This window comes from Kitasatospora sp. NPDC048662 (assembly GCF_055587065.1).
In genome coordinates, this window is record NZ_JBVJHA010000002.1 from 112,672 (window position 1) to 169,416 (window position 56,745).

At 73.8% G+C, this 56,745-nt stretch carries 47 protein-coding genes (2 of these 47 cut by a window edge); 10 read left to right on the forward strand and 37 right to left on the reverse strand.

What is annotated here, in order from left to right; genetic code table 11:
• From ACZ6R9_RS06520 to ACZ6R9_RS06575, 12 genes are all read right to left on the reverse strand, one after another.
• Positions 1-1,614: the 5' portion of a S8 family serine peptidase gene (locus ACZ6R9_RS06520; RefSeq protein WP_465536919.1), read on the reverse strand. The gene continues 1,419 nt to the left of window position 1, outside the view; only the first 1,614 of its 3,033 coding nucleotides appear in the window; the start codon lies at positions 1,612-1,614; the stop codon falls past the left edge of the window.
• Positions 1,615-1,766: 152 nt separating this feature from the next.
• Positions 1,767-1,928 carry a hypothetical protein gene (locus ACZ6R9_RS06525; protein ID WP_380488774.1) on the reverse strand — a complete coding sequence of 54 codons (162 nt, stop codon included), beginning with the start codon at positions 1,926-1,928 and terminating at the stop codon, positions 1,767-1,769.
• 284 nt (positions 1,929-2,212) lie between these two features.
• On the reverse strand, positions 2,213-3,793 hold the full coding sequence (serA, locus tag ACZ6R9_RS06530) for a phosphoglycerate dehydrogenase (protein WP_465537675.1): 1,581 nt from the start codon (positions 3,791-3,793) through the stop codon (positions 2,213-2,215).
• 218 nt (positions 3,794-4,011) lie between these two features.
• Positions 4,012-5,010: a ketol-acid reductoisomerase gene (gene ilvC / locus ACZ6R9_RS06535; protein ID WP_465536922.1), complete on the reverse strand. Its 999-nt coding sequence runs from the start codon at positions 5,008-5,010 to the stop codon at positions 4,012-4,014.
• A 101-nt stretch (positions 5,011-5,111) separates the two neighbouring features.
• Complete coding sequence (gene ilvN, locus ACZ6R9_RS06540; protein ID WP_380488786.1) at positions 5,112-5,636, reverse strand: acetolactate synthase small subunit; 525 nt, start codon at positions 5,634-5,636, stop codon at positions 5,112-5,114.
• A 23-nt stretch (positions 5,637-5,659) separates the two neighbouring features.
• On the reverse strand, positions 5,660-7,510 hold the full coding sequence (locus ACZ6R9_RS06545; protein WP_380488776.1) for an acetolactate synthase large subunit: 1,851 nt from the start codon (positions 7,508-7,510) through the stop codon (positions 5,660-5,662).
• 275 nt (positions 7,511-7,785) lie between these two features.
• A complete protein-coding gene (locus ACZ6R9_RS06550) occupies positions 7,786-10,773 on the reverse strand; it encodes a putative bifunctional diguanylate cyclase/phosphodiesterase (protein ID WP_465536924.1) in 2,988 nt (995 codons plus the stop codon).
• 150 nt (positions 10,774-10,923) lie between these two features.
• The gene (locus tag ACZ6R9_RS06555) at positions 10,924-11,892 is read right to left on the reverse strand and encodes a Gfo/Idh/MocA family protein (RefSeq protein WP_380488778.1); all 969 of its coding nucleotides are present in this window, start codon (positions 11,890-11,892) and stop codon (positions 10,924-10,926) included.
• A complete protein-coding gene (locus ACZ6R9_RS06560) occupies positions 11,885-13,261 on the reverse strand; it encodes an NDP-hexose 2,3-dehydratase family protein (RefSeq protein WP_465536925.1) in 1,377 nt (458 codons plus the stop codon). Before ACZ6R9_RS06560 ends, ACZ6R9_RS06555 begins: the two co-directional genes overlap by 8 nt.
• A gap of 13 nt (positions 13,262-13,274) precedes the next feature.
• Entirely contained in the window at positions 13,275-14,579 is a 1,305-nt protein-coding gene (rfbH, locus tag ACZ6R9_RS06565) for a lipopolysaccharide biosynthesis protein RfbH (protein WP_380488780.1), read from the reverse strand.
• A gap of 115 nt (positions 14,580-14,694) precedes the next feature.
• Positions 14,695-15,453: an SDR family NAD(P)-dependent oxidoreductase gene (locus ACZ6R9_RS06570; protein ID WP_380488781.1), complete on the reverse strand. Its 759-nt coding sequence runs from the start codon at positions 15,451-15,453 to the stop codon at positions 14,695-14,697.
• A gap of 154 nt (positions 15,454-15,607) precedes the next feature.
• Positions 15,608-16,585 carry an NAD-dependent epimerase/dehydratase family protein gene (locus ACZ6R9_RS06575; RefSeq protein WP_465536927.1) on the reverse strand — a complete coding sequence of 326 codons (978 nt, stop codon included), beginning with the start codon at positions 16,583-16,585 and terminating at the stop codon, positions 15,608-15,610.
• Between the two features lie 163 nt (positions 16,586-16,748).
• Here ACZ6R9_RS06575 and ACZ6R9_RS06580 point away from each other — a divergent pair, with 163 nt between their 5' ends.
• Positions 16,749-17,351 (forward strand): dTDP-4-dehydrorhamnose 3,5-epimerase family protein, encoded by a 603-nt coding sequence (locus ACZ6R9_RS06580; RefSeq protein ID WP_380488783.1) that lies wholly within the window; start codon positions 16,749-16,751, stop codon positions 17,349-17,351.
• A gap of 13 nt (positions 17,352-17,364) precedes the next feature.
• Complete coding sequence (locus tag ACZ6R9_RS06585) at positions 17,365-18,576, forward strand: nucleotide disphospho-sugar-binding domain-containing protein (protein ID WP_465536928.1); 1,212 nt, start codon at positions 17,365-17,367, stop codon at positions 18,574-18,576.
• Positions 18,577-18,669: 93 nt separating this feature from the next.
• Here the strand turns inward: ACZ6R9_RS06585 and ACZ6R9_RS06590 are convergent, their stop codons facing one another.
• Together ACZ6R9_RS06590 and ACZ6R9_RS06595 are read right to left on the reverse strand one after the other, a co-directional pair.
• On the reverse strand, positions 18,670-19,890 hold the full coding sequence (locus ACZ6R9_RS06590; protein WP_380488922.1) for a nucleotide disphospho-sugar-binding domain-containing protein: 1,221 nt from the start codon (positions 19,888-19,890) through the stop codon (positions 18,670-18,672).
• Positions 19,891-20,054: 164 nt separating this feature from the next.
• A complete protein-coding gene (locus ACZ6R9_RS06595; protein WP_465536930.1) occupies positions 20,055-21,215 on the reverse strand; it encodes a nucleotide disphospho-sugar-binding domain-containing protein in 1,161 nt (386 codons plus the stop codon).
• Between the two features lie 333 nt (positions 21,216-21,548).
• Between ACZ6R9_RS06595 and ACZ6R9_RS06600 the strand changes: the two genes are divergently transcribed.
• Positions 21,549-23,201, forward strand: a complete 1,653-nt coding sequence (locus tag ACZ6R9_RS06600; RefSeq protein ID WP_465536931.1) for an MDR family MFS transporter — start codon at positions 21,549-21,551, stop codon at positions 23,199-23,201.
• A gap of 44 nt (positions 23,202-23,245) precedes the next feature.
• Here ACZ6R9_RS06600 and ACZ6R9_RS06605 read toward each other — a convergent pair whose 3' ends face one another.
• On the reverse strand, positions 23,246-24,256 hold the full coding sequence (locus ACZ6R9_RS06605; protein ID WP_465536932.1) for a ketoacyl-ACP synthase III family protein: 1,011 nt from the start codon (positions 24,254-24,256) through the stop codon (positions 23,246-23,248).
• 154 nt (positions 24,257-24,410) lie between these two features.
• On the opposite strand from ACZ6R9_RS06605, the gene ACZ6R9_RS06610 reads away from it, so the two are divergent.
• Positions 24,411-25,049, forward strand: a complete 639-nt coding sequence (locus ACZ6R9_RS06610) for a TetR/AcrR family transcriptional regulator C-terminal domain-containing protein (protein WP_465536934.1) — start codon at positions 24,411-24,413, stop codon at positions 25,047-25,049.
• 7 nt (positions 25,050-25,056) lie between these two features.
• On the opposite strand, the gene ACZ6R9_RS06615 is transcribed toward ACZ6R9_RS06610, so the two are convergent.
• The 6 genes from ACZ6R9_RS06615 to ACZ6R9_RS06640 all read right to left on the reverse strand — a co-directional run bounded on the left by ACZ6R9_RS06615 (position 25,057) and on the right by ACZ6R9_RS06640 (position 33,286).
• Positions 25,057-25,791 (reverse strand): NAD-dependent epimerase/dehydratase family protein, encoded by a 735-nt coding sequence (locus tag ACZ6R9_RS06615; protein ID WP_465536936.1) that lies wholly within the window; start codon positions 25,789-25,791, stop codon positions 25,057-25,059.
• A 14-nt stretch (positions 25,792-25,805) separates the two neighbouring features.
• Positions 25,806-27,053, reverse strand: a complete 1,248-nt coding sequence (locus tag ACZ6R9_RS06620) for a nucleotide disphospho-sugar-binding domain-containing protein (protein ID WP_465536938.1) — start codon at positions 27,051-27,053, stop codon at positions 25,806-25,808.
• Positions 27,053-28,309, reverse strand: a complete 1,257-nt coding sequence (locus ACZ6R9_RS06625; RefSeq protein WP_465536940.1) for a nucleotide disphospho-sugar-binding domain-containing protein — start codon at positions 28,307-28,309, stop codon at positions 27,053-27,055. The genes ACZ6R9_RS06620 and ACZ6R9_RS06625 overlap by 1 nt, the downstream gene beginning before the upstream one ends.
• Positions 28,310-28,319: 10 nt before the next feature.
• Positions 28,320-31,418, reverse strand: a complete 3,099-nt coding sequence (locus tag ACZ6R9_RS06630) for an amino acid adenylation domain-containing protein (RefSeq protein ID WP_465536941.1) — start codon at positions 31,416-31,418, stop codon at positions 28,320-28,322.
• 165 nt (positions 31,419-31,583) lie between these two features.
• Positions 31,584-32,444: an ABC transporter permease gene (locus ACZ6R9_RS06635; protein WP_380482001.1), complete on the reverse strand. Its 861-nt coding sequence runs from the start codon at positions 32,442-32,444 to the stop codon at positions 31,584-31,586.
• The gene (locus tag ACZ6R9_RS06640; protein ID WP_380482003.1) at positions 32,444-33,286 is read right to left on the reverse strand and encodes an ABC transporter ATP-binding protein; all 843 of its coding nucleotides are present in this window, start codon (positions 33,284-33,286) and stop codon (positions 32,444-32,446) included. The genes ACZ6R9_RS06635 and ACZ6R9_RS06640 overlap by 1 nt, the downstream gene beginning before the upstream one ends.
• Before the next feature lie 183 nt (positions 33,287-33,469).
• On the opposite strand from ACZ6R9_RS06640, the gene ACZ6R9_RS06645 reads away from it, so the two are divergent.
• Positions 33,470-34,636, forward strand: a complete 1,167-nt coding sequence (locus ACZ6R9_RS06645; RefSeq protein WP_465536944.1) for a nucleotide disphospho-sugar-binding domain-containing protein — start codon at positions 33,470-33,472, stop codon at positions 34,634-34,636.
• Positions 34,637-34,766: 130 nt separating this feature from the next.
• Here ACZ6R9_RS06645 and ACZ6R9_RS06650 read toward each other — a convergent pair whose 3' ends face one another.
• From ACZ6R9_RS06650 to ACZ6R9_RS06670, 5 genes are all read right to left on the reverse strand, one after another.
• A complete protein-coding gene (locus tag ACZ6R9_RS06650; RefSeq protein ID WP_465536945.1) occupies positions 34,767-35,381 on the reverse strand; it encodes an antibiotic biosynthesis monooxygenase family protein in 615 nt (204 codons plus the stop codon).
• 77 nt (positions 35,382-35,458) lie between these two features.
• Entirely contained in the window at positions 35,459-36,193 is a 735-nt protein-coding gene (locus tag ACZ6R9_RS06655; protein ID WP_465536947.1) for an SDR family NAD(P)-dependent oxidoreductase, read from the reverse strand.
• Between the two features lie 154 nt (positions 36,194-36,347).
• Positions 36,348-37,943 carry an FAD-dependent oxidoreductase gene (locus ACZ6R9_RS06660; protein ID WP_465536948.1) on the reverse strand — a complete coding sequence of 532 codons (1,596 nt, stop codon included), beginning with the start codon at positions 37,941-37,943 and terminating at the stop codon, positions 36,348-36,350.
• On the reverse strand, positions 37,940-38,923 hold the full coding sequence (gene rfbB, locus ACZ6R9_RS06665; protein ID WP_380482013.1) for a dTDP-glucose 4,6-dehydratase: 984 nt from the start codon (positions 38,921-38,923) through the stop codon (positions 37,940-37,942). Before rfbB ends, ACZ6R9_RS06660 begins: the two co-directional genes overlap by 4 nt.
• Positions 38,920-39,987 (reverse strand): glucose-1-phosphate thymidylyltransferase, encoded by a 1,068-nt coding sequence (locus ACZ6R9_RS06670; protein WP_380482015.1) that lies wholly within the window; start codon positions 39,985-39,987, stop codon positions 38,920-38,922. The genes rfbB and ACZ6R9_RS06670 overlap by 4 nt, the downstream gene beginning before the upstream one ends.
• Positions 39,988-40,162: 175 nt before the next feature.
• On the opposite strand from ACZ6R9_RS06670, the gene ACZ6R9_RS06675 reads away from it, so the two are divergent.
• Both ACZ6R9_RS06675 and ACZ6R9_RS06680 read left to right on the forward strand, forming a co-directional pair.
• Positions 40,163-40,696 carry a PH domain-containing protein gene (locus ACZ6R9_RS06675; protein ID WP_380482017.1) on the forward strand — a complete coding sequence of 178 codons (534 nt, stop codon included), beginning with the start codon at positions 40,163-40,165 and terminating at the stop codon, positions 40,694-40,696.
• The gene (locus tag ACZ6R9_RS06680) at positions 40,693-42,225 is read left to right on the forward strand and encodes a PH domain-containing protein (RefSeq protein ID WP_465536951.1); all 1,533 of its coding nucleotides are present in this window, start codon (positions 40,693-40,695) and stop codon (positions 42,223-42,225) included. Before ACZ6R9_RS06675 ends, ACZ6R9_RS06680 begins: the two co-directional genes overlap by 4 nt.
• Before the next feature lie 83 nt (positions 42,226-42,308).
• Here ACZ6R9_RS06680 and ACZ6R9_RS06685 read toward each other — a convergent pair whose 3' ends face one another.
• From ACZ6R9_RS06685 to ACZ6R9_RS06705, 5 genes are read right to left on the reverse strand one after another with little or no spacing between them, the layout of a single operon-like run.
• Positions 42,309-43,541, reverse strand: a complete 1,233-nt coding sequence (locus ACZ6R9_RS06685; protein WP_380482020.1) for an FAD-dependent monooxygenase — start codon at positions 43,539-43,541, stop codon at positions 42,309-42,311.
• Positions 43,542-43,567: 26 nt separating this feature from the next.
• Complete coding sequence (locus tag ACZ6R9_RS06690; protein ID WP_380482022.1) at positions 43,568-44,326, reverse strand: SDR family oxidoreductase; 759 nt, start codon at positions 44,324-44,326, stop codon at positions 43,568-43,570.
• Positions 44,319-46,499, reverse strand: coding sequence for an AMP-binding protein (locus tag ACZ6R9_RS06695; protein WP_465536953.1), 2,181 nt, complete (start codon positions 46,497-46,499; stop codon positions 44,319-44,321). The genes ACZ6R9_RS06690 and ACZ6R9_RS06695 overlap by 8 nt, the downstream gene beginning before the upstream one ends.
• Positions 46,492-47,433: an aromatase/cyclase gene (locus ACZ6R9_RS06700; protein WP_465536955.1), complete on the reverse strand. Its 942-nt coding sequence runs from the start codon at positions 47,431-47,433 to the stop codon at positions 46,492-46,494. The genes ACZ6R9_RS06695 and ACZ6R9_RS06700 overlap by 8 nt, the downstream gene beginning before the upstream one ends.
• 34 nt (positions 47,434-47,467) lie before the next feature.
• Positions 47,468-48,250, reverse strand: coding sequence for an SDR family NAD(P)-dependent oxidoreductase (locus ACZ6R9_RS06705; protein WP_465536956.1), 783 nt, complete (start codon positions 48,248-48,250; stop codon positions 47,468-47,470).
• Positions 48,251-48,419: 169 nt separating this feature from the next.
• Between ACZ6R9_RS06705 and ACZ6R9_RS06710 the strand changes: the two genes are divergently transcribed.
• Complete coding sequence (locus tag ACZ6R9_RS06710; RefSeq protein WP_380482030.1) at positions 48,420-48,860, forward strand: nuclear transport factor 2 family protein; 441 nt, start codon at positions 48,420-48,422, stop codon at positions 48,858-48,860.
• 629 nt (positions 48,861-49,489) lie between these two features.
• On the opposite strand, the gene ACZ6R9_RS06715 is transcribed toward ACZ6R9_RS06710, so the two are convergent.
• From ACZ6R9_RS06715 to ACZ6R9_RS06740, 6 genes are all read right to left on the reverse strand, one after another.
• Positions 49,490-49,759, reverse strand: a complete 270-nt coding sequence (locus ACZ6R9_RS06715) for an acyl carrier protein (protein WP_465536957.1) — start codon at positions 49,757-49,759, stop codon at positions 49,490-49,492.
• A 50-nt stretch (positions 49,760-49,809) separates the two neighbouring features.
• On the reverse strand, positions 49,810-51,060 hold the full coding sequence (locus tag ACZ6R9_RS06720; protein ID WP_380482034.1) for a ketosynthase chain-length factor: 1,251 nt from the start codon (positions 51,058-51,060) through the stop codon (positions 49,810-49,812).
• Entirely contained in the window at positions 51,057-52,325 is a 1,269-nt protein-coding gene (locus ACZ6R9_RS06725; protein ID WP_380482036.1) for a beta-ketoacyl-[acyl-carrier-protein] synthase family protein, read from the reverse strand. Before ACZ6R9_RS06725 ends, ACZ6R9_RS06720 begins: the two co-directional genes overlap by 4 nt.
• Positions 52,326-52,444: 119 nt before the next feature.
• Positions 52,445-53,194: a thioesterase II family protein gene (locus ACZ6R9_RS06730; protein WP_465536959.1), complete on the reverse strand. Its 750-nt coding sequence runs from the start codon at positions 53,192-53,194 to the stop codon at positions 52,445-52,447.
• Entirely contained in the window at positions 53,191-53,961 is a 771-nt protein-coding gene (locus ACZ6R9_RS06735) for a cyclase family protein (RefSeq protein WP_380482336.1), read from the reverse strand. Before ACZ6R9_RS06735 ends, ACZ6R9_RS06730 begins: the two co-directional genes overlap by 4 nt.
• Before the next feature lie 138 nt (positions 53,962-54,099).
• Complete coding sequence (locus tag ACZ6R9_RS06740) at positions 54,100-54,918, reverse strand: AfsR/SARP family transcriptional regulator (protein WP_380482039.1); 819 nt, start codon at positions 54,916-54,918, stop codon at positions 54,100-54,102.
• Between the two features lie 278 nt (positions 54,919-55,196).
• Here ACZ6R9_RS06740 and ACZ6R9_RS06745 point away from each other — a divergent pair, with 278 nt between their 5' ends.
• Complete coding sequence (locus tag ACZ6R9_RS06745) at positions 55,197-55,367, forward strand: hypothetical protein (RefSeq protein ID WP_380482041.1); 171 nt, start codon at positions 55,197-55,199, stop codon at positions 55,365-55,367.
• Positions 55,364-56,745 carry the 5' portion of a TOMM precursor leader peptide-binding protein gene (locus ACZ6R9_RS06750; RefSeq protein WP_465536961.1) on the forward strand. 901 nt of this gene lie beyond the right edge of the window, so 1,382 of the gene's 2,283 nt are visible here — the first part of the coding sequence; the start codon lies at positions 55,364-55,366; the stop codon falls past the right edge of the window. Before ACZ6R9_RS06745 ends, ACZ6R9_RS06750 begins: the two co-directional genes overlap by 4 nt.

Consider the following 56,745-nt stretch of genomic DNA (forward strand, 5'->3'; position numbering starts at 1 on the left):
CAGCGGGTTGCCGGGTGCGGCGAGCCGGACGGTCACGGGGCCGTGCTGGGCGGCCGTCAGCAGGCGTTCGCCGTCGGCGCGGGCCAGGATCGCGGCGGGGATCCGTTCGTCGCCGGCGATCTCGCCGAGGTCGTCGCCGTCGGCGGCGTACAGCGCGCCGATGGCTCCGGCGTCGGCGGCGTGGTCGGCGCGCGGGGCGGAGCCGCAGGCCCGGTCGGCGTCCCTGGTGGTCCAGCGCAGGACGGCGATCTTTCCGCGCAGCCGTCCGGCATCACCGTCCCCGAAGGTCTCGCAGCCGTCCAGGTCCTCGGCGGGGACGGCGAGTTCGCCGCTGACGGTGGCGGTGTCCCACTGGGTGTACCGGCCGCTCCAGTGCGCGGGGACGGTGCCGGCGAGGGCGGCGGGGGCGAGCACGGTGATGCCGTCGGCGTCGCCGTGCGGGTCCACGGAGGCGGCGGCGGTGAGCACCCGGGCGGCGGTGCCGGGGCTGCTGCCGATGCCGTACACGTCGCCCTCGTTGCCGGAGGCGGCGACCACCACGGTGCCGAGTGCGGCGAGCCGGTCGGCGGCGAGGGCGTCGGCGTCGTCGGGGCTGCCGAACGGGCTGCCGAGGGAGAGGTTGAGCACGTCGAGCCGGTCGCCGAGGTCGCCGTCGCCGTTCGGGTCGGCGGCCAGGTCGAGGGCGGCGGCGAGCTGGTCGGTGGAGCCGTGGCAGCCGAACACCTTGAGGGCGTACAGCTGGGCGCCGGGGGCCGCGCCGGGGGCGACCTTGAAGTCGGCGGGGTTCAGGCCGGGCCGGTAGGGGCCGTGGTAGGGCTTGCCGGCGGCGGTGACGCCGAGGCCGGCGGCGGTGCCGGCGACGTGGGTGCCGTGGCCGTTGACGGCGCAGTCGAGCGGGTTGTCGTCGGGGTGCGGGACGGGCTGGTAGTGCTCGGCGGCCGGGTCGGGGTCGTAGTCGTCGCCGACCAGGTCCTTGCCGCCGATCACCTTGTCGCTGGGAAACAGCGCGGCGGGCGCGGGCCTTGCGCCGTCCACGGCGGCGTAGGCCTCGGGGGTGCCGGGGCCGCCGAAGTCGGCGTGGGTGTAGTCGATGCCGGAGTCGACGATGCCGATCCGGACGCCCTCGCCGGTGTGCCCCTCCGGCCCGTCCCAGACTTTCGGGGCGCCGCTGAGCGGGACCGCGTGGCCGTTGGTGCGCTGTTTGAGCGTCACGGGGTGGACGGCCTTGACGCCGGGCAGCCCGGCCAGGCGCGGGAGTTGGTCGGCGGGCAGCCGCAGGGCGAGGCCGCTGGCCAGGGTGTGGGTGCGGTACAGCGGGCGGGCGTCGGGGACGGCGCGCCGCAGGGTGGCGGTCAGGGTGTCCAGGGAGCGCTCGGCGGCGGCCCGCTGGGCGCGGCCGGCGGCGGCCGCGGCGCGCCGGGTCTGGTCGGGGGTGCGGAGTTCGCGCCGGGCGCCGTCCTGGGCGCGTCGCCAGGCGGTGGCGGCGGGTTCGGTGGCCAACTCCAGCAGCACGGCGGTGCTGGGCCGGGGTAACCCGGCCGGGTGGGTGGCCGACGCGGGGGCGGCCGGGGCGAGCAGGGCGAGGGTGGCGAGGAGGCCGAGGGCGGTGCGCACCCGCCCCAACCTAGGAGCCGCCGCCGGGCCGGGTGCGGACGTTCACCGCATGGGTGACGGTAAGTCACCCGGCTGGCGCAGTGGCGTGGTTGCCGCTCAGTGGCTGCCGCTCAGCGGTTGCCGCGCAGCGGTTGCCACCCGGCGGTGGCCGCTCAGTGCTCGGCGGGGGCCCCGTTGTCCCGGCGGTCGAGGGCGCGCTGCAGGGCGGCGGCGGCCCGCGGGTCGGCCTGGGCGCGGCGGCGCCGGCGCTGGACGAGGGTGGCGGTGGCGGTGGGCGCGGCGGGGGCGGTGGTGCGGTCTGCGACGAAAGGCATACCGGGCTCCTTGGTACGGGGGCGCAGCAGCGCGCGAGGGTGGTGAGGAGGGTGGAGGTACGCCGGCAGGGGTCGCCTGCCGCACCGCGTACGCGCACACGGGCCATGCTCCCCGGCGTTGCGGGGGTGGCGCACCGTATGACTACTCCACAGTACGACGGGCGGGCCGCAGTGTCGCCAAATTACTTGGATTTCCTACTATCTGAGACAGCGACAGCCCTGGGGTACGCGAACGGCCCTTCCGACTCAAGGTCGGAAGGGCCGTTCGGGGTGCTGAGGGGGCGTCAGCCGAGGTTCACCGCGCGGGCGAAGCGGGCGCCGATGGCACCGGCGATCTCGGTGAGGACCTCCTGCGAGACCTCGGTGTCCACGGTGATCGAGGCGAGCGCGTTGTCGCCGTCGCGGGCGACCTGCATGCCGGCGATGTTGATGCCGGCGTCGCCGAGGATCTTGCCGAGGGTGCCGACCACGCCGGGGCGGTCCTCGTAGTGGAAGAACGCCATGTGGTCGGTGAGCGCCACGTCCACGTCGAAGCCGTCCACGCCGACGATCTTCTGGATGAGCTTCGGGCCGGAGAGGGTGCCGGAGATCGACACCTCCTCGCCGTTCGCCAGGGTGCCGCGGACGGTGATCACGTTGCGGTGCTCGGGCGACTCGCTGGAGGTGGTCAGCCGGACCTCGACGCCGCGCTCCTGGGCGAACAGCGGGGCGTTGACGTAGGACACCGTCTCGGCCACCACGTCCTCGAACACGCCCTTCAGCGCGGAGAGTTCGAGCACCTTCACGTCGTGCTGGGTGATCTCGCCGCGGACCTCGACGTCGAGGCGGACGGCGACCTCGCCGGCCAGCGCGGTGAAGATCCGGCCGAGCTTCTCGGCCAGCGGCAGGCCCGGGCGGACGTCCTCGGCGATCACGCCGCCCTGGACGTTGACGGCGTCCGGCACCAGTTCGCCGGCCAGCGCGAGGCGCACCGACCTGGCGACCGCGATGCCGGCCTTCTCCTGGGCCTCGTCGGTGGAGGCGCCCAGGTGCGGGGTGGCGACCACGTTGTCGAGGGCGAACAGCGGCGAGTCGGTGCACGGCTCCTTGGCGTACACGTCCAGGCCGGCGCCGGCCACCCGGCCCTCCTGCAGGGCGCGCAGCAGCGCGTCCTCGTCGACGATGCCGCCGCGGGCCGCGTTGACGATCCGCACGCTCGGCTTGACCTTGTGCAGCGCCTCGTCGCCGATCAGGCCGATGGTCTCCGGGGTCTTCGGCAGGTGCACGGTGATGAAGTCCGCGACCTCCAGCAGCTCTTCGAGCGAGAGCAGCTTGACGCCCATCTGGGCCGCGCGGGCGGCCTGGATGTAGGGGTCGTAGGCGACGATCTTCATGCCGAACGCGGACATCCGCTGCGCGACCAGCACGCCGATCCGGCCGAGGCCGACCACGCCGAGGGTCTTCTCGCTGAGCTCGACGCCGGTGTACTTGTTGCGCTTCCACTCGCCGCCCTTGAGCGCGGCGTTGGCGGGCGCGATGTTGCGGGCGACCGAGATCAGCAGGCCGCAGGCGAGTTCGGCGGCGGTGACGATGTTGGAGGTCGGCGCGTTGACGACCATCACGCCGGCCTTGGTGGAGGCGGCGACGTCCACGTTGTCCAGGCCGACGCCGGCGCGGGCGACCACCTTGAGCTTCTTCGCGGCGGCCAGCGCCTCGGCGTCCACCTTGGTGGCGGAGCGGATCAGGATGGCGTCCACGTCGGCGATCGCGGTCAGCAGCTCGATGCGGTCGGCGCCGTTGCAGTGCCGGATCTCGAAGTCCGGCCCGAGGGCGTCGACGGTGGCGGGCGAAAGCTCTTCGGCGATGAGGACGACGGCGTTTTTCACAGCGCTCACGACAGTGTGTCCTAACTGTCCGGTTCACCCCGCCACACGGAGGTGGCGTGCACAGGGCGGGGGAAGGTGGCATGTCGCGTAGCTAGACGCACGACGCTGTGGGCCTGACGCGTATTCGGGAGTCTATCGGCGGGCCGCCGGGGGGACTGCTCCCGTCCGGCGAAATCACCCGGACGGGAACAGCCTTGTTGTACAAGCGGGATGGAGGATCAGGCGCTCTCGTCGACCCAGCTCATCAGCTTGCGGAGCTTCTTGCCGGTGGTCTCCAGCAGGTGGTCGGCGTCCGCGTTCTTGTACTCGTTGTACTTCGGCAGACCGGCCTTGTACTCGGCGATCCAGGTGTTGGCGAAGGTGCCGTCCTGGATCTCGGCCAGGACCTTCTTCATCTCGGCCTTGGTGTCGGCGGTGATGATGCGGGGGCCGGTGACGTAGTCGCCCCACTCGGCGGTCTCGGAGACCGACCAGCGCATCTTCTCCAGGCCGCCCTCGTACATCAGGTCGACGATCAGCTTCAGCTCGTGCAGGCACTCGAAGTAGGCGATCTCGGGCTGGTAGCCCGCCTCGACCAGGGTCTCGAAGCCGGCCTTGACCAGGGCGGCGGTGCCACCGCAGAGGACGGCCTGCTCACCGAACAGGTCGGTCTCGGTCTCCTCGGTGAAGGTGGTCTTGATGACGCCGGCCTTGGTGCCGCCGATGCCCTTGGCGTAGGACAGCGCCAGGTCGAAGGCCTTGCCGGTGGCGTCCTGCTCGACGGCCACGATGCACGGAACGCCGCGGCCCTCCTGGTACTGGCGGCGGACCAGGTGGCCGGGGCCCTTCGGGGCGACCATGCAGACGTCGACGTCGGCCGGCGGCTGGATGAAGCCGAAGCGGATGTTCAGGCCGTGGCCGAAGAACAGGGCGTCGCCCGCCTTCAGGTTCGGCTCGATGGCCTCCTTGTAGACGTCGGCCTGGATCGGGTCCGGCACCAGGATCATGATGACGTCGGCCTCGGCCGCGGCCTCGGACGGGGTGACCACGCGCAGGCCGGCCTCCTGGGCGGCGGCGCGGGACTTGGAGCCCTCCAGCAGGCCGACGCGGACATCGACGCCCGAGTCGCGCAGCGACAGCGCGTGGGCGTGGCCCTGGCTGCCGTAGCCGATGACCGCGACCTTGCGGCCCTGGATGATGGACAGGTCGGCGTCGTCTTCGTAGAACAGCTCGGCCACGGGGGCACATCTCCTTGCGTGGTGGTGTTGCCGGGTGCTCCTACCGTAGGCGCACCCGGCGGGGGTTCGGTGGTGGTGCTTGAGTACTGAGACGACCGGTGTCAGGCGGTGCGGTCGAGCGCGCGCAGCGAGCGGTCGGTGATGGAGCGGGCGCCGCGGCCGATCGCGACCAGGCCGGACTGCACCAACTCCTTGATGCCGTAGGGCTCCAGCATCTTCAGCATGGCCTCCAGCTTGTCCGAGGAGCCGGTCGCCTCGATGGTCACCGCTTCGGGCGACACGTCGACGGTCTTGGCGCGGAACAGCTGGACGATCTCGGTGACCTGGGAGCGGGTCTCGGCGTCGGCGCGGACCTTCACCAGGATCAGTTCGCGCTGGACGGCCTGGGCCTGGTCCAGTTCCACGATCTTGATCACGTTGACCAGCTTGTTGAGCTGCTTGGTGACCTGCTCCAGCGGCAGCTCCTCGACGTTGACCACGATGGTCATCCGGGAGATGTCGGGGTGCTCGGTCGGGCCGACCGCCAGCGAGTCGATGTTGAAACCGCGGCGGGAGAACAGCGCGGCGATCCGGGCGAGCACGCCGGGCTTGTTCTCGACCAGGACGGACAGGGTGTGCTTGGACATGGTGGTCATCGCTTTCTGGTCCGTCAGTCCTGGTCGTCGCCGAAGTCGGGGCGGACGCCCCGGGCGAACTGGATCTCGTCGTTGCTGGTGCCGGCGGCGACCATCGGCCAGACCATCGCGTCCTGGTGGACGATGAAGTCGATGACCACCGGGCGGTCGTTGATCTCCATGGCCTGCTTGATGACGGCGTCCAGGTCCTCGGGGCGCTCGCAGCGCAGGCCGACGCAGCCCATCGCCTCGGACAGCAGGACGAAGTCCGGGATCCGGGTGCCCTGGGCCGGCTGCTCGATGCCGTCATGGCCCGGGCCGGAGTGCAGGACGGTGTTGGAGTAGCGCTGGTTGTAGAACAGCGTCTGCCACTGGCGGACCATGCCCAGCGAGCCGTTGTTGATGACCGCGACCTTGATCGGCAGGTTGTTCAGGGTGCAGGTGGTCAGTTCCTGATTGGTCATCTGGAAGCAGCCGTCGCCGTCGATCGCCCACACCGGGGTGTCGGGCTTGCCGGCCTTGGCGCCCATCGCGGCCGGGACGGCGTAGCCCATGGTGCCGGCGCCGCCGGAGTTCAGCCAGGTCGCGGGCTTCTCGAACTGGATGAACTGGCTGGCCCACATCTGGTGCTGGCCGACGCCCGCGGCGTAGATGGCGTCCGGGCCGACCAGCCGGCCGATCCGCTCGATCACCTGCTGCGGGGACAGCATGCCCGCGGGGGCGGGCTCGTGGCCGATCGGGTAGGTCTTCTTCCAGTGGTCGAGCTTGGTCCACCAGTCCGTGTAGTCGCCGCGGTGGCCGGCGTCGAACTCGGCCTGGACGGCGACGATCAGGTCGGCCAGCACCTCGCGGGCGTCGCCGACGATCGGGACGTCCGCCGGGCGGTTCTTGCCGATCTCGGCCGGGTCGATGTCGGCGTGCACGACCTTGGCGTTCGGGGCGAAGGAGTCGAGCTTGCCGGTGACCCGGTCGTCGAAGCGGGCGCCGAGGGTGAACAGCAGGTCGGACTTCTGCAGCGCGGTGACAGCGGGGACCGAGCCGTGCATGCCGGGCATGCCCAGGTGCTGCGGGTGGCTGTCCGGGAAGACGCCGATCGCCATCAGGGTGGTGACCACGGGGGCGCCGGTCAGCTCGGCCAGGATGCGCAGCTCCGCGCCGGCCTTGGCCTTCAGCACGCCGCCGCCGACGTACAGCACCGGGCGCTTGGAGTTCACCAGCAGCTTGGCGGCCTCGCGGATCTGCTTGGCGTGCGGCTTGGTGACCGGGCGGTAGCCGGGCAGCGAGAGCTCGACCGGCCAGCGGAAGGTGGTGGTGGCCTGCAGGGCGTCCTTGGCGATGTCCACCAGGACCGGGCCCGGGCGGCCGGTGGCGGCGATGTGGAAGGCCTCGGCGATGACGCGGGGGATCTCGGCGGGGTCGGTCACGAGGTAGTTGTGCTTGGTGATCGGCATGGTGATGCCGCAGATGTCCGCCTCCTGGAAGGCGTCCGTGCCGATCGCCTTGGAGGCGACCTGGCCGGTGATCGCGACGACCGGCACCGAGTCCATGTAGGCGTCGGCGATCGGGGTGACCAGGTTGGTGGCGCCGGGGCCCGAGGTGGCCATGCAGACGCCGACCTTGCCGGTGGCCTGCGCGTAGCCGGTCGCGGCGTGGCCGGCGCCCTGCTCGTGGCGGACCAGGATGTGCCGGACCTTGGTGGAGTCCATCAGCGGGTCGTACGCGGGGAGGATGGCGCCGCCCGGAATGCCGAAGACCGTGTCGGCCCCGACGGCCTCGAGCGAGCGAATGAGCGACTGCGCGCCGGTCATGGTCTCGATGGTCTGCTGACCCGGAGCGTGGGCGGCCGGGTGGTCCCCGCGGCGGGGGGTTGCGGCGTGCTCAGTCATCTGCCTGTCTCTTCTCGGGTTCTGCTCGGGGTGGCGCCGGCCCGGTGGCGGTGGCTCCCGGGGCGGTCTCCGGCGGTGCCTCGATCGTCCGGATTTCGGGGGGTTGAGGCCAGGGTTTCTGCGGTGGCCGACCCGGATTCGTGCAACAAAAAACCCCTCGTGCCAAGGGCATGCGAGGGGGAGGCGCGTCAGGCTGTTCTTCAGCCGACGCGCCCGCCAAGTACGAGAATTCGGGTGGTCATGGCATCGACCTTCCTCCCACGCAGTGCTGGGTGTCAAGCTGGTGGGACAACTGTCTCACCATGCGGGCCGCCGCTCGGACCCCGGACGGTGTGCCGTTGCGGCAGCTCAAGGCCGCTGTGCAGGTGCCCGGGACGGGCCGCGGAAGCCTCCGCGAGGCCACTGCCGGTGCGGGCGTCCGGGGTGAGCAGCGGGCGCCGGCCGGGGTGGCCCTGGCCGGGGCGCGGGATGGAGTAGCCGCGGCGCAGCAGGGCGCGGCGCAGCCGCAGTTCGTCGAGCGGGCGGTCGAAGGCCAGGCCCTGGCCGCGCCGGCAGCCGAGTTCCTGGAGCACGGCGACCTGCCGGGGGTGGTCGACGCCGTCGGCGCCGGTGACCAGGCCCAGGTCGCGGCCGAGGCGCAGGGCGTGCCCGGCGAGTGCCCGGGTGAGGGTGGAGTCGGCGATGTCCTGGACCAGGCTGCGGTCCAGTTTGAGCGCGTCGAACGGCATCCGGGCGAGGGCGCCGAGCGAGCCGCCGCCGGCGCCGAACCCGGCGAGCGCGGTGGACACCCCGAGCCGGCGGAACGCGGCCAGGCGGCGGCCGAGTTCGTCGGCGAGCGTGTCGGGGCCGGTCCGGGAGACCTCCAGGACGAGCAGGTCGGGCGGCAGTTCGGTGTCCCGCAGGGCGCCGGCCAGGGTCTCGTACATGCCGGGGGCGCAGAGCCGTTCGGCGGCCAGTCGGACGGTGACCGGGACGGGCGGGGCGGCCGGGCCGTCGGCGCGGCGGCGGGCGGCGGCGGCGACGGCCTCGGTGACCAGCCAGCGGGCGAACCGGGTGGCGCCGTCCCCGGTGTCGGCGGTGCGCAGGAACTCGGCGGGGGTGAGCAGCAGGCCTTCGGCGGAGCGCCAGCGGGCCTGCGCCTCGACGCCGGTGAGCCGGCCGCCGGCCAGTTCGACCACGGGCTGGTGGAGCAGCGCGAAGGAGCCTTCGCGGACGGCGGCGCGCAGCCGCTCCTCCAGTTCGCCGCGCCGGTCGAGTTCGGCGCGCATCGCCGGGGTGTAGAGCACCACGCGGCCCTTGCCGCGGGACTTGGCCTGGTACATCGCCAGGTCGGCGTTGCGCAGCAGTTCGTCGGCGGCGCTCGCGGACGGCCCGTCGGTGCCGCGGGCGCGGGTGGCCTCGTCCTCGCCGGGTTCGGGGGCGGGCAGTGGGGTGTCGGGGCCGAAGGCGATGCCGATCGAGGCGGCGACGCCGAGTTCGGCGCCGCCGATCCAGTACGGCTCGGAGAGTGCGGCGCGGATGCGTTCGGCGAGGTCGCGGACCTGCGGGTGGCCGATCCGGCCGCGGACCAGGACGGCGAACTCGTCGCCGCCGAACCGGGCGACGGTGTCCTCGCCGCGGACGGCGGTCTGCAGGCGGCGGGCGGCCTGCACCAGCAGTTCGTCGCCGACCTGGTGGCCGGCGGTGTCGTTGACGGCCTTGAAGCCGTCCAGGTCGAGGAAGAGCACGGCGACGGCGGTGCCGGCCGGGCCCTGCGCGGAGAGCGCGGCCCGGACGCGGTGGGCGAAGAGGGCGCGGTTGGGCAGGTCGGTGAGCGGGTCGTGGAACGCGTTGTGCTGCAACTGGGCCTGCAGGCGCACCCGTTCGGTGATGTCGCGGCTGTTCAGGATCAGTCCGTCGCGGTACGGGTTGACGGTGGATTCGACGTGCAGCCACTCCCCCTCGCCCTCACCCTCGCCCTCGCCGGAGCGGATCCGGCATTCGACCCGGGCGGAGGGTTCGCCGGCCTGGAACCGGGCGGCCCGGCTGCGGGCGAGGATGCGGCGCACCTCGGCGAGCACCCGGTCCACGTCCTCGGGGTGGACCAGGTTGAGCAGGTTGCCGCCGACCAGGTCCTCCGGGTCTCGGTTGTAGACCCGCAGCGCGGCGGGGCTGACGTAGGACAGCGCGCCGGACGGTCCGGCGATCATGATGACGTCGCTGGAGCCCTGCACCAGGGAGCGGAAGTGGGCTTCTTTGGTGGCGAGTTCCTGTGCGAGCGAGAGGTTGTCGAGCAGCATCACGCCCTGCCGGACGATCAGGGCCAGGCCGACGGTGCTGGCGGCGGCGAGCATGACGCGGTCCAGCGGGCGGCCGCCGAGCGCGTTGTAGAGGATGCCGGCGGTGCAGACCGCGGCGGCGGCGTAGGGCGTGAGCGCGCTGAAGGTGGAGGCGACCCGGCGGCGCGGCACGCCCTGGGTGGAGGGGTGCTGGCGGCTGGGGCGGCGGGTGTGCGACCAGGGGGCCCAGGCGAGCAGCAGGGAACCGGCGAACCAGCCGGCGTCCAGCAGTTCGCCGGAGTGGTAGTCGCTGTGGAACTGCGGGGTGGTGAACAGGGCGTCGCAGACCACGGTGACGACCAGGCCGATCATCGCGGTGTGCACGGCGGCCCGGTTGCCGTCCCGGCCGCGGACCTTCAGGCCGACCACCAGGCCGACCAGCAGGATGTCCAGCACGGGGTAGCCGAGGCCGAGGGCGAGCTTCAGCGGGTCGTCACCGTCGCCGGCGGCGACCCGGCCGAGCGCCAGGCTCCAGCTGAGGGTGAACAGCGAGCCGGCCACCAGCCAGCCGTCCAGCATCAGGCAGAGCCAGCCGGCCGGGTTGCGCGGGCGCTGGGCGAGCACCAGCAGGCCGGTGATGGCGAGCGGGGCGAACAGCAGGAACGGGTAGTCGGCGGCGGAGTCCGGCGGCAGCGGGCGGCCGAGCACCACCTCGTACCAGCCCCACAGGCCGTTGCCGAACGCCACCACGGCCGAGGAGAGGCCGAACAGCAGCCAGGCGGGCCGGGTGTGGCCGCCCACCGCGATGCCGTGCGCGAGGCAGGACAGGGCGGCCGCGAGGGCTGCCCCGGCGAGGCCGAAGTCCCCCATCACCAGGGCGAGTTCGCACGAACCCCAGCCGAGTCCGGAGCCCACCGCGTACCCGGCGCAGAGCACCGCGAGCAGCACGGCCGTGAGCCGGCGCAGGGCAGGGTGGGCAGGCAGCACCGATTCGGTGGAGTTCAATCGACATCTCCCCCTCCGGCCCGTGGCCGTACCGGTGTTCCCGCTTCGGACCCTACACCAATCCGGTCACGCACCGGCACGCATACTCAACTCAGCGTAATGATTGGCAGGTGGGGCGGGGGGCCTTCGGGCGGGTGTCGCCCGTTCGGCTCAGGCGGCGGGGGTGGCGACCGCGCGGATCCGGGACAGCAGTTCGGCCTGGCGGAGGGTCAACGGGTCTGCGGCGGTGGCTCCTTCGGCTACGGCGCGGGTGAACGCGGTGAGTGTTTCGGCGACCTGGTCGGCGGCGGCGAACCCGGGCTGTTCGGTGCTGCCGCCGCGTTCCAGCAGGACGGTGGGGGCCTGGTCGGCGGGCGGGGTGAAGGCGCGCTCGACCCGGATCCGGCCGGTGCTCCCCCACAGTTCGTAGCTGTTGCGGTAGGCGTGGTCCATCCCGAAGGCGAGTTGGGCGAGCACGCCGTCCGGGGTGGTCAGCACCGCCGCGCCGGAGGTCTCCACGGCGCTGCCGGCGCCGTGGTGCAGGGCGGCGCCGGCCACCGTGAGCTCGGGGCCGAGGAAGTGCAGGGCGGCGCGGACGGGGTAGTAGCCGACGTCCAGCAGGGCGCCGCCGCCGAGTTCGGGCCGGTGCCGGATGTTGTCGGCGGGCAGCGCGGGGATGGCGAACGCGGCGGAGAACATCCGCAGTTCGCCGATCGCGCCGTCGGCGACCAGCCGCCGGACCTGCTCGTGCACCGGGTGGTGGACGAACATCACGTTCTCCTGGAGCACCAACTGGCGCTCCTCGGCCCGCAGTTGCAGGGCGGCGGTGGCGGCCGGGTCGGCGGTGAGCGGCTTCTCCGCGAGCACGTGCTTGCCGGCGTCGAGGGCGGCGGCCACCCACTGGGCGTGCAGGGCGATCGGCAGCGGCACGTACACCGCGTCCACGTCGGGGGATTCGATCAGGGCGCGGTAGTCGGTGGCCCGGCAGCCGTACTGCGCGGCAAGCGGTTCGGCGCGCTCCGGGTCGCGGCTGGCGATCGCGGTCAGGCGCAGGCCGGGCCGGGCGGCGATCGCCGGCAGCATCCGCCGCCGGGCGATCTCCGCGCAGCCCAGCACGCCGATCCGCAGGGGGTCAGTCACGCTCGCCCAGGCCGTTCAGTACGGCCAGCAGGGTGCGGGCCTGGACGTTGACGTAGTGGCCGTGCCGGACCAGCGTGGCGAGCTGGCCGGGCGTCACCCAGAGGTAGCCCTCCGGCTCCTCGACGGGCTCCTCGTCACCGGTCTCGATCAGCAGGTAGTCGGCCTCGGCGTGCAGGAAGCGCCCGCCCTCCTCGGAGTGCACGGCCCGGTAGCGGACCTGCTCCGGCTCCGCGTTCAACACCCGGTCGAGGAACGGGGGTTGCTGGTCGTGGTTGCCGGGGGTGCACTGGACGGTGGGGGCGAGTTCGACCGCGTCGAGGAAGCCGCCCTCGACCTTGGCGTGCGCCAGGACGTGCCGGACGCCGTCGATCCGGCGGGTGAGGAAGGCGGCGACGCCGCGGCCGACGGGTTCGATCAACGGCTGGGTCCAGCTGGTGACTTCGCGGTTCCCGGCGGTGACGTTGACCGCGACGACCTTGAAGAACCGGCCCTGCTCGTGCGCGATGTCCTCCTCGCTCTGCTTCCAGCCGGGCAGCTCGGCCAGCGGGATGCGTTCGGCCCGGATGTCGTGGCGGGAGCGCTGCCCGGTGAACCAGGACAGCAGCTCGGTGTCGGTGTGCAGGGCCCGGCCGTCCGGGTCGGCGACCGGGGCGCAGGCCAGCACGGTGCGCGAGTCCATGTTCACCACGTTGTCGCGGCGCAGCAGTTCGGCGATCTGGCCGAACGTCAGCCAGCAGAAGTCCTCGTCCTCGGGGACGTCGTCCAGCGCCTCGACGATCATGTTGCGGTTGCTCTTGTGGAAGAACCAGGAGCCGTGCTCGGACTGCAGCACGTCGGCGAGCACCCGACGGGGGCGGCCGCCGGTGAAGTACTCGATGTACTTCACGTCGGCGCCCTGGTGGACCTTGGTGTAGTTGCTGCGGGTGGCCTGGACGGTCGGCGAGAGCTGGAGCAGATTGCGGTTGCCGGGTTCCATCTTGGCCTGCATCAGGCAGTGCAGGACGCCGTCGAACTCCTTGACCAGGATGCCCAGGATGCCGACCTCGGGCTGCTTGATGATCGGCTGGTACCACTCCCGGTAGGGGCCGTCGTCGAGGGTGACGTGCAGGCCCTCGACGGAGAAGAACCGGCCGCTGCGGTGGACCAGGTTGCCGGTGCCCTCGGCGAAGGACCAGCCGTTCAGTTCGGCGAACGGGATCTTCCGCACGGTGAAGTCGTTGGCCCGGCCGCGCCCGGCCAGCCAGTCGGCGAACTCGGCGGTGCTCAGCCGGGCGCCTTCGGTGGCGGCGGCGGAGCGGGCGATCCGGGCGGCCGGGCCGGCGTCCTCGCGCGGGCGGGCGGCGGCCCGGGGGGTGTCCGGTGCGAGCATCGGGCGTTCCCTCTCAGCTGTTCTTCGCGACGAACTCGCGGACGGACTCGATGATGTAGTCGAGCTGGGCCTCGCTCAGGCCGGGGTACACGCCGACCCAGAAGGTGTGCTCGGTGACGATGTCGCTGTTGGTGAGGTCGCCGACCACGCGGTGCGGCTTGCCGATGTAGGCCGGGTGGCGGGTCAGGTTGCCGGCGAACAGGCGGCGGGTGCCGATCTTGCGGGCCTCCAGGAAGTCCACCAGCGCGGCCCGGGTGAACGGGGCCTCGGGGTCCACGGTGAGCACGAAGCCGAACCAGCTCGGGTCGGAGTTCGGGGTGGCGTGCGGGAGCAGCAGCCACGGGACGTCGGCCAGGCCGTCGCGCAGCCGCTGCCAGTTGACCTTGCGGGCCTCGACGAAGGAGTCCAGCTTGGCCAGCTGGGTGAGGCCCAGGGCGGCCTGGATGTCGGTGGCCTTCAGGTTGTAACCGACGTGCGAGAAGATGTACTTGTGGTCGTACCCGGCGGGCAGGGTGCCCATCTGGTAGTCGAAGCGCTTGAGGCACTTGTTGTTCTCGCCCGGCTCGCACCAGCAGTCCCGGCCCCAGTCGCGCAACGACTCGACGATCCGGGCCAGCGCCAGGTTGGAGGTCAGCACGCAGCCGCCCTCGCCCATCGTCAGGTGGTGCGCCGGGTAGAAGCTGACGGTGGTCAGATCGCCGAAGGTGCCGGTGAGTTGGCCGTTGTAGGTGGAGCCGACGGCGTCGCAGTTGTCCTCGATCAGGAACAGGTCGTGCTCCTCGGCGAGCTGCGCGATCTCGGCGACCGGGAACGGGTTGCCGAGCGCGTGCGCGATCATGATCGCCTTGGTGCGCGGGCCGATCGCGGCGGCCACCCGGTCGGCGGTGGTGTTGTAGGTGCCGAGCTCGATGTCGACGAAGACCGGGATCAGCCCGTTCTGCAGGATCGGGTTGACGGTGGTCGGGAAGCCCGCCGCGACGGTGATCACCTCGTCGCCCGGGACCAGCTTGCGGTCCTCCAGGTGGTCGGAGGTCAGCGCGGTCATCGCCAGCAGGTTGGCGGACGAGCCGGAGTTGGTCAGGTGGGCCTTGCGCCGCTTGCACTTCTTGGCGAACACGGACTCGAACTTGCGCGAGCTGCGGCCGGCCGCGATCCGCATCTCCAGCGCGGCCTCCACCAGCGCGACCCGGTCCTCGGCGTCCAGCACCGCGCCGGACGGCCAGATCTCGGTGACACCGGGCACGAACTCCCCGTCGTTCTCCTGCTCCAGGTGGAACTTGCGAACCTCGTCGAGGACGAGCTCCTTGTGCACGCTCATCGCCGGTCTCCTTCTGATGGGACGTCTGTTCGGTCTTCGCATCGGTCCGGTCCAGCTTGCGGGCGGCTGCTGGAGCCGGACTCGACGGCGGGTCGGCGGGCGGTTCAGCGGCTGTTCAGCGACCGCCGGCCACGTGCAGGGCCTCGCCGGTGACGTTGCCGTTGGCGGCCGAGCCCAGGTACAGCACGGCCCGTGCCACCTCCTCGGGGGTGCTGAGCCGGCCCGTGGGCGTGGCGCCGGTCTCCCGCTCGCGGACGGGTGCGGGCAGGCCGGCGACCACCCGGTCGGTGCTGGTCAGGCCCGGGCAGACCACGTTGACCAGCACGTCGCTGCTGCCGAGGTCCCACATCAGGCTGCGGGCCAGGCCGTGCAGTCCGGCCTTGGCGGAGCCGTAGAACTCCTGGCCGCGGTTGCCGCCGAGCGCGTTGTGCGAGGAGATCAGCACGATCCGGCCCCAGCCGCGGGCCCGCATGCCGCCGACGGCGGCCTGCACGGTGCGGATCACCGGCGCCAGGTTGCCCTCGATCACCGGCAGCCAGTCCTTCTCCGGCACGTCCTCGAACCGGGTGCCGGGGGTGCGCCGCTCGCCCCAGCGGACGGCGTTCGCCACCAGGACGTCCACCCGGCCCCAGCGGCGCTCCACCTCGGCCACCGCGCGGTGCGGCGACTCGGGGTCCTCCAGGTCATACGGCAGCGCGAACGCCCGCTCGGGGCCGCCGAGTTCCTCGGCCAGCTGCTCGGCGGCAGCCCGGTCGGACCGGTAGGCGACGGCTACCCGGGCCCCTTCGGCGGCGTACGCCCGGGCCACCTCGCGCCCGATCCCGCCGGTCGCCCCGGTCACCAGTACGACGCGCTCTCGCAGTCCCAGATCCATGCCACTCCTCGGCGCAGGGCCGGCCCGGACGGGCCCCGCCCCGGTGTGGGGCGGGCCCGGCCGCCGGGTGCCGACCCGCCGCCGACGGCAGCCAAGAGCCTGCGGCGGCCGGCTGGAGCGGCGCTCGCACCCGGATCGCAACTGCGCTGCGGGGTCAGGGGGTTGACGCCAGCATGGCGCGCAGCGAGGCGTCCAGGTCGCGCGTGGGCCGCCAGTCGAGCAGCCGGGCCGCCTTGCCGATGTCGACCTGCTGCCAGTCGGCCGCGCCGCGCTGCGGGGCGGTGTCCGGCTCCTCGACCACGGCCAGCGGCAGGCCGCTCAGCTCGATCAGCCGGTCCACCAGCCGGCGCACCGCGACCGCCTCGCCCCGCCCGATGTTGATCACCTCGCCGCACAGTCCGCCCGGGGCGTCCGCGACCCCGGCCGCCACCACCGCGTCGGCGACGTCGCGGACGTCCACGAAGTCGCGCTGGGCGCGCAGCGGGGTGAGCCGCAGCGGTTCGCCCGGGCCGGAGCGGGCGGCCTCGGCGAGCCGGCCCGCGATCATGCCGAGCAGGCTGCCCGCCGGGGCGCCGGGCCCGGACACGTTGACGATCCGCAGCACCACCCCGTCCAGCCCGTGCTCGCGGGCGGCGGCCAGCACCGCCTCGGTGCCGAGCAGCTTGGTGCGCCCGTAGGAGCTGACCGGGGCGGGCGGCAGGTCCTCGGGGATGGCCGCGCCGGACGGGCCGGGGCCGTACTCGTGCACCGAGCCGAGGTGCACCACCCGGGGGCGGCCGGGCAGCAGGCCGGCGGCCGCGACCAGCCGCTCGGGCAGTTCGGCGTTGGCCTGCCGCATCTGCTGGTCCGTCACTCCCCAGACCGCGCCCGCCGCGTTGACCACCACGTCGGCGCCGGCCCGGCGCAGCACGTCGGCGAGCTGCTCGGGCGAGGTGGCGGCGAGGTCGAGCGGGATCGGCTCGAAGCCGTCGGCGCCGGCGGCGCTGCGCGCGATCCCGTACACCCGGGCGCCGGCCGCGGCGAAGGCCCGGCAGACGTGACGGCCGACGAATCCGGTCGCGCCGAGGACCGCCACCCGCCGGCCCAGGGCGGCCGGTGGTCGGTCCGTGCTCCGCACGTCGAACTGGGACACCGTCGGCACCTCCGTCTGCATCGGCCCGCGGCCGGATCGCCGCGTGCCTCTCCGTGGTCCGCCGCATGGTGCAGCAGTCGGCTCGAATCCTGGTGGACGGCGGCGGCGCTGCTCGCGGCCGCCGCTACCGGGGCTCTAGCGGCGCTCCGTAGAGTCCGGTTCCATGGGGATACAAGCCACCGCGGTGCCCGATGCCTATCGGATCACCCCGCGTCAACACCCCGACTCCCGGGGCAACTTCTTCGAGTCGTACAAGCGCGACGCGCTGGCCGAGGCGACCGGCCACCTGTTCACACCTCTCCAGGTGAACTACTCGACCTCGTCCCGCAACACGCTGCGCGGGATCCACGGGGTCACCATCCCGCCCGGGCAGGCCAAGTACGTCAGCTGTGTGCGCGGCGTCCTGCTGGACGTGGTGGTCGACGTCCGGCTCGGCTCGCCCGCCTTCGGCACGTACGTCACCACCGTGCTCGACGCGAACGAGGGCACCGCGATGTTCGTCGCGGAGGGCCTGGGGCACGGGTTCGTGGCGCTCACCGACGACGCCTGCATCAGCTACCTGTGCTCCACCCAGTTCGTGCCCGGCACGCAGTTCGACATCCAGCCCTTCGATCCCGACCTGAACATCCCGTGGGAGAACTGGCTCGACGGCGAGCCGCTGCTCTCCGAGAAGGACCGGTGCGCGCCGTCGCTGGCCGAACTGGCCGAACGCGGGGTCCTGTCCACCTACGACGAGTGCCGCGCACTCTACGCGCAGCAGCGCTAGCCGAGGAGAAGACATGCGAGTGCTGTTCGCCACCTGGGCGGAGCCCGGGCACCTGTACCCCCTGGTTCAATTGGCATGGGCCTGCCAGGCAGCTGGACACCAGGTGCGGTTCGCCACCCCGCCCGCCTGCGCCCCCGCGGTGGCGCGGACCGGGCTGATCGGGATGCCGGTCGGCCAGGACGTCGCGGTCGCCCAGATCCGCGGCCGCGCCGACCTGGCGCCCTGGCGCAGCTTCGGCCGCTGGCCCGCGGGCTGGGCCTCCCGCCCCGACCTGCTGGACGACGGGCACCGCACCGTGCTGGCGGCGCTCGCGGACAAGCAGTTCACCGTGGCCGACGCGATGGCCGACGACCTGATCGCGTTCGGCCGGGCCTGGCAGCCCGACGTCGTCGTGCACGACTCGCTGACCTTCGCCGGTCCGCTGGTCGCCGCCGTCCTCGGCGTCCCCGCGGTCGGCCACAGCTGGGGCAGCGCGACCGTGATCCGGATCGAGACGGATGGCCTCGGCAGCGAACTGCGGCCCGGCTACCGCGAGTTGTTCGAGCGTCACGGGGCCGACCCGGAGCGCGGACCACTCGGCTGGTTCGACCCGTGCCCGCCATCGCTGCGGCTGCCCGACCCGACGCCGCGCCGGCGCATCCCGGTCCGCCACGTGCCGTACAACGGCCCCGGCCTGCTGCCCCGGTGGCTGCACACCGAACCCGGCCGCCCCCGGGTCTGCGTCACCGCCGGGGTGGCCGGCGGCAAGATCGACCCGGACCGGCTGCCCGACGTGCTGACCCGCGCCCTGGCGGCGCTCACCGCGCTCGACGTCGAGGTGGTGCTGGCCGTCGGCGCCGCGCAGGCCGGGAGGCTCGGCGGACTGCCGGACGGCGTCCGGGTCGCCGAGTCGCTGCCGATGACCGCGCTGCTGCCGACCTGCGCGGCCGTCGTCCACCACGGCGGCTTCGGCACCGGCCTGACCGCCGCCGCGCACGGCGTGCCCCAGCTGGTGCTGCCGCAGATGCCGATCTCCGCCGAGATCGGCGAGCGGCTGGCACACGTCGGCGCCGGCCTGCTCCCCGCACCCGACGAGCAGCACGACCCGGCGGTGATCGGCGCCGCGGTCGCCGCGCTGCTGGACGAGCCGCGCCACCGCAAGGCCGCCGCCGCGCTGCGCGAGGAGATGCTCGCCGAGCCGACGCCCGCCGAGCGGGTGGCGGTACTGGTGGACGCGGTGTCCTGAACCCGACCGTGCAGGAGCGGCCCCGACCGGTGGTCGGGGCCGCTCCTTTACGCGTTCGGCCCACCTTTACGCGTTCGGCCCACCTTTACGCGTTCAGCCCACCAGTGCGGTCAGCCGCTCCACGGTCTGCGCCGGGCTGGGCTGCGCCTGCGACTCCTCGCGCAGCCGGCCGGCCGCGGCCCGGTGGGCCGGGTCCTCGACCAGCGCGAGCACGTCCTCGTGCACCCGCTGCCCGGCCCGCTCGTCCTCGATCAGCTCGTTGTACGGGACGTGCCGGGCCGCGCCCGCGCGGGTCAGCCGGTCGCCGGTGAGCATCTGCTCCGGGCGCGGCGACAGGATCAGCTGCGGGGTGCCGGCCGCCGTCGCGGTCATCGCGGTGCCGCCGCCGCCCTGGTGCGCCACGGCCGAGCAGGTCGGCAGCAGCAGGTGCAGCGGCAGCATCGACACCGCCCGGATGCCGGTCGGCTGCTCCCCCAGCAGCTCGCGCTGGGCCTCGGTGACGGCGAGCACCACCTCCAGGCCGGCCGCCGCCAGCGAACGGCTGGCGGTGAGCAGCGGCTCGGGCAGCGCGGACTTCGGGTCCAGCTTGCCCGCGGTGACCCCCCAGGTGATGCAGACCCGGGGCGCCTCCGGCTCCTTCCGCAGCCAGTCGGGCAGCCCGCCCGGGCCGTTGTACGACACGATGCGGGTGTTCAACCGGGTGGCCGGGGTGGGCAGTTGCAGGGACGGCGGGCACGGGTCGACGAACACGCCGGCGCCGTCGTCGACCTGCGCGCCGAACTTCTCGAACAGCGCCCGGTAGCCGGGCCACGGCGCACCGCCGGGCGCGGCGTGCTCGACGTCGAGCACCGCCGGGCTGCCCCACTGGTGGCTGACCATCGGCACCCCGAGCAGGTCGGCGACCACCGCGGCCGCGTAGGTGCCGGCGTCCCGGACGATCAGGTCGGGCTTGAAGTACCGGGCGAACTCCAGCAGTTCGGGCACCATCGCCTCGGCGGTCGCCGCCTGGCGGTCGGCCAGCGCCTGGAGCAGGCCGAGCTGCCCCTCGTCCAGCTGGTCGAGGTGCAGCGGCCAGTCGGCCGGCCAGGACCGCTGCGAGTGCCAGACCTTCAGCCGCCCCGGCCCGTTCTTCGCCACCACCTCGGGCACGGGACCGATCGCGACCGGGGTCAGCCCCGCCCCGGTCACATGGGCGGTGCAGTTGGGCGGCACGGCGACCCGCACCTCGTGGCCCGCCGCCTGGAACGCCCAGGCCAGCGGAACCATCGGGAACAGGTGGGACGGGGAGGCCCAGGTGGTGAAGAGGACGCGCACTGTTCTCCTCCATGCGCTCGGTTCGGCATGCGCCGCTGCGGCGGACGCGGCCCCAGCGTCCGGCGGCCCGCTCGACCCGCGATCGAAGCCGGACGGAAGGCCGCCGGGGCCGGGCGTGCCCGTGAGCGCCGCTGTTCGGTCAGCGGGCGAGGGCCACTGTTCGGTCAGCCGGCGAGGGCCGCGAGGGCGGTGACGGCGTCCGCCGGGGTGGGCATGGCGTGGAGTTCGGCGCGCAGGCGGGCGGTGGCGGCGCGGAAGGCGGGCTCGTCGAGGAGGCGGGCGGCGGCGCCGGCCACCGCGGCCGGGTCGCGCTGCTGCTCCTCGGCGGGCAGGCTCAGCCCGACGCCGAGCGCGGTGACGCGTTCGGCGTGCTCGGCGGTCCACGGGGTCTGCGGCAGGACGAGTTGTGGCAGGCCGCGGGCGATCGCGGCCAGGCCGGTGCCGCTGCCGCCGTGGTGGACCACGGCGTCGCAGCCGTCCAGGAACAGGTCGAGCGGCGTCGGATCGACGAGCCGCACCGAGGCGGGGAGCGCGCCGAGGCCGGCCCGGTGCTCGGCCGGGACGGTGGCGACGGTCTGCACGCCGGGCAGCGAGCCGAGGCCGCGCAGCGCGGCGGCGATCACGGCGGGCCCTTCCAGCGCGAGGGTGCGCAGCCCGAGCGAGACGCAGATCCGGCGCGTCCCGGCGGGCTTCGGCGCCCAGTCGGGCCGCAGGCCGACGCCGTTGCTGGGCACGAACCGGACGGGGTGGGCGGGTGCCGCGTCCGGGTGCTGGAGGCTGGGCGGGCAGGGGTCGAGCACCAGGTCCGGGCCGGGCAGGCCGGGCAGGCCGTGGTCCTGGCAGATGCCGGCCAGTGCCTGCTGGATCCGGTCGAAGTCGCGGCTGGTGAACGAGTCGACGCCCCACCGGTGGTGGACCACCGGGATGCCGCGCACCCCGCCGACGATCAGCGAGGCGTACTCCAGCGGGTCGGCCAGCACCACGTCGGGCCGCCACCGCTCGGCGATCCGCAGCACGTCCGGCAGCACGTCCTCGACCCGGGCCCGCCAGCGGTCGGCCAGCGACTTCCACGGCGGCTCCCGGCGCGCGCCGCCGTCGCCGCCGGGGTCGGCCTGGCCGAGCATCCGGCGCTGCCGCCGTTCCTCGATCTCACGCTGTTCGTGGCCGACCACGGCGATCGACAGACCGCCGCCCCGGGCGGCCTCGACCAGGTCCGGCTGCCCGGCGACCAGCACCTCGTGGCCGGCGGCCCGGGCGGCCCAGGCGACCGGCAGCAGCGGGAGCAGGTGGGTGGGTACGGGGCTGGCCATCACCAGGACGCGCACGGCGGTGTCCTCTCGTCGGTTCGTCGGCGTTCGTCGGTGTTCGCCGGTGTTCGCCGGTGTTCGTGGGCGGTCGGGCGGCTTCGGCCGAGCGGTTCCGTGACGCGCTCCCCGGTGCCACGGCCGCCCGTGCGGGTGCGGGTCACGGTCGTCGACGGGCACCGGGCGGCGGATCTCCGAGCCTGCGGGCCGCCGCTCAAGTCCGGCTCGGAGCCCGGCGGGAGGCGGCTCGGGAGGGGTTTGCGAGGGCCGCGCGGGGCTTGCGCGGCAAGGGGGCCGGAGCTAACTTGAACACTGACCAATTGGTCACCGTTCAATTTTCCGGGAGAGTTCGCCATGTCCGTCGCACCGACCACCGCACCCGGGCCCGCGGGCCCGCCGGCCACCGGCGCCGGGCCGAGCCGGCGGACGATCTGGGCCCTGGTGGGCGTGATCCTCACCGCGTTCCTGAGCGCCCTCGACCAGACCGTCACCTCGGTCTCGGTGTTCCCGATCGCCCGCGAACTCGACCCGGTGAACGGCGTCAGCCTGATGTCCTGGGTGATCGGGGCGTACATGCTGGGCTCCACCGCGACCCAGCCGCTGTACGGCAAGATCGCCGACCTGTTCGGCGCGAAGCGGGTGTTCGTGATCTCCGCGATCGCCTTCCTGATCGCCTCCGGACTGTGCGGTGTCGCCCAGTCGATGGGGCAGCTGATCGGGTTCCGGGCACTGCAGGGCATCGGCGCCGGCGGCCTGTACAGCGTGTCGCTGATCCTGATGGCCCGTTCGGTCGCACCCAAGGACCGGGCGAAGTTCCAGGGCGTCGCCGGCATCGTGATCGCGCTCGCCACCATCTGCGGCCCGCTCATCGGCGGCTACCTGACCGGCGACCACACGCTGTTCGGCCTGCACACCTCGTGGCGCTGGATCTTCTACGTCAACCTGCCGATCGGCATCGTCGGCATCGCCATGGTGATCACCCTGCTGAAGCTGCCGCACGAGCAGCGCTCGCACCGGATCGACTACCTGGGCGCGCTGCTGGCCTCGGCCGGCACCAGCCTGGTGCTGCTGATGACCACCTGGGGCGGCACCGAGTACGCCTGGTCGGACCCGGTGATCCTGGCCCTCGGCGCGGGCGGTGCGGCCCTGCTGGCCCTGTTCGTGTGGCGGCAGGCGCGGGCGGCCGAGCCGCTGATCCCGCTGGCCCTGTTCCGGGTGCGGACGGTGGCGGTGGCCGGTCCGATGCTGTTCGTGGTGGGCTTCGCCCTGATGGGCGCGATCACCTACGTCGCGCTGTACCTGCAGCTGGTGAACGGCCTCGGCCCGACCGCGACCGGCTCCCGGCTGATGCCGATGATCCTGGGCATCCTGGTCTCCTCGATCGGCTCCGGCATCGTGATCTCGGCCCGCAACGGGCGCTACCGGATCTTCCCGATCATCGGCGCGGCGGTGGCCTCGGTCGGCCTGGGCGTGCTCGGCCTGGTCTCGGCGACCAGTTCGTACTGGCTGCTGGCGGGCGGCCTGCTGCTGCTCGGACTGGGCCTGGGCCTGCTGATGCAGGTGCTGGTGCAGGCGGTGCAGAACTCGGTGCCGAGCGCCGATCTGGGCTCGGCCACCACCTCGGCGATATTCCTGCGCACGCTCGGCCAGTCCTGCGGCGCCGCGGTGTTCGGGGCGGTGCTGGCCAACCGGTTCGACGCGAACGTCGCGGGGAGCTCCGCGCCCGGGCTGCCCGCCGGCCTCAAGCCGGAGGGCCTGGTCCACCTGTCGGGGGCGGCCCGCAGCGCCGGGCTGGACGCCTTCACCGACTCGCTGGACGTGGTGTTCCTGATCGCCGGCGCGGTGATGCTGGTGGCCTTCCTGCTCTCCTTCCTGCTCAAGGAGATGCAGCTGCGCGAGATCGACGACTTCGAGGCGCTGGCCAGCGAGTTGGGCGACGCGACCCTCGCCGGACCGGCCGGGGACGCGACGACGGGCCCGCGCGCCGCCGAGAGCGCCCCGCGATGAGCCCGGCGGCCGGAGCGGCCGGGGCGGTGCCCCGGCCGTGCCGGTCAGTCCCAGTCCGGGACGGACAGGACCTCGACCACCGCGCCGCCGATCGAGATGCCGGGCCCGACGCCCAGCATCAGCACCTTGTCGCCGGGGGCGACCCGGCCGGCCGCGACCATCCGCTCCAGGGTGACGAACTGGTCGCTCGCCCCGAGGTGGCCGAAGCCGCGGCCGAACTCCCAGCCGGAGCGGCTCATCGGCACACCGAGCGGTTCGAGGAGCCGCTTGGCCACGTGCGGGCGGGAGTTGTTCATCGACACCACCCAGGCGATCTCGTCCAGCGCGGTGTCGGCCTCGGCCAGCACCTGGGACAGCACCCGGTCACGGGCCCGGCCGAGCATTTCCTGCCCGTCGGGCACCAGGTTCAGCGCGGCGAAGTCCCGGGCCCGGGGGCCGAATTCGAGCGGCCGGCCGGAGGTTCCGCCGGGCGGGAAGAGCGGTTCGGCGCCGCGGTGCAGCTGCTCCAGCTGCGGCACCAGGACGGTCGCCAGGGAACGCAGCCGGGCGAAGCCGCCGCGCCGGTCGAGCACCAGGGCGACGCCGCCGTCGCCGAGGTACGAGCCGGGGTGGGCGGTCCAGCGGTTCACCAGCGGGGAGCCGAAGTTCTCCGCGGAGGTGATCAGCGCGCCGGCCCGGGACGGGTCGAGGGCGAGCTGGCCGAGCGCCAGTTCCACGGCGTTGAACATGCCGTTGCAGCCCTGCCGGATCTCGATCCCGGGAACGGACGTGCCGAGCGTCTCGCGGGCGATGTACGAGGGCGGCAGCCAGCCGTCCGGACCCTGGTGGAAGACCGAGACGTGCAGCAGTACGGCGATGTCGGCGGGGTCGACGCCGCCGCGGGCGAAGGCCTGCCGGACGGCCCGGACGGCGAGTTCCGGCGGCGACACGTCCCCGGCGACCAGCGCCCCGGTGAGGCCGCCCTCCTCGGAGGACTGCGCATCGGGTACGGGCGGCGGGACGGAGTCGGGAAGACACGTCCCGAGGGCCTTCAAATAAACGCTGTCGACCTGCACGGTTTCCTCCTGGGAGTTGGGGTGCCGGGCGGTCCCCGGACCGCGCGGATTCTCCGGCGGCAGGCTCGAAGTGTTCTGGAATACGGCTTCCCTACGATGGGACCCCTGGCCGCGCCGGCACCCCGGCGCGGCGGAGAGAACGAGGTGACGCCCGATGCCGCTGCAACGGACCGATGTGGTCGATGCCGCGATGAGGCTGCTGGACGACATCGGGCTGGACGCCCTGAGCACGCGCCGGCTGGCGACCGAGCTGGGGGTGCGCCCTGGTGCGCTGTACTGGCACGTCTCCAGCAAGCAGGACCTGCTGGACGCGCTGGCCGAGCGGATCCTCGGCGAGGTGCCCGCGGAGGTGGGCCCGCCGGGCGCGCACTGGGCCGAGCAGACCGGGGCGCTGGCCCGGGCGATGCGGGAGGCGATGCTGGCGCACCGGGACGGCGCCCGCCTGCTGGCCGGCGCGTCCGCGCTGGGGCCGAACCGGCTGGGCTTCGCGGACCGGCTGATGGAGGTGCTCAGCCGCTCGGGCGCCCCGCTGGCGGCGACGGCCGCCGCGGGCGACACCGTGATGAGCTACGTGACCGGCTTCGTGCTGCAGGAGCAGAGCAGCCCGCCGCCCGGAGTGGACGGCGAGGACCTGCGGGCCGTGCCGCCGTCGTTCGACGCCGGCCGGTTCCCGTACCTGGCGGCCTGGCTCGCCCAGTGGTCGCCGGACACCTCCCGGCAGACCTTCGCCGCGGGCCTGGACATCCTGGTCGAGGGCCTGACGGTCTACCTGGGGAAGGCCGCGGCGGCCTGACGGGGAGTCAGGCCGCGGCCAGGAAGGTGTCCAGCACGGGGCGGTAGTACGCGGGGCCGAAGTGCCGGGCGACGTCCGGGACGAGGGCCGTGAGCCGGTCGATGGCGATGGCGTGCTGGGCGCCGGAGTCGCTCCAGGTGCGTTCGACGCGGACGCCGAGGCGGTGCTCCAGGTGGTCGACGATCCGTTCGACGGGGACGGCGAACCCGGAGGCCACATTGACGACTTCGCCGCGCAGGCCCAGGCAGAGCAGGCGGTCGATGACGGTGATCACGTCGGCGACGCTGATCAGGTCGCGGGCCGCGCCGCGGTGGATCTGCACGGCGCCGGAGCGGACCTGTCGCAGCAGCGCGGGCAGCAGCTGGTGCGGGGGCTGGCCGGGGCCGACCAGGTGGCCGAGGCGGAGGATCAGGTGGTCGGCCCCGGAGTCCTGCAACTGCCCTTCCAGGGCGAGTTTGTGACGGCCGTAGGGGGTGCAGGGCTCGACCGGTTCGTCCTCCCGGCCGGGGCCGTTGGCGTTGCCGTACATGCCGGTGGACGCGGTGGAGAAGAACAGCAGCCGGCGTCCGTCGGCGGCGCAGCGGCGGGCGGTGTCGGCCAGCAGGGCGGCTTCGCGGGCGAAGTCGGTGCCGGAGGTGCCGGACGCCCAGGAGACGCCGGCGGCGAGCACCACGGTGTCGGGGTGGGCGTCGGCGATCGGGGCGAGGCTGCGGGCGAGGAACCCGGTTCCCACGATGTGCATGTCTGCGTGTCCCTTCAGCGGGCGGCGACGGCCGCCAGGTCCTGGAGGGTGCGGACCAGCTCGGCCGGGGCGGGCCGGCGGTCGTTCTCCTCGCGCAACCGTGCGGCGGCGGCCCGGTGGGCGGGGTCGCCGAGCAGGGTGGTGGCGGCCGTCCGGATGTGGTCGGCCCGGGCGGTGGCGTTGGGCAGGCCGAGGCCGATGCCCGCGGCGGCGATCCGTTCGGCGTTGCGGTGCTGGTCGAGGCCGTTGGGCAGGGCGAGTTGGGGGGTGCCGGCGGCGAGCGCGGTCATCACGCAGCCGGCGCCGCCGTGGTGCACCACCAGGTCGCAGCGCGGCAGCAGCAGGTGCAGCGGTACGCGTTCCAACAGCCGGACGTTCGGCGGGAGTTCGCCGCGGGCCTCGACCCGTTCGCGGTCGGCGCCGGTGAGTGTGAGCACCACGTCGACGTCCAGCGGGGCGAGGGCCTCGATCACCTTGGGGACGGCGAAGGACACCTCGCCGAACATGTCGGACACCGACGTCCCCCACACCACGCAGACCCGGGGCCGCTCGGGCAGCCCGGCCAGCCAGTCGGGCTCCGCGCCGGGCCCGTTGTACGGCAGGAACCGGACGGGCAGGCGGCGGGCGGCGTCCCGCAGCGGCGGGGCGACGGCGGGCGGGCAGGGGTCGATCGCGTACGCGTAGTGCTGCGGCCCCAGGTCGCCGACGCCGTGGCGCCGGAAGGCGCCGCTGTAGTCGGGCGGCAGCATGATCAGGCCTTCGCCCTCGTCGGCGGGCCCGACCGGGCCCCAGAGCTGGAGCACGGCGGGGACGTCGAGCACCCGGCCGACCAGCGGGCCTTCGATGCTGAGCTGGTCGTGCACCACCAGGTGCGGCTGCCAGTGCCGGGCGTACGCGACGGCGGCGTCGGTGGAGCGGGCGGCGTCGGCGACCAGGGCGGGGTGGTGCTGGGCGAACCAGCCGCCGAGGTCGAAGTCGGCGAGCCGGGCCAGCGGCTGCCCGGTGACGGGGTGCAGCGGAGGTTCGGCGAACCGCCACTGGCCGTCCCGGGCGGAGACGTAGTTCTGCAGCCGGCCCTGGAAGGCCATGTCCCAGCCGTCCAGCACCGGGACGGCGGTCAGCCCGGCGCGGGACAGCGGCTCGGTCTGCGAGGGCGCGCACAGCACCCGCACCTCGTGGCCGGCGCCCTGCAGCGCCCAGCCGAGCGGCACCATCGCCGACCAGTGGCCGGGCCAGTCCGAGACGGTGAACAGCACCCGCATCAGCGGTCACCGCCGAACGTGGCGGGCTGCCGGGCGGCGGCCAACTCCTCCAGGGCGCCGACCAGTTCGGCGGCGCTGGGCCGGGCCTCGCACTCGGCGCGCAGCCGCTGCGCGGCGGCCCGGTGCGCGGGGTCGCCGAGCAGCGCGGCGGCGGCCGCGCGGACGGCCCCGGTCTCCAGTCCGGCGTTGGAAAGGCCGAGCCCGGCGCCGACGGCGGCGATCCGGTCGGCGTTCAGCCGCTGTTCGACACCGTTGGTCAGGGCGAGCTGCGGGACGCCCGCGGCGAGCGCGGTCATCACGCAGCCGGCGCCGCCGTGGTGCACCACCAGGTCGCAGTGCGGCAGCAGCAGGTGCAGCGGCACCCGCTCCAGCAGGCGGACGTTGGAGGGGAGTTCGCCGAGGCGTTCGCGGTCGGCGCCGGTCAGGGTGAGCACCACCTCGACGTCGAGGGCGGCCAGCGCCTCGATCACCTGCGGCACGGTGAAGGAGACCTCGCCGAACATCTCGGACACCGACGTCCCCCACACCACGCACACCCGGGGCCGGTCGGGCAGCCCGGCCAGCCAGTCGGGCTCCGCGCCGGGCCCGTTGTACGGCACGAACCGCACGGGCAGCCGTTCGGCGCCCGGCAGGGCGGGCGCGAGGCTCGCCGGGTTGGGGTCGATGACGTGGGTGACCTGCCCGAAGCCGGGTTCGCCGACGCCGTACCGTTCGAAGGACTTGCTCATGTCGACGGGCACCAGGGTCAGTCCGGGCTCATTCTCCTCGGTCCCGGCCGGGCCCCACAGGTGGACGGCGGACGGGACGTCCAGCACCCGGCCGAGCAGCAGCCCCTCGATGCTGACCAGGTCGTGGACGTGCACGTCGGGCTGCCAGTGGCGGGCGTACCCGACGGCGGCGTCGGTGGACCGCCGGGCGCGCTCGACCAGGGCGGGCAGGTTCTCGCCGAACCAGCCACCGAGGTCGAAGTCGGCGAGGTCGGCCAGCGGCTGCCCGGTGACGGGGTGCAGCGGCGGCTCGGGGTAGGACCACAGGCCCTTCCCGGCGTTCAGGTAGTTCTGCAGCCGGCCCTGGAAGGCCATGTCCCAGCCGTCCAGCACCGGGACGGCGGTCAGCCCGGCCCGGGACAGCGCGTCCGCCTGGGAGGGCGCGCACAGCACCCGCACCTCGTGGCCGGCGCCCTGCGCCGCCCAGCCCAGCGGCACCATCGCCGACCAGTGGCCGAACCAGTCCGACACCGTGAACAACACCCGCACGACTCGCTCCTCACACCACGGGCGCCGCGCCGGTCGGCACGGGCCCCGTCCCGGCGCGGCCCGCTGCGGGTCGCGCGAATTCCTGTGCCGCTGCCACCAGTTCGCGGCCGATCCGCTCGCCGAGGCCGTCCGGGAGCAGGTCGGCGCGGGTGCGGACCACCACCTCGGCGGCGCCGTCGGGCAGCGGGCGGACCTCGATCACCAGGGCCTGCGCGGCGTGTTCCTCGTCCAGGTCGAGCGGGGTGGCGTGCAGGCCGGGCAGGGTGAGCCGCGGCAGCGCGTCGTCCTGGAGGACGAACAGCGGCGCGGCCAGCAGCCGGCCGATGTCCTGGCCGGCCAGGGCGAGCGCCATCACCACGTCGCGGAACGGGAGTTCCTGGTGGGCGAGGGCCCGGCCGACGACCCGGGCGGGGCCTTCGCCGCCGGGGCGGGCACGCAGGCAGAGCAGGTCGACGCGGGTGGTGACGGTGGCGTCCATCCGCGGGCCGCCGCGCCGGGCGGCGGGCACGCCGACGGTGACGTCCTGCTGCCCGGTCAGGCCGCGCAGCACGCCGACCAGCGCGGTGTACCAGTGCGTGAACGGGGTGCTGCCGGCGTCCCGGGCGGCAGCGTCCAGCCGGGCGCGGTCCTCGGCGGCGAGCCGGATCCGGTCGGTGCGCACCGGGCCGACCGGGGCGCCGGCCGGGCTCGCGCCGGGCAGCTCCAGTGCCTGGATGCCCGCCAGTTCCGCGGCCCAGAAGGAGCGCTGGGCGTCCAGGTCGACCCGGGCGAGGTGCCGGCGGTGCTCCTCGCCCGCCTGGGCGAGGGTGGCGGCGGGGCGGGCGAAGACCGGCTGCTCGCCGCGGGCCCGGGCGGTGTACGCGGTGGAGAGGTCCTCGGCGAGCAGGGCCTGGGACCAGCCGTCGAAAGCGATGTGGTGCACGGCGACGCCGATCAGCCAGGCGCCGGCGGCCGGGATCCGGACGGCGGCGGTCCGCCAGATCCGGCCGGCGCCGACCGACAGCCGGCCCTTCAGGTGGTCCTGGAGCGCCTGGGCGGCGGTGGCTTCGTCGGCGTCGGGGAGCTGCGCGAACTCGGGTTCGCCGATCTGCTCGGGCAGCAGGGCGAGGGAGCGGCCGCGGGACTCGTAGCGGGCGTGCAGGGCCTGGTGGCGGCGGTGCAGGTCGCCGGCGGCGGCGCGCAGCGCGGCCGGGTCGAGGTCGCCGTCGAGCCGCCAGGCGAACGCGGAGATGTCGTCGAGGACCAGGAACACGTCCTGCATGGAGGTGAGTTCGACGGCGCCGGCGGGCAGGCCGGTCCCGGCGGCCGCGGGCGTGTCGGGGTCGGCCCGGTCGAGCCAGGCGGCGAGGGTGCGCACGGTGGGGGTGCGGTACAGCTGGGCGGCGGCCGCGGTGTGGCCGTCGGCGCCGAGGCGGGCGCACAGCCGGGCGGCGTCCAGCGAGTTGCCGCCGAGGTCGAAGAAGGAGGCGCCGAGCGGGACGTGCGGCCGGCGCAGGACGGCGGCGAAGGCGTCGGCGACGGCCCGTTCGGTGGGGCCGTCGGTCTGCTCGGCCTCGTCGGCGGCGGCGGCCGGGGTTTCGGCGGCGAGCGCGTCCAGGGCCTTGCGGTCGAGCTTGGAGTTGGCGGTGAGCGGCATCCGCTCCAGCCGGATCAGCCCGGCGGGCACCATGTAGCCGGGCAGCGCGGCGGCGAGCTCGGCGCGCAGGCCGTCGGGGTCGAGCGGCGGGGTGCCCTGGCTGGTGAAGAACAGGCTCAGCGAAGTGCACGCGCCGTCGGGGCCGAACACCGGGACGACGGCGGTGTCGGCGACGCCGGGGACGGCGGCGGCGTGCGCCTCGATCTCCTCGACCTCGATCCGCAGGCCGCGCATCTTCACCTGCCGGTCGATCCGGCCGCCGTAGCGCAGCAGCCCGTCGGCGCGCAGGCGGCCGCGGTCGCCGGTGCGGTAGACCCGGACGGCGCGGCCCTCGATGTCGACCTCGACGAACTTGCGGGCCGTCAGTTCGGGGTCGAGGTAGCCGCGGGCGAGGCCGTCGCCGGCCAGGCAGATCTCGCCCTCCTCGTCGATCGCGCAGAGCCGGTCGCCGTCCAGCACGTACGCCTCGGTGTGCGGCAGTGCCCGGCCGAGCGGGATGCCGTCCGGGGAGTCGCAGTCGGCGGCGGTGATCTCGTACTCGGTGGCGAACACGGTGCATTCGACCGGGCCGTAGCCGTTGCCGAGCGGGATGCCGGGGTGCCCCTCCAGGAAGCGGCGGGCGTGCGGGGGCGAGACCTTCTCGCCGCCGATCAGCACCTTGCGCATGCCGGTGAAGGCGTCCACGCCCTCGTCAACGATCATGTTGAACAGCGAGGTGGTGATGAAGCCGTGGGTGATGCCCTCGGTGGCGATCAGCGTGCGCAGGGTGTCGGGCAGCAGCAGCGAGTCGGTGAACACCACCTTGCCGCCGCACAGCAGCGCGCCCCAGCAGTCGCAGGTGAAACCGTCCCAGGGGGAGGCGGCGAGCTGCAGGATGGCGGTGCCGGGGCCGAAGTCGGAGAACGCGCAGTCGTCGAACAGCCGGACGGTGCCGCGGTGCGGGGAGAGCACGCCCTTGGGGGCGCCGGTGGTGCCGGAGGTGAAGAAGACGCTGCTGATGTCCTCGCCGCGCACCTCGACCGGGGTGGGGCGGCGGACAGCTGCGGCAGGCGGCACGGCCGGGTCGGCGGGCGGTGCGGCCACCGGGACCGGCCAGTCGCCGGGCAGGTCGGTGACCAGCAGCGGGGCGTCCAGCTGGGCGACCAGGCCGGCGGTGCGGTCGGCGGGCCAGCGCGGGTCGAGGGCGGCGTACGCGGCGCCGCGCTTGAGCACGGCCAGCATGGCGACGACCAGTTCGGGGCCGCGCGGCAGCAGCAGCGGGACGATCCGGCCGGGGCCGACCCCGGCGTCCTCCAGGGCGGCGGCGAAGTCGTCGGAGGCGTCGTCGAGCTGCCGGTAGCCGATCCGCCGTTCGCCGTCCACCAGGGCGGTCGCGTCGGGGGTGCGTTCGGCGCTCCACCGGAACAGTCCGTGCATGGTCTCGCCCCGCCGGTAGGGGCTCGGAACCGGGTCCGGCTGCACCGGGTGCGCCATCTGGTGTCTCCTGTCTGGTCTGCGGGGCTGGTCGGTACGGCTCACAGCCTGCTGTCGGCCGGACGACGGCTGCTCGAATCCCGCTGGGAACCCTGGGCACGACACGCAACGGCCGGCCCGCCGGGGCTGTCCGCCCCGGCGGGCCGGCCTGGTGGACGGCTCGGGTCAGCCGTCGTGGCGGGTCTTCCAGCGGAAGGTGGTCAGGCAGATCACCAGGCCGACCACCACCCAGCCGCCGAGCACCAGCGCGACCCGGCCGAGTTCCCACGAGTGGGCCAGCTCCTGGGACAGGTAGTTGTCCGGCAGGAACACCGAACGCATGCCCTGGCACAGCCACTTGAGCGGGAAGAACGAGGCGATCTGCTGCAGGTAGTGCGGCAGGGTCTGGAACGGCACGAACACGCCGGAGATGAACTGCAGCGCCATGAACGGCAGGATCACGATCGGGCCGCCGCCCTCCTCGCCGCCGATCAGCGAGGAGAAGGCCAGACCGAGCAGGCTGCACGCGGAGATGCCGAGCAGGTAGATCCAGCCGAAGGTCAGCCAGCTGCCGACATCGGTGGGGAGTTCGAGGCCGAAGAACAGCGAGCCGATCACCATCAGCACGGCGGCCTGGCCGAGGCTGGAGACCAGCACCATGGAAATCTTGCCGAGGAAGTAGGCGATCGGCGGCATCGGGGTGCCGCGCAGCCGCTTGAGCGAGCCGTTGCGGCGCTCGGCGGCGACCTGCAGGGCCAGCGTCTGGAAGCTGGTGGACATCACGCCGACCGCGAGCATGCCGGTCGCGTACAGCTGGGACATCTGCAGGTCGGTGCCCTCGACCTTGCCACCGAAGATCGCGCTGAACAGGATCAGCAGCACGATCGGGGTGGAGAAGGTCAGGATCATCTGGCCGCGGGAGCGGAAGAAGCCGCGGATCTCCAGCACCGAGCGGGCGGCGGCGATCTTCAGCAGCGAGGGGGCGGCGGTCGAGCGGGCCCGGCCGGCGGCGGCAGCGGCGGTCGCGGGCGTCCTGGTTGCTTCCATCACTGGTCTCCGATCATCTTCAGGTAGACGTCTTCCAGCGACGGGCGGGTCACGGTGAGCTCCGGGACCTCGCCGCCGAAGCGGGCGGACAGCTCGGAGACGGTGCGGGTGGGGGTGGCGGTCTGCACCTCCTGCGGTCCGTCCACGCCGATCCAGCGGACGGTGGCGGGCGCCAGGTGCCGGTCGCCGAGCCGCTCGGGGGTGGAGACGTCCACCACCCGGCCGGCCGCGACCACGCCGACCCGGTCGGCCAGGAACTCGACCTCGTCCAGGTAGTGGGTGGTGAGCAGGATGGTGGTGCCGGTGCTGCGCAGGCCCGCGATCAGCGCCCAGAACTTGCGCCGCACCTCCGGGTCGAAGCCGGTGGTGGGCTCGTCCAGGAACAGCAGCTCGGGGTTGCCGATGATGCCGAGCGCCACGTCCAGGCGGCGGCGCTGGCCGCCGGAGAGCGAGGCGGCGCGGGTCTTGCGCTTCTCGGTCAGCCCGACCGCCTCGATCACCTCGTCGGCGTCCCGCGGGTCCGGGTAGTAGGCGGTGAAGTGGTGCACCACCTCGGCGACGGTGAGGTCGGCGAGGTCCTTGGAGCCCTGGAGCACGATGCCGATCCGGGAGCGCCAGGCGAAGCCGGCCTTGCCCGGGTCCTCGCCGAGCACGTTCAGCTCGCCGCCGTCGCGGGTCCGGAAGCCCTCCAGGATCTCGGTGGTGGTGGTCTTGCCCGCACCGTTCGGACCGAGCAGCGCGAAGATCTCGCCGTGCTGCACGTCCAGGTCGACCGAGTCGACCGCAAGCGTGTCGCCGTACCGCTTGCGCAGTCCCCTGGCGTGGATGGCGAATTCGGACATGACGGATCCTTCCGGGTGTCGTGGCGGCGACCACGAGGCTAAGCACCGCACCTCGCGGACGGCTCGAAGTCGGCTGGACCGGCCGGACGGCCCGGCTCCAGCCGCCGCCGAGGACCGCTCCAGCAACCCAACGGACGCTCGGCGTCCGTCAGTTGACACTTGTTCGAGGAGCCGAGGACGCCGATGAAGGTACTCATCATCACCACCCCGGTGGCGACCCACTTCGCCCCGCTCGCCCCGCTGGCCTGGGCGCTGCGCGGGGCCGGGCACGAGGTGCTGGTGGCCGGTCAGCCGGACGTGGTCGCCGCCGCGCACGCGGCCGGCCTGAGCGGCCACAGCGTCGGCGAGGCCTTCCACGCGGGCGAGTTGATGTCGCTGGGGCTGCCGGCCGGGCTGCGCCCGATCGAGGCCGGCGGGCGTCCGGCGCCGGCCGCGTTCGCCGGCGCGGTGCGCCCGTGGACCATGCACACCCGCTACACGGTGGGCGCCTACCTGGAGATCGCCCGCTCCTGGAAGCCGGACCTGGTGCTCTCCGACCGGCTGGAGTACGGCGCGCTGATCGTCGGCGGCCTGTTGGGCATCCCGGTGGTGCAGCACCGCTGGGGCGTCGACCCGGTCGGCGAGGTCGCGCACGCGATGGGCGCGCACTCGCTGAGCGGGGTGTGCGCCCGCCTCGGCCTGCCGGACGGCCTGCCGCGGCCGGACCTGGTGCTCGACCCGTGCCCGCCCGGCTTCCAGGACCCGTCCGTCACCCCGGGCACCCCGATCCGGTACGTGCCGAGCAACGGCTCCGGCACGGTGCCCGCCTGGGCGTTCGACGAGCCGGCGGGGCACCGGGTGTGCGTGTCGCTCGGGCAGCTGACGCTGGCGATGAACGGGCTGCCGCTGCTGCGCCGGATCATCGACGCCTTCGACGGCATCCCGGACACCGAGGCGCTGGTCACCGTCGGCGCCCCGTACCGGGAACAGCTCGGCCCGGTGCCGGCGTCGGTGCGCCTCGTCGACCCGGTGCCGCTGGACGCGGTGCTGGGCGGCTGCACGGCGGTGGTCCACCACGGCGGCTCCGGCACCCAGTTGACGGCGACCGCGTTCGGCCTGCCGCAGCTGGTGCTGCCGGGCCACCTGGACACCTTCGTGGTCGGCGACCGGATCGTCGCCTGCGGCGCGGGCCTGAGCCTGGACGAGGCGGCGCAGCAGAACGACGTGGAGGCCGTGCACAAGGCGCTGCGCGCGCTGCTCTCCGACCCGGCCCACGCCGAGGGCGCGGCCCGGCTGCGCGCGGGCATGGCCACCCAGCCGACCCCGGCCGAGACGGTCGCGGTGCTGACCGAACTGGCCGGCGCCGCCTGAGCGTTCACCGCTCCCCCGGTTCGACGGCCCCCGCCCCGGCGGGGGCCGTCGCCGTGTCGAGGGCGGAAACGGAGCCGCCCGCCCGGCCGTTGGTTCGGCGGCCGGACGGGCGGAGTCCCGGTGGGTCGGTTCAGGCGGGTCGGCGGGAGACGATGTGCACCGGGCGGAGCACCAAGGTCTCGACGGTGTCCGCGCGGTAGCCGGGTGCGGCGGCGGCCGCGGCCTCGTCGCGCCACCAGCCGAGCTGCCCGTGGCCGCCGGGGCGGACCTCGGAGCGGCCGAGGGCCGCGCCGAGGAAGCCGTCCTGGCCGGCCAGCTGCGCGGTGTGGGCGTCCCAGCCGGCCTCGACCTCGGCGGCGGCGGCCTCGTCGGCGGCGTGCACGGCCAGCACCAGCAGGCCCTGCTCGGCGCCGTCGGCGGGCAGCAGCGTGCCCTCGTCGGTGGCGGGGACGAACCGGTCGATCCGGGCGTCCGCGAGCCGGGGCAGCTCGCTCATCGCCTTGGCCGCGAAGGCGTAGGAGCGCACCACCGAGAGGTAGGAGTGGGAGTCCCGCCACCAGGCGAGGTTGACGTAGGTGTCGGGCGAGGTGGTGGAGCGGGCCAGGACGCCGAGTTCGAAGCCCTCGCCGGCGCGCATCAGTTCGGCCTGCTCGGCGAGCAGTTGCTCGAATTCGGCGGCGTCGCCCTTCAGGGTGAAGGTGGCGACCACGGTGATCGGGCGGGCGGGGGTCTGGTCGTCGGTCATCTGCGGTGTCCTGTCCTGGTCTCGGTCCCTGCGGGGAGTGTGGCCGCGGCCGGTCGAAGGCCGCTCGAACGGGGGCGTCAGCCGGCCGTCCAGCCGCCGTCGGCGACGAACTCGGCGCCGGAGCAGTACCCGGAGTCGGCGCCGGTCAGGAACAGGGTGAGGGCGGCGATCTCGGCGGGGGCGCCGAACCGGCCGAGCGGGATGCCCTCCAGCAGGCGCTGTTCGATCCGCTCGGGCATGCCGCCGGTCATGTCGGTGCGGATCACGCCCGGGCAGACGGCGTTGACGCGGATGTTGTCGCGGCCGAGTTCCAGCGCGGCGACCTTGGTCATGCCGAGCACCGCGAACTTGCTGGCGCAGTACGCGGTGAGCATCGGCACGCCCTGCTGGGCGTTGACCGAGGCGATGTTGACGATCGTTCCGCCGCCGGCGGCGCGCAGCGCGGGGACGACGGCGCGCATGCCGAGGAACACGCCGAGCTGGTTGACCTCGATCACGTCGAGGTAGTCGTCGCGGGTGGTGGTCTCCAGCAGGCCCTGGTGCAGGATGCCGGCGTTGTTGACCAGGCCGTCGAGTCCGCCGAAGGCCTGTTCGGCGAGGGCGACGGCGGCCGTCCAGTCCTCCTCGCGGCGGACGTCCAGCCGGATCGCCGCGGCCGAGTCGCCGAGCTCGTCGGCGAGTTCCTTCACCTCCTCGCGCAGGTCGCCGAGCACCACCCGGGCGCCCTCGGCGACGAATCGCCGCGCGGTGACGGCGCCCTGGCCGCCGGCCGCGCCGCTGATGAGGACGGTACGTCCGGTCAGCTTTCCCATCAGGTTTCTCCGTTGCGAGTGCGAAGTGGTCGGCGCGAAGTGGCCGGCGCGAAGAAGTGGTCGGTGCGAAGTGGTCGGCGCGAAGAAGTGGTCGGTGCGAAGTGGTCGGCGCGGTGGAGGTGCCGAGGCGGCGCCGCCCCGGCACCCCGCGCGTTCAGCCGACGGTGAGCCGGTTCGCGGTGCCCCGTCCGAGGCCGAGCGCGGCAAACGCCTCGGCGGGCGGGGCGGTGTCCAGGCCGGGACCGGACGCGGCGAGGTAGCCGTCGGGGCGGATCAGCAGCCAGCCGCCGGCCGGGACGCCGAGGTCGGCGGCGAGCGCGCCGTCCGGGTCGGCGAGCGGTCCGGGCCCGCCGGCGCCGAGGGTGCGGACCCGGACGGCCGGGTACTCCTCGGCGAGCCGGTCGAGCGCCGGGTACTGGGCGGGGACGGCGCGGGCCAGCAACGTCCAGCCGGGGGTGCGCAGTTCGTCCAGCAGCGCGGCCCAGGCGGGCGTCGGGTCGGTGACCTTGGCCACCCGCTGCCCGGGCACCGGGCCGGAGCCGGGCGCGGCGGGCAGGGCGAGCGGGCTGTCGGCGTACGACAGGTCCAGCGCCGACATGCCGCCCATGATCTTGCGCTCGATCTTCGACTTCAGCGGCCGCACCGAGCGGACGATCGTGAAGACGGTGCGCAGTGCGGCGGCGGCCTTGCGGCTGCGCAGCTGCACCAGCATGGTGGCCATCCGGGTGGACTTCAGCAGGGTCGCCCCGACCGGGACCCGCTCGGCGCTGTAGCTGTCGAGCAGGGTGTCGGCGGCCTCGTCGTTGATCACCGCGGCGAGTTTCCAGGCCAGGTTGACGGCGTCCTGGATGCCGGTGTTCAGTCCCTGGCCGGAGGCGGGGCTGTGCACGTGCGCGGCGTCGCCGGCCAGGAACACCCGGCCGCTGCGCATCTGCTCGATCATCCGCTGCTGGATGGTGAACACCGAGACCCAGGTGGGCAGTTCCACCTTCACCGGCCGTCCGATGCCGGTCCCGATCTTCTCGGCGAAGCGCTGTGCCACCGCCTCGTCGCTGGCGTACGAGGCGTCGGCGGTGTCCAGCAGCCGCCACTTGCCGGGGTCGGGGAAGGGCACCATCATCACGGTGCCGGCGGGGGTGCGCATCCAGTGGATGCTGTCCCGGGGCAGGTCGCAGTCGACCACCGCGTCGGCGATCAGCCAGGTCTCGCTGCTCTCGCCGAGCAGCGGGATGCCGAGCTGCTTGCGGACGGTGCTGTGCCCGCCGTCGCAGCCGACCATCCAGTCGAACGCGGCGTGCTCGGTGCGGCCGTCGGGGTGGGTGAGCACGGCCCGGACGCCGTCGCCGTGGTCGTCGAACGTGGTGAGCCGCACGCCCCACTCGACCTGGACGCCGTGGCGGGCGCAGGCGGTGCGCAGCACTTCCTCGGTGATCACCTGGTCGATCATCAGGGTGAACGGGTAGCGGGTCGGCAGGTGGCTGTAGTCGGTGTCGAAGCGGGCCAGCCGGTGGCCGTTCTGATGCAGCGTGAAGTGCTCGACGCGCTGGCCGCGCGGCAGTACCTCGTCGAGGATGCCGATCTGGTCGTAGACCTCCAGGGTGCGGGCGTGGGTGGCCAGCGCCCGGCTGGTGGTGGCGGGCCCGTCGGCGGCGTCGACCACCCGGACGGCGACGCCGTGCCGGGCGAGTTCGTGGGCGGTGGTCAGGCCGACCGGCCCGGCGCCGACCACCAGGACCTGAGCGGTGGTCACCGGTTCTCCTCCAGTTCGTGCTTGACGGCCTTCCACCAGCCCGGGTTGTCCCGGTACCAGTCGACGGTGTCGGCCAGGCCCTTGGCGAACGGGATCCGCGGCGCGTAGCCGAGCTCCTCGCGGATCTTGCTCTCGTCCAGCGAGTACCGCAGGTCGTGGCCCTTGCGGTCGGCGACCTTGCGCACCGCGCTCCAGTCGGCGCCCAGGTGCTCCAGCAGCTGTTCGGTGATCTGCCGGTTGGTCTGCTCGTTGCCGCCGCCGATGTTGTAGACCTCGCCGGCCCGGCCGCCGGTGAGCACCAGTTGGATGGCCCGGCAGTGGTCGTCCACGTGCAGCCATTCGCGGATGTTGGCGCCGTCGCCGTACAGCGGGACCTGCTTGCCCTCCAGCAGGTTGGTGACGAACAGCGGGATGAGCTTCTCGGGGTGCTGGTAGGGCCCGTAGTTGTTGGAGCACCGGGTGATCGACAGGTCGAGGCCGTGGGTGCGCCAGTAGGAGCGGGCGATCAGGTCGGAGCCGGCCTTGGACGCGGCGTACGGGGAGTTCGGCAGCAGCGGCCACTCCTCGGTCCACGAGCCCTCGTCGATCGAGCCGTACACCTCATCGGTGGAGACGTGCACCACCCGCTGCACGCCGGAGCGCAGCGCGGCCTCCAGCACGTTCTGGGTGCCGCCGACGTTGGTGCGGACGAACTCGGCGGCGGACTCCAGCGAGCGGTCCACGTGCGACTCGGCGGCGAAGTGCACCACCGCGTCGTGGCCGGGCAGCAGTTCGAGCAGCAGCGGCAGGTCGCAGATGTCGCCCTGGACGAAGTCCAGCCGGGGGCCGGAGGCCGGCAGGTTGTCCCGGTTGCCGGCGTAGGTGAGTTTGTCGAGGACGGTGACCTGCGCGTCCTCGTAGCCGGGGTAGCCGCCCTCCAGCAGCGTCCGGACGTAGTGCGACCCGATGAAACCGGCGCCGCCGGTGACCAGGATTCTCATGCTGCCACCTCGACCTGGGTGTGATCGCCGACCACCAGGCGGTGGTGGCGCATGGCGCTTTGCACGCTGGTGACGTACGCGGAGCGGCCGATCAGCGAGCCGTGCACGCCGGTGACACCGCGGACCGTCGCGCCGTCCAGCGCGATCGAGTAGGACACGTGGGTGTCGCGCAGGACGCAGTCCCGGCCGATCGAGGTGTGCGGGCCGATGTGGCTGTCCTCGATCACGCTGCCCGCCCCGATCACCGCCGGGCCCTCGATCCGCGAGCGGATCACCTTGGCACCGGGCTCGACCAGCACCTCGCCGATCAGCTCGCTGGTCTCGTCCACCTCGCCGGCCACCGAGCGGCGCAGGCCGTCCAGCAGTTCCCGGTTGCAGTCCAGGACGTCGTCGACCCGGCCGGTGTCCTTCCAGTATCCCCGGTACTCACTGGCGCTGACCTGCGCCCCCTCGGTGACCAGCCACTGGATGGCGTCGGTGATCTCCAGTTCGCCGCGGGCGCTGGGCTCGATCCCGGCGACCGCGCGGTGGATCGCCGGGGTGAAGAAGTAGACGCCGATCAGCGCCAGGTCGCTGCGCGGCTGCTCGGGCTTCTCGACCAGGCGCTGCACCGCGCCGTCGGGGCCGACCTCGGCCACCCCGAACGCCCGCGGGTCGGCGACCTTGTGGACCACCACCTGGGCGGCCGGCCGGTTGGCCCGGAACTCCTCGGCGATCTGCGCGATCCCGTTGGGGAGCATGTTGTCGCCGAGGTACATCACGAAGTCGTCGTCGCCGAGGAACTCCCGGGCGACGGTCACGGTGTGCGCCAGGCCGAGCGGCTGCTCCTGGCGGAGGTAGGTGATGCGTACCCCGAGCCGAGTGCCGTCGCCCAGCACGGCCTCGATCTCCGGGCGCCGCTCACCGACGATCATGCCGATCTCGGTGACACCGAGCTCGCGGATGTTCTCCAGGACGTGCTCGAGCACCGGACGGTTGGCGATCGGGATGAGCTGCTTGGGCATCGAGTAGGTGAATGGACGCAGACGGGTTCCCGACCCGCCTGACAGCACCAGAGCCTTCATCGGGGTCCTCTTCCTCAACGGTCAATGGCGCGGACAGCCGGAGGATGGGAGCTCGCGGTGGAGAATCCCTCGAACCCGGCCGTCAAGATCGGTGGGCCCCGGCCGGCCGGCCCGCTCCAGTGGAAGTCGAGCGAATCCCCGGCGGGGCGCGCCATGACTGCGCGATCCTGACGGCATGTCCGCCACCACTCCCCCGCCCGGGCCTCAACTCCCGCCCTCCGCCCTGCGCCTGAGGCCGCCCGAGCACCCCGTCGACCCGCGCGCGGTGCGCCTGTGGCGGCTGAGCGCCCTGGCCGGCTGGCTGCTCGCCGCGGCCGCGCAGACCGCGCTGCTGGTGCTGGTGCCGTCCTGGCTGGCGGGCCCCCGGTGGGCCGCCCTGGCGCTGACGGCTCTGCTGGCCGCCGCCCATCTGGCCGTGATGCCGCGCCGCCGCTTCGCCGTCCACCGCTGGGAGACCACCGACAGCGCGATCTACACCCAGACCGGCTGGCTGGTCGAGGAACGGCGGGTCGCCCCGATCTCCCGGGTGCAGACCATCGACCACGAACGCGGGCCGCTGGAGCGTTTCCTCGGCCTGACCACCGTCACCGTCACCACCGCGTCCTCGGCCGGCCCGTTGAAGATCCGCGGCCTGGCCGAGGACACCGCGAGCCGGCTCACCGCCGATCTCACCGCCGCCGTCAGGTCCGGCACGGGGGACGCCACATGACCGCCGTCTCCGCCCCGCCCGCCGAGGCGCCGGCCGGCCCGGAGGTGTGGCGGCGGCTCAGCCCGCGGATGCTGCTGGTCCACCCGGTGCGCGAACTCGCCAAGGTGCTGCCGCTGGTGGTGCCCGCCTACCTGTTCGGGCGCAGCTCCGGGCACCACAACAACTGGGCGTACCTGGTGACCGCGCTCGCGGTCGGCGCCGGCCTGCTGCGCTGGTGGACCACCCGCTACCGGGTCGTCCCGGGCCTGGTGGAGCTGCGGCACGGCCTGCTGATCCGCCGCCACATCGCGGTGCCCGCCGACCGGGTGCGCACCGTCGACCTGCACGCCGGCGCCGCGCACCGGGTGCTGGGCCTGGCCACCGTCACCGTCGGCACCGGGCAGGCGGCGACCCGGCGCGGGGACCGGCTGAAGCTGGACGCGCTGCTGCGCCCGGAGGCGCTGGCGCTGCGCGAGGAACTGCTCGGCGGCGCACCGGCCGCCGCCGGGGCCGCCGCGACGGGCGAGGCGCGCGAGGCGCCCGGCACCGTGCTGCTGCGGTTCTCGCCCGGCTGGCTGCGGTACGCGCCGTTCGCGCTGACCGGGTTCCTGCCGCTGGCGGCGATCGGCCTGTCGCTGGTCGGCCCGATGGCCGACCTGGTGCGGCAGACCCCGATCGGGTCGGTGGTGGAGTGGCTGCTGCACGTCGACTCGCTCGGCCCGCGCGCGGTGCGGCTGCCGCTGGTGCTGCTGCTCACCGGCACCGCGATCAACCTGCTGACCTTCGCCGAGCGCACCATCGGCTTCACCCTGGTGCGCCGCCCCGGCGGGGCACTGGAGATCGGGCACGGCCTGGTCAACCGGCGGGCGATCGCGCTGGAGAAGCGCCGGGTGTACGGCGTCGAGCTGGCCGAGAACCTGCCGGTGCGGCTGCTCGGCGGCGCCCGCTGCACGGCCGTCGCGACGGTCGCGCACCGCGAGCGCGGCGGCCCGCCGCTGGTCCCGGCCGCGCCGGTGGCGACCGCGCTGGCGGTGGCCGCCGAGGTGCTGGGCGGCGACGGCCCGCTGCGCGCACCGCTGGTCGGGCACGGCCCGCGGGCCCGCACCCGCCGGCTGACCAGGGCGCTGGGCGGCTGGGCGCTGGGGCTGGCGCTGCTCGGCGCGGCGGCGGCGCTGGACCAGCTGCCGCCGTGGTGCGCGCTCGGCTGGGCGGCGCTGCTGCCGTTCACCGTGCCGCTGGCCCTGGACCGGTACCGCTCGCTGGGGCACGCCGTGGCGGACGGCTTCCTGGTGTCCCGGCACGGTTCGCTGGTGCGCCGCCGGGCGGTGCTGTCGGGCGAAGGCGTGATCGGCTGGAACCTGCGCCGCTCCTGGGGCCAGCGCCGGGCCGGGCTGGTGACGCTCACCGCGACCACGGCTGCGGGGCGCAAGAAGTACGCGGTGCCCGACCTGCCCGTCGAGCAGCTGCCGGAGCTGGCCGAGCAGGTGCTGCCCGGCCTGCTCGCCCCGTTCCTGGTGGCCGAGCAGGTGCCCGGGCAGCACACCGGCTGAGCCCTCCCCACCACGAGGAGCGCCTCCCGGCGGGATTCCCGCGGGGAGGCGCTTTCGTGGGGGGTCGGGACGGTGGACCGGGATCAGTCGGTGAAGCACTCCTCGGCGATCCGCACCCGGCGGTTGCCGAACGCGATCCGGTCGAGGATCTTGCGCCCCAGCGGGGTGCGCTGGACGACCGCCGCCAGCTTCGGCCGGATCTTCGCGGCCAGCCCGCCCCGGGACAGCATCGCCTTGCTCTGCAGGCCCTGGAGCTTCATGGTCGCCGCGATGTCCGGCCCGCGCAGGGTCTCGAACTCGCCCAGCCGGGCCGCCGAGGTGTCCCCGTCGGCCAGTGCCCGCACCAGGATCGGGTGCAGCACCACGGCGTCCTGGACGGCCAGGTTGATGCCCTGCGCGCCGATCGGGCTGTGGGTGTGCGCGGCGTCGCCGATCAGCACCAGGCCGTCGGCGGCCCAGCGGTCGGCCCGGCCGGAGAACACGTCGAGCAGCGTGACGTCGCGGGTGGAGCGGATCTGGTCCCGGATCAGCCCGGCGTACGGCGGGATCGCCGCGGCCAGCTGCTCGCGGATGTGCTCGATGCCGTGGACGGCGACCTCCTGGTAGCCCTTGTGCGGCAGGGTCCAGCCGATCTGCGCGCTGTCCGGGTACGAGTCGTACGCCAGCACCGGGTTGCCGCCGTCGCGGAACACCCGCACGTCGCGGCGCTCGCCCGGGGTGCGGTCGGGCAGCTTGAGTTTGAACCAGAGCACGTCCAGGTCGAACGCCTCGGTGCGGCCGGCCTCGATCCCGGCCAGCCGGCGCACCTTGGAGTACCGCCCGTCCGCGCCGACCACCACGGGCGCGCGGACGGTCAGTGTTCCCGCCCGGACGCCGGTGGTGCGGCCGCCGTCCTGGAGCAGTTCGCCGACCCGGTGGCCGTCGAAGTACGCGAAGCCCTCGAACTTCTCGCAGTGCAGCAGCAGTTCGTCCAGCAGGTGGGCCTGCGGCAGGCTCAGCAGGTGGTCGTGCGGGGCGGGCAGGCGGCGGTAGTCGATGTCGAGCAGCACCCGCTCGCCCTCGACGAGGCGGAACCGCTCGTGCTCGTGCGCGCCGCGGGCCCGGGCGCCGGACAGCACGCCGAGCCGGTCCAGCAGCGCCATCGCACCGGGCTGCAGGATCTCGCCGCGGAACTCCCGCTGGTGGGCGCGGGCCCGCTCGACCACCGCCACCCGCAGCCCGGACTTCAGCAGCAGCAGCGCCAGCACCAGCCCGGCCGGCCCGGCGCCGACCACGCAGACGTCCGCCTCGGCCTCCCGGCCGGTGTCCTCGCTCATGCCGTTCCTCTCCGGTGCAGGGGGATTTACAGGAGGCCCAGGCCGCCGTCGGCCGTGATGGTCTGGCCGTGCAACCAGGCCGCCTCGGGGCTGCACAGCAGCGCGACCACGTCGGCCAGGTCCTCGGGGGTGGTGAGCCGGCCGGCCGGGGTGCGGGCGGCGAGCATCGCGGCGACCTCGGGCTGCGGGGTGGCCGGGCCCTTGTCGATCTTCGCGGTGGAGACCGCGTTGACGGTGATGCCGCGACCGGCCAGTTCGACGGCCAGATAGCGCACCAGCGACTCCAGCGCGGCCTTGGCGACGCCCGCGGCGACGTACCGGGGCACCACGGAGCGGGCCCCGGAGCTGGAGACGGCGACGATCCGGCCCGGTCCGCCGCCCATCAGCTCGGCGATCGCGGCCCCGCCGCGCAGCAGCGGGTCGAGCGCGGCGCCGACGGCGGCGGTGACGGCGGCGGCGTCCCCGCCGACGGCGGTGGTGGGCCGCCACGGCGCGGCGTTGTGCACGAACACGTCGAGCCGGCCGCACCGGTCACGGACCTCGCCGAGCAGCAGCTCCAGGCCCGCCGCGGTGGTGATGTCGGCGCGGACGGCGTGCGCGCTGCCCTTGAGCCCGTCGAGCTGCTCGACGGCCCGGGCCGCGTCCTGCTCGGAGTGCGCGTAGTTGAGCACCACCCGGGCGCCCCCGGCGCAGAGCCGGCGGGCGACCGCCAGCCCCACGCCGCGGGTCGCCCCGGTGACGACCGCGGTCTTCCCGGACAGCCCGAGGTCGGACGGCTCAGGCACCGTCGGCCGCCGGGGCGGTGCGGGTGCCGGCCACCGGCGCGGTCAGCTGCGTCTCGACGGTGGCGAGCGCGGCCAGGTCGGCGTACTCGGGCAGCTCGCGGGCGGCCTGCCAGTCCTGCTCGCTCGCCCAGCGGGTGAGCGCCGTGTAGCCGCCGGGCCGCATCAGCGCCTTGGCCAGGTCGGCGTGCCCGAAGCCGCCGGACCGCTGCCCGGCCTCGATCCAACTGCCGTACGCCGCCTCGAACTTGTCGGCGTCCTCGGTGACGGTGAAGCGCTCCACGACCAGCACCGCGCCGTCCCCGGCGGCCTCACCGTCCACCCGCAGCACGCCCATCGACGGCTCGGCCTGGACGTCCACGATCCGGTGGAACTCCTCGGCGTGCGCCTTGAAGGTGTCGCTGCCCAGCACCTGCTGGAAGTCGCCGGGGGTGGCCCACCAACCGAAGTTGACGTACACCTCGGGCCGGTCGGCGGCCCGGACGGCCTGGTGCGCGCGGAACCCGAACTGGGCGCGCATCCACTGGACGTGGTCCAGGAAGCGCTCCTCGAAGGCGTCGCCGCCGGCCGGGTCCTTGAGGGTGAAGGTGTTGATGACGGTGAACTGCGGGGCGGCCATCTCCTGGCTCCCTTCCGTTGGGGGGTCGGCGAGGCCCAGGCGGGCGGCGAACTGCCCGGCCAGGACGCGCCGTTGGATCTTTCCGTTGCCCGAGCGCGGGATCGACTCGACCGCCTCGGCGTGCACCGGCCGCTGGTAGTACGGCAGTTCGCCGCCCACCTGCTCGACCACCTCGGCGAGCCGCCCGGGCTCGTCGAGCACCAGCAGGGCGCCGGCCACCCGGTAGCCCTGCCCGTCGGGCAGGCCGACCACGACCGCCTCCTGCACCAGCGGGTGCGCGGTGAGCACCTGCTCGACCTCGGACGGGGCGACCAGGAAGTTGTCGACCTTGAAGACGTCGCCGAGCCGGTCGATCAGGAACAGCCGGCCCTGCTCGTCGATCCGGCCGATGTCGCCGGTGGTGAACCACTCGCCCGGGGCGAGGTCCGGCCCGCCGAGGTAGCCCTTCATCACCTGCGGCCCGCGCAGCTGCACTTCGCCGGTCTGCCCGGCGGTCAGCTCGGCGCCGGTGTCCAGGTCCACCACCCGGCACTCGGTGCCCGGCACGGTCCGGCCGACCGAGCCGTGCACGGGGTGCTCGGGGTCGTCGCTGTGGGTCAGCGGGGAGGTCTCGGCCAGGCCGTAGCCCTGGAACACCGGGATGCCGAAGCGCTCGGTGAGCCGGCCCGCGGCCTCCACCGGCAGCGCGGAGCCGCCGGAGGCGATCCGCGTGACGGTGCCGAGCGCCAGCCCGTCGAGGGCCGGGTCGGCGGCCAGCCGGGCCAGGCGCACCGGCAGGCTGTAGAAGTGCGTCGCGCCGTGGGCGTTGGCGGCGTGCACCGCGTCCACCGGCTCGGGGTCGGCGCACAACACCTGGGTGGCGGCCGCGGCGACCGCCGAGTTGAGGTGCATCGGGTGGTAGGTCGGCAGGTGGTTGAGGGTGACGGCGGCGGCGTCCAGCAGGTGCGCGGCGGCGATCTGACCGGCGTTCACCGTGAGGTTGCGGTGGGTGAGCCGGACGGCCTTCGGCAGGCCGGTGGTGCCGCTGGTGAACTGCAGGCAGGCGGTGTCGTCCAGCTCGACCACGGGCGGCTGCCAGCCGTCGCCGGTGGGCGCGCCCTCGATCAGCGCGGCCAGCGTCTCGGCCTCCCCGTCGTCCGCGCCGCCGATCAGCACCACCTCGCGCAGCTCCGGCAGGTTGGCCCGCACCGCGTTCAGCTTGGGCAGCAGGCCGGCGTCCACGAACGCCAGCCGGGCCCGGCTGGTGGCCAGCACGTGCTGCACCCCGATCTCCGGGATCAGCGGGTTGACCACCGCCACCACCTGCCCGGCGCGCGCGGCGCCGTAGTAGGCGACCGCGAAGTCCGGGTGCAGCGCCGAGGCCACCGCGACGGTGCCGGGCCCGTCCAGGCGCCCGGCCAGCGCCCGGGCCACCGCGGTGGCCCGGGCGTCCAGGGTGGCGAAGTCCAGCTCGGCGCCCTCGACGCCGGTGACGGCGACCCGCCCGGGGTGGGCGGCGGCCGCCTGCGCCGGCAGCGAGTCCAGCCGCCCGGGGCCGGGCAGCGGCCGGTCAGCCACGACGGGCCTCCGCGAACGCCATCGCGTGCTTCAGCGTGGTGGTGCTGTTGGTGGACAGCGCCCGGTGCACGTACTCCCGCGCGTCGGCGACGGTCTTGCCCTCGCCGAGGATCTTCTCGACCGCCGACGGCTTGAGGGTGACGGTGTGCCGGGAGGTGACGTCCACGCCGCCGTCCGCCTCGACGATGGTCCAGCGGCCGGTGTGCGCGGTCATCAGCGCCGGGACGGCGATCTGCTTGTAGACGATGCGGTCCTCGCCGAACACCACCCGGATCGACTTGGTGGTGTGCACCGAGCCGTCCGCGGTGCTGGTGTCCATCGTCATCACCTGGACGCCGGGGACATCCTCCTGGAGGTCCAGCGCGGCGACGTGCGGCAGCCGCTCCGGCCACAGGTCGGCCCGGTTGAGGAAGTCGAAGACGTCCGCACCGGCGCCGGCCACGTGCACCGTGTCGTCGAAGCTGAACACCAACTCGTCCAGCTCGCTGCCGAGTTCGGCGATCTGCTTGATCCCGGCCAGCTCGGACTCGCTGTTGCGGTCCAGCGCCGAGTTGATCCACTCGACGTTCTCCGGGAGGTCGTCGACCGCGGTGAAGTCGTGGTACAGCTCCAGCAGCGAGGTGCTCTCGTCGATCGCGGTGACCAGCCAGGTGCCGCTCATCGACGCCACCGGCGGGGTCGAGATCTCCTGGCGGAAGGTCACCTTCAGGCCGGCCGCGTCCAGCTCGCGGCGCGACACCCAGGTCTTCACCTCGCCGTTCGCGGTCGCCCAGATCCGGATCCGCTCACTTCCCTCGGACTGCTCCAGGTGCTCGACGTGCACGTTCGGCGCGAAGTACTGCGGCCAGGTGGTGACGTCCGCGACGATCCCGTACACCGCCTCGGCGGGCGCGGCGACGGTAGTGCTGTGGACGGTGCGGTGCTGCTCGGACATGTCGGTGCCTCCTTCTGCGTTCAGCCCGGCGGGATCAGTAGTTGCCCAGACCGCCACAGACGTTCAACGCCTGCGCGGTGATGGAAGCGGCGGTGTCGGTCACCAGGTAACCGACCAGGCCGGCCACCTCCTCGGGCGACGAGTAGCGGCCGAGCGGGATCTTCGCCTGGAAGCGCTCCAGGATCTGCTCCTCGGTGGCGTCGTACGCGGCCGCGTACCCCTGCCGCACCCGCTGCGCCATCGGCGTCTCCACGTAACCCGGGCACACCGCGTTGACCGTGACCCCGGTCTTCGCCAGCTCCAGGCCCAGCGCCTTGGTGAAACCCACCACCGCGTGCTTCGACGCCGAGTACGGGGCACCCAGCACCACGCCCTGCTTGCCGCCCGTGGACGCGATGTTGATCACCCGGCCCCAGCCGCGCTCCTGCAGACCGCCCCGGTTGAGCACCTCACGGGTGGTCAGGAACACGCTGTTCAGGTTGGTGTCGATCACGTCGTACCAGAGCTCGTCGGCGATCTTCGCGGTCACACCGCCGCCGCTGCGCCCGGCGTTGTTCACCAGCACGTCGATCCGGCCGTACTGCTCCAGCGCGGCGTCCACCAGCGCCTTCACCTGCTCGGGCTTGCGGATGTCGGCGGTCGTACCGGCCACCTCCAGGCCCTCGGCCCGCAGCTCCTTCACGGTCGACTCGACCGTGTCCGCGCTGCGCGCGCAGATGAACACCGCCAGGCCGCTCGCCGCCAGACCGCGGGCCACTGCCAGACCGATACCGCTGGTGGCACCCGTCACCAGGGCCACCCGCTGCTCGCCGCTCATCGCTGCACTCCTCTCGAAATCCCTCGTCAACGGCGAACAGGGTGCCGACGCCGTCTCGACAGCCGATCGAGCCGCACTCGGACACCCCCGCTCCAGTTCCGTTCAAGGCACCCACGACCCCGGACGGCGACGCTGCGAGAGACCTCACCGGCCAGGAAAGGACTTCCCCATGACCGCGACGGAGCAGGTGCCCGCCACCGCCACCGCCGAGCTGTACTTCCAGGTCCAGCAGTTCCTCGCGTCCCAGATGCAGCTGCTCGACAGCGGCCGGGTCGCCGAATGGGCCGCCACCTTCACCGAGGACGGCGTCTTCGCCGCCAACGCCCACCCCGAGCCCGCCGCCGGCCGCGCCGCCATCACCGCCGCCGCCCAGGCCGCGACCGACGCGTACGCCGCCAAGGGCATCCAGCGCCGCCACTGGCTCGGCATGGTCGCCGTCGAACCCCGCGACGAGAACACCGCCTTCGTCCGCAGCTACGCCCTCGTCATCGAAACCCCGAAGGGCGGCCAGGCCGCGATCCGGGTCAGCACCCTCTGCGAGGACCTCCTCGTCCGCGAATCCGGCCACTGGCTCGTCCAGCACCGCCAGGTCACCCGCGACGACCTCTGACCCACCCCCCCAAGCCGCTGTGCCCGCCGCCACTCCCCCCTGGCCGGCGGGCACAGCCATGCCCAAGTCGCCACGCGCAGCACGAAGATCGCCACCGGACGCAAACCCCGCCCTGACGGGGGTACTCATACCAAGTGCCCCCAGGCACGGACCGCCGGCCAGGCGCGAGTACGGCACGCCTTCCCACCGCGCGAACCGCCGCCGGGCCCAAGTCGCCACGCGCAGCACGAAGATCGTCGCCAGGCGCGAGCCACCGCGCGAAGCGCAAACCTCCCGACGCCCGCCGCCCCGCGCGGAACGCACGGCACTCGCGGCGCGCAAGCTCCCGCAGCACCGCAGCGCGACACTCTCCTACGGCGCGAGCCACCGCGCGAAGCGCAAACCTCCCGACGCCCACTGCCCCGCGCGGAGCGCAAAAAAGCACTCGCAGCACCGCAGCGCGACACTCTCCTACGGCACGAGCCACCGCGCGAAGCGCAATCCTCCCGTCGCCCGCTGCCCCGCGCGGAGCGCAAAGAAGCTCTCGCGGGCATGGGAAAGGGGCGCGGGCGGCTGCGTGGGGCGAGAGGGGAGGAGGCCCCTTCCCGCCGGGCAGGCGCTCGCGCCCCCTGGGGAGCTCGCCGCAGGCGTCAGACGGCGGCGGTCTCGCGCTCTGCCAGGCCCGCGTTGATGAACTGGAGCAGCAGGCGCGGGGTGTGGGCCTCGGCGACGGTCTCCTCGGCGAGTTCGATGTCGTACTCGCGCTCGATCCGGCCGGTGGTCTGGAGGACCGCCAGCGAGTCGTAGCCGAGGTCGTCGAGGGGGGTGTCGAGGACGTCGCCGTCGAGGTCGACGCTCTCGTCCTCGCCGGCGCATTCGCGGAGCAGGGCGGTGAGTTCGGTCAGGGTCATCTCGGCCATGGCTGGTGGTGCCTTTCTGGTGTGCGGTGCAAGGTGTGGGGTGTGGGGGCTCAGGCGGTGACGACGGCGGCGGAGTTGAAGCCGCCTGCGCCACGTGCGAGGACCAGCGCGGTGCGGACCGTCGCGGGTCGGGCCGTGCCGAGGACGAGGTCGAGGTCGAGGCCGTCCGCGACCTGTTCGACGTTGACGGTGGGCGGGATGACCTGGTCCCGGAGGGTGAGCAGCGCGGCGGCCAGGTCGAGCGAGCCGCCGCCGGCGTAGAGCCGTCCGGTCATGGTCTTGGGGGCGGTGACGGGGACGCCGCGCGGCCCGAAGACGGCGCGCAGGGCGTCGGCCTCCTGCCGGTCGGGTTCGGGTGCGCCCGCCGCGTCGGCGAACACCACGTCCACCTGCTCGGGCGTCACCCCGGCCTCACCGAGCGCCAGTTCGATGGCGCGCCGCAGCCCGGGTTCGAGCCCGCTGCCGGGCCGCGGGTCGAACGTCGCGGCGTACCCGGCGAGCCGCCCGTAGACCGTCGCGCCGCGCGCCTGCGCGGCCTCGGCGTTCTCCAGGATCAGGATCGCCCCGCCCTCGCCGGCCACGTACCCGGCAGCGTCGGACGAGAAGGGCAGGTAGGCGCGGGCGGGGTCGGTCGCGGTGGAGAGCCGGCCGCCGGCCAGTTGCGCGGCCCAGCCCCAGGGGCAGACGGAGCCGTCCACGCCGCCGGTGACGATCACCCGGCTGCCCTTGCGGAGCTGGCGGCGGGCCTGGGCGACGGCGTCGATGCCGCCGGCCTGCTCGCTGACCAGGACGCCGCTGGGGCCGCGCAGTCCGTGCCGGATGGAGATCTGGCCGGTGTTGACGGCGTAGAACCAGGCGAAGGACTGGTACGCGCTGACGTACTTGCCGCCCTGGCTCCACAGCGCCTGCAGTTCGCGCTGGCCGAACTCGAAGCCGCCGGCGGAGGCGGCGGTGACCACGCCCGCGGCGTACTCGGGGAGTTGGTCGAGGTCGAGGCCGGCGTGGCCGATGGCTTCCTCGGCGGCGACCAGGGCGAGCCGGGTCATGTGGTCGGTCTGCGGGATCAGCCGGCCGGGGATGCGTTCGGCGGGGTCGAAGCCGGGGACCTCGCCGGCCAGGGTGGCGGGGTACTGGGTGGCGTCGAACCGCTGGACGGGTCGGATGCCGCTGTGGCCGTCCAGGGTGGCCTGCCACCAGGCGTCGGTGCCGAGGCCGTTGGGGGCGGCCACGCCGATGCCGGTGAACACGGCGCCGGCCGTGCCGGTGCTGGGAAGGGTGCTCTCCAGCAGGTCGCTGCTCATGCGGTCCTCCGCTCGGGTCGGGTGAGCACCATGGCGCTCTGGAAGCCGCCGAAGCCGCTGCCGACGCTCAGCACGGTGTCGATCTTCCGCTCGCGGGCGGTGATCGGGGTGTAGTCGAGGTCGCACTCGGGGTCGGGTTCGTGCAGGTTGGCGGTGGGGGGCACGATGCCGTGTTCGATGGCGAGGGCGCTGGCGGCGATCTCCAGCGAGCCGATGGCGCCCAGCGAGTGACCGATCATCGACTTGATGGAGCTGACGGGGGTGGCGTACGCGTGGTCGCCGAGGCTGCGCTTGAACGCGGCGGTCTCGTGCCGGTCGTTCTGCTTGGTGCCGGAGCCGTGCGCGTTGATGTAGTCGACGGCGGTGCCGGGCAGCCGGGCCTCGTCGAGGGCGACCCGGATGGACTCGGCCATCTCCTTGCCGTCGGGCCGCAGTCCGGTCATGTGGTACGCGTTGGAGCGGGTGGCGAACCCGGCGATCTCGGCGTAGATGTGGGCGCCGCGCCGGCGGGCGGCGTCCAGTTCCTCCAGGACGAAGATCGCGGAGCCTTCGCCGAGCACGAAGCCGTTGCGGGTGCGGTCGAACGGCCGGGAGGCGTGCTCGGGGTCGTCGTTGCGCGGGGAGGTGGCCTTGATGGCGTCGAAGCAGGCCACCGAGATCGGCGAGATGGGGGCCTCGGTGGCGCCGGCGATCATCACGTCGGCGCTGCCTTCGCGGATGAGTTCGACGGCGTGGCCGACGGCGTCCAGGCCGGAGGTGCAGCCGGTGGAGACGACTCCGGCGGGGCCCTGCGCGCCGACGCTCCAGGCGACCTCGGCGGCGAAGGAGCTGGGCACGAAGTAGTCGAACAGGTGCGGGACGGCGTAGCGGTGGTCGACCAGCCAGCCGCGGCCGCCGTCGCTGACCACGTTGTACTCGGTGTCCAGGCCCATGGTGGCGCCGACCGCGCTGCCGACGGTGACGCCGGTGCGGAACGGGTCCAGGGAGGCCAGGTCGAGGCCGCTGTCGGCGACCGCTTCGCGGGCACTGGTGACGGCGAACTGGGCCGCCCGGTCCATCCGCCGGATCTCCTGCGGGCTCAGCCCGGCGGCGATCGGGTCGAAGTCGGCCTCGGCGGCGATCCGCGAGCGGAACGAGGAGGCGTCGAAGAGCGTGATCGCCCTGGTCGCGGTCCTGCCGTCGGTGAGCAGCGACCAGAATTCCTTCGTGCCGACCCCGCCGGGGGCGACCACGCCGATCCCGGTGATGACCACTCGCCGGCTCATGGCCGCCTCCCCATAGTCGTGTTCAACGCCGTTCCTTCCTTTCGTGGCCTTCTCTCAAGGCCTGTGACGGACCTGCGGATCGCACCGTCGGGCCCGCCCGGTAGCCTGCGCCGACGGCCTCAAGCCACGCTCGACACCAGCCCGGGTGCTGCTCCCAGGCCGTCCAGGACCTCGGCGAGCAGGGCGGGAGCGGTGCGCTCCCGGACGAAGAAGTGGCCGCCCTCCACCATGCGCAGCTCGAATCCGGCCGCGGCGTAGCGGGCCCACTGGGCGATTCCGCCGGGTGAGGCGATCGGGTCGGTGCGACCCGCGAGGGCCAGCAGCCTGCTGTTCAGCGTCTGGCCGTCGGCGGCGCGGCACAGGGCCTCGCCGAGCTGGAGGTCGTCGCGGAGCGCGGGCAGCACCCGGCGCCGCCACATTCCGGTCTCTTCCGGGTCGATCGCTCCGGGCGGCAGGACGCCGTGGTCGACCAGTCGGTGCAGCAGTTCGTCGTCGGGCAGGGTGGCGGCGGCCAGCACCGGCGAGCGCAGGTGCGGGGGCAGCACGGCGCCCACGGCGACGAGTTGGGGCAGTGGCCCGCCAGCGCGCTGGAGCGCGGCGGCGCAGGTGTGGGCGACCAGGCCGCCGAGGCTGTGCCCGTAGAACGCGAACGGGCGGTCCAGCAACGGCCCGATCAGTGAGTCGAGTTCGGAGATCAGCCGGTCGGGGTCGGTGATCCGCCGTTCCCTGATCCGCAGCCCGCGGCCGGGCAGCAGGACCGGTACCACTTCGGCGGCGGTGCCGAGCGCCGACTGCCAGCGGGCGAAGGCGGAGACGCCGGCTCCGGCGTGGTGGAAGCAGATCAGACGCGGTGGCCCGCCGCTGCTCACTCCTCCACCAGGGCGACGGCGCGGGTCCAGCCCGCTCCGGCGCCGGCGATCTTGACCGGGAAGCAGGAGACGGTGAAGCCGTGTCCGGGCAGCAGGTCCAGGTTGGTGAGCCGTTCGACCTGGCAGTACTCGCGGCGGCGCCCGGCGAAGTGGGCGGGCCAGAGCACGGACTTGTCGCCGGTCTCCTGGTAGCTGCGGATCATGTGCCCGAAGGGGGCGTCCAGGCTCCAGGCGTCGGTGCCGATCACCCGGACCCCGAGGTCGAGCAGGTGGTCGGTGGCCGGGCCGTCGAGCCCGGCGAAGTCGGTGAAGTACCGGGGGGTGCCGGCGTGCTTGGAAGCGCCGGTGTGCAGCAGCACGATGTCCATCGGCGCGGGACGGTGGCCGAGTTCGGCGAAGGCCTTCTCGATCCGCTCGACGCCGATCACGCCGGTGCCGATGTCGGAGACGTCGAGCACCAGGGCCGGCCGCAGGAACCAGTCGAGCGGCATGGCGTCGATGTGGCGCGGCGCCCCGTAGTCGCCGACCGAGCCGTAGTGCGACGGCGCGTCGACGTGGGTGCCGGTGTGGCTGGTGAGGGTGAGCGTGTCCAGGGAGAGCAGCTCACCGCCGGGCAGTTCGGCCGGGTCGAATTCGAGGCCGAAGTGCAGGCGCATCTCCTCGGCCATGTGACGGGCGCCCTCGGCGGGCGTCATGATCTCGTGGACGATCGGGTCCGGCTCCCAGCCAGCCGCGTCCACCGGTGACGACAGGTCGATGATCCGCAACTTCTCCCCCACGGTCGGGTAGGACGGGGTTCCGGCCCGGGGTGGGCGGCGGAACGCGTGGGAGCACTGTGCGGTCGCCGCCTCGAACATCCGTCGAGGCGGGGCAGGGCGACGCTGGGGCCACCGGCCGACGGGCCGTCAGGCGGCGAACAGGTCGAGGATCGGGGTACGGCGTCCGGGCATCCGGTCGAGGGCCGGGTCGGCGGCCAGCATCGCCTGCTGGAGCTTGCGCACCCGCGGCGACGGTTCCAGGCCGAGTTCCTCCACCAGGCGCCCCCGCAGGGCCTGGTAGACCTCCAGCGCCTGCCACTGCCGGCCGGACCGGTACAGCGCGACCATGGCCTGGGCGTGCAGCCCCTCGTGCAGGGGGTGCCGGACCGTCAGTCCGGTGAGTTCGGCGACCAGGTCGGCGTGCCGGTCGAGGCGCAGGTCGGCCTCGATGCGGCGCTCCAGCACCCGCAGCCGGCTCTCCTCAAGCCGGGCCAGTTCGATGTCCAGGATCGGCCCGACCTTGACGTCCACCAGCGCGGGCCCGCGCCACAGGGCCAGCGCCTCCCGGTAGATGACGGCGGCGCCCTCGTCGTCGCCGGCGTCGGTGGTGTCCCGGCCGAGTTCGGCGAGCCGGTCGTACTCGTGCACGTCCACGGCGCCGGGCTGGACCTCCAGCAGGTAGCCGCCGTGCCGGGTGACCAGGATGTCCTTGGCGCTGCACGGGGAGTCCGGGCCGAGCGCCTGGGCGAGCAGCCGGCGCAGGTGGAGGATGTACGTCTGCAGGGTGGTGAGGGCGCTGCGCGGGGCGTCCATGCCCCACAGCTCCTCCAGCAGGGTCGGCACCGGGACGACCTGGTTGGCGTACAGCGCGAGCAGCGCGAGGATCTGCCGCGGCTTGCCGGCGCTCGGCACGATGGAACTGCGCTGCGTCTCGGCGCTGAGCGGGCCGAGCACTCTGATGTCCATGAGGGTTCCTCCCGTGGATGGACCCGTCCGGCAGCCGCCTGGACGCGTCGTGGGCGATGCGGGGCCGGAGCGGGCCCGCTGCCTTCATCAGGCTCCCCCGGCCGCGTCCGCGGCGACCAGTGCCAGATTCCCGAGCGGGGCATGCGTTTCGGCATCCGGCGACTGTGAATCCTTCATGTGCGGCTCGTGAGGCTGGCACTGTTGCCTGTCGGCCACCCCCAGGAGACTTCTGGTCACATCGAGCGAACAACGACTCGAACTCGACCACGGGAGAGACCATGGGCCCCCTCACCAGCGTCATCGGTCAGGACGACGACCTCTTCATCGAGGACCTGAGCCAGCACTCCTCCGCCGCCCGGCCGACCGGCGCCGGCATCCTGTGCTTCTGCCGCGCCGCGGACGCCTACCTGACCGCCCCGGCCGAGGCCGCCCCCGGACGCCTGGCGTGAGCGGGCTCCTCGACCCGGCCGGCCCCGGCCACTTCCTCGCCTTCCGGCCGCACCTGAGCGTGCAGCAGGTTCCCGGCGAGGCCGTCTACCTGATCTCGGACCAGCAGGTCACCGCGCTGCACGGCGCGCAGATCGCCCGGCTGGCGCCGCTGTTGGACGGGACGAGGAGTCTGTACGACCTCCAGCGGGAGACCGCTGACCGGCTCGGCGCGGCGCAGACGGCCGGGCTGATCACCAAACTGCGCCGGGCCGGGCTGGTGTCCGAACGCCCGGCCGGTGCGGCCACCGCCCAGTGCGGCTACTGGTCGGCCGCCGGGCAGGACGAACAGGCGGCGGGCGAGCGGCTCGGCGCGGCCACCGTGCGGGCGCTCGGCCCGGACGGCGCCGACCTGCCCGAACTGCGCGGCGCGCTGGACGCCGCAGGCCTGCGCACCGTCACCGGCGGCGCGGACGCCGACCTGACGGTGGTGCTCTGCGAGGACTACCTGGACCCGGCGCTCGGCACGATCGACGCCGCGCACCGGGCGGCCGGCCGGCCCTGGCTGCCGGTGCGGGCCGACGGCGTGGAGCCCTGGATCGGCCCGTTCTTCGCGCCCGACGGGGCGTGCTGGAGCTGCCTGGCCGACCGGCTGTGGCGCGGCCGGCAGGTCGAGGCGCACGTCCAGCGCGCCCTGGGGCGCACCGGCCCGGCCCCGCGCCGCGCCTGCTCGCTGCCGGCGGCCCGCACCGCGGTGCTGCAGCTGGCCGCGCTGGAGGCCACCAAGTGGCTGGCCGGCTACCGGTACCCGGGCCAGCGGCAGTTGTGGACGCTGGACTCGCTGGCCCTGGACGGGCGCCGGCACCCCGTCACCCGCCGCCCGGAGTGCCCGCAGTGCGGCGACCCGGGGCTGGTCGCGGCGCGGATCAACGCGCCCGTGGTGCTGCGTTCGCGGCCCAAGGCGCAGACCGACGGCGGCGGGCACCGGGCGCTGACGCTGGAGCAGATGATGGAGCGCTACGGCCACCACGTCGATCCGCTGACCGGCCTGGTCAAGGAGATCCGCCGCGACCCGCGCGGGCCCGCCGAGCTGAACTGCTTCCACGCCGGGCTGAACCCGGTGGGCGGCGCCGCCGGCCTGGCCTCGGTCCGCGCGGGGCTGCGCGCCAACGCCTCCGGCAAGGGCGCGAGCGCGCTGCAGGCCGAGGTCGGCGCGCTGGCCGAGTCGCTGGAGCGGCACTCCGGCCACTTGCAGGGCGGCGAGCCGATCGTCCGCGGCCGCTACCGGGAGCTGGCGGCGGACGCCGTCCATCCCGACACCGTCCAGCTGTTCGATCCGCGCCAGTTCGCGGGCCGGCAGGAGTGGAACGCCCGTGCGGGGGCCTTCCACCAGATCGCCGA

Coding starts and splice junctions, on each gene's coding strand:
- ACZ6R9_RS06525 (WP_380488774.1), bottom strand. CDS start 1,928: ATGCCTTTCGTCGCAGACCGCACCACCGCCCCCGCCGCGCCCACCGCC.
- ilvN (WP_380488786.1), bottom strand. CDS start 5,636: ATGTCCAAGCACACCCTGTCCGTCCTGGTCGAGAACAAGCCCGGCGTG.
- ACZ6R9_RS06545 (WP_380488776.1), bottom strand. CDS start 7,510: ATGACTGAGCACGCCGCAACCCCCCGCCGCGGGGACCACCCGGCCGCC.
- ACZ6R9_RS06560 (WP_465536925.1), bottom strand. CDS start 13,261: ATGCTCGCACCGGACACCCCCCGGGCCGCCGCCCGCCCGCGCGAGGAC.
- rfbH (WP_380488780.1), bottom strand. CDS start 14,579: ATGAGCGTGCACAAGGAGCTCGTCCTCGACGAGGTTCGCAAGTTCCAC.
- ACZ6R9_RS06570 (WP_380488781.1), bottom strand. CDS start 15,453: ATGGATCTGGGACTGCGAGAGCGCGTCGTACTGGTGACCGGGGCGACC.
- ACZ6R9_RS06580 (WP_380488783.1), top strand. CDS start 16,749: ATGGGGATACAAGCCACCGCGGTGCCCGATGCCTATCGGATCACCCCG.
- ACZ6R9_RS06585 (WP_465536928.1), top strand. CDS start 17,365: ATGCGAGTGCTGTTCGCCACCTGGGCGGAGCCCGGGCACCTGTACCCC.
- ACZ6R9_RS06600 (WP_465536931.1), top strand. CDS start 21,549: ATGTCCGTCGCACCGACCACCGCACCCGGGCCCGCGGGCCCGCCGGCC.
- ACZ6R9_RS06610 (WP_465536934.1), top strand. CDS start 24,411: ATGCCGCTGCAACGGACCGATGTGGTCGATGCCGCGATGAGGCTGCTG.
- ACZ6R9_RS06615 (WP_465536936.1), bottom strand. CDS start 25,791: ATGCACATCGTGGGAACCGGGTTCCTCGCCCGCAGCCTCGCCCCGATC.
- ACZ6R9_RS06620 (WP_465536938.1), bottom strand. CDS start 27,053: ATGCGGGTGCTGTTCACCGTCTCGGACTGGCCCGGCCACTGGTCGGCG.
- ACZ6R9_RS06630 (WP_465536941.1), bottom strand. CDS start 31,418: ATGGCGCACCCGGTGCAGCCGGACCCGGTTCCGAGCCCCTACCGGCGG.
- ACZ6R9_RS06635 (WP_380482001.1), bottom strand. CDS start 32,444: ATGGAAGCAACCAGGACGCCCGCGACCGCCGCTGCCGCCGCCGGCCGG.
- ACZ6R9_RS06640 (WP_380482003.1), bottom strand. CDS start 33,286: ATGTCCGAATTCGCCATCCACGCCAGGGGACTGCGCAAGCGGTACGGC.
- ACZ6R9_RS06645 (WP_465536944.1), top strand. CDS start 33,470: ATGAAGGTACTCATCATCACCACCCCGGTGGCGACCCACTTCGCCCCG.
- ACZ6R9_RS06650 (WP_465536945.1), bottom strand. CDS start 35,381: ATGACCGACGACCAGACCCCCGCCCGCCCGATCACCGTGGTCGCCACC.
- ACZ6R9_RS06655 (WP_465536947.1), bottom strand. CDS start 36,193: ATGGGAAAGCTGACCGGACGTACCGTCCTCATCAGCGGCGCGGCCGGC.
- rfbB (WP_380482013.1), bottom strand. CDS start 38,923: ATGAGAATCCTGGTCACCGGCGGCGCCGGTTTCATCGGGTCGCACTAC.
- ACZ6R9_RS06670 (WP_380482015.1), bottom strand. CDS start 39,987: ATGAAGGCTCTGGTGCTGTCAGGCGGGTCGGGAACCCGTCTGCGTCCA.
- ACZ6R9_RS06675 (WP_380482017.1), top strand. CDS start 40,163: ATGTCCGCCACCACTCCCCCGCCCGGGCCTCAACTCCCGCCCTCCGCC.
- ACZ6R9_RS06680 (WP_465536951.1), top strand. CDS start 40,693: ATGACCGCCGTCTCCGCCCCGCCCGCCGAGGCGCCGGCCGGCCCGGAG.
- ACZ6R9_RS06685 (WP_380482020.1), bottom strand. CDS start 43,541: ATGAGCGAGGACACCGGCCGGGAGGCCGAGGCGGACGTCTGCGTGGTC.
- ACZ6R9_RS06700 (WP_465536955.1), bottom strand. CDS start 47,433: ATGTCCGAGCAGCACCGCACCGTCCACAGCACTACCGTCGCCGCGCCC.
- ACZ6R9_RS06705 (WP_465536956.1), bottom strand. CDS start 48,250: ATGAGCGGCGAGCAGCGGGTGGCCCTGGTGACGGGTGCCACCAGCGGT.
- ACZ6R9_RS06710 (WP_380482030.1), top strand. CDS start 48,420: ATGACCGCGACGGAGCAGGTGCCCGCCACCGCCACCGCCGAGCTGTAC.
- ACZ6R9_RS06715 (WP_465536957.1), bottom strand. CDS start 49,759: ATGGCCGAGATGACCCTGACCGAACTCACCGCCCTGCTCCGCGAATGC.
- ACZ6R9_RS06720 (WP_380482034.1), bottom strand. CDS start 51,060: ATGAGCAGCGACCTGCTGGAGAGCACCCTTCCCAGCACCGGCACGGCC.
- ACZ6R9_RS06725 (WP_380482036.1), bottom strand. CDS start 52,325: ATGAGCCGGCGAGTGGTCATCACCGGGATCGGCGTGGTCGCCCCCGGC.
- ACZ6R9_RS06740 (WP_380482039.1), bottom strand. CDS start 54,918: ATGGACATCAGAGTGCTCGGCCCGCTCAGCGCCGAGACGCAGCGCAGT.
- ACZ6R9_RS06745 (WP_380482041.1), top strand. CDS start 55,197: ATGGGCCCCCTCACCAGCGTCATCGGTCAGGACGACGACCTCTTCATC.